The sequence below is a fragment of the Microcoleus sp. D2_18a_B4 genome (genome assembly GCF_036702475.1).
In the GTDB taxonomy this organism is placed as follows: domain Bacteria; phylum Cyanobacteriota; class Cyanobacteriia; order Cyanobacteriales; family Microcoleaceae; genus Microcoleus.
Genome location: NZ_JAUBTL010000060.1, coordinates 1 through 48,777, shown reverse-complemented (window position 1 = coordinate 48,777; position 48,777 = coordinate 1). Strand labels below are relative to the sequence as shown.

At 44.6% G+C, this 48,777-nt stretch carries 23 protein-coding genes; 7 read left to right on the top strand and 16 right to left on the bottom strand.

Translation table 11 applies throughout. The features are described from left to right. Positions 1–148 precede the first annotated feature (148 nt). The 5 genes from QUB04_RS26495 to QUB04_RS26475 all read right to left on the bottom strand — a co-directional run bounded on the left by QUB04_RS26495 (position 149) and on the right by QUB04_RS26475 (position 10,856). Positions 149–502, bottom strand: a complete 354-nt coding sequence (locus QUB04_RS26495; protein WP_333289029.1) for a slr1659 superfamily regulator — start codon at positions 500–502, stop codon at positions 149–151. A 66-nt stretch (positions 503–568) separates the two neighbouring features. Beyond that, on the bottom strand, positions 569–1,177 hold the full coding sequence (locus tag QUB04_RS26490) for a DUF6272 family protein (RefSeq protein WP_333289027.1): 609 nt from the start codon (positions 1,175–1,177) through the stop codon (positions 569–571). Positions 1,178–1,208: 31 nt separating this feature from the next. Further along, positions 1,209–2,444 carry an adenylate/guanylate cyclase domain-containing protein gene (locus tag QUB04_RS26485; protein ID WP_333289025.1) on the bottom strand — a complete coding sequence of 412 codons (1,236 nt, stop codon included), beginning with the start codon at positions 2,442–2,444 and terminating at the stop codon, positions 1,209–1,211. 152 nt (positions 2,445–2,596) lie between these two features. Continuing rightward, positions 2,597–8,047 carry an AAA family ATPase gene (locus QUB04_RS26480; protein ID WP_333289023.1) on the bottom strand — a complete coding sequence of 1,817 codons (5,451 nt, stop codon included), beginning with the start codon at positions 8,045–8,047 and terminating at the stop codon, positions 2,597–2,599. Between the two features lie 682 nt (positions 8,048–8,729). Continuing rightward, positions 8,730–10,856 carry a SpoIIE family protein phosphatase gene (locus tag QUB04_RS26475; RefSeq protein ID WP_333289021.1) on the bottom strand — a complete coding sequence of 709 codons (2,127 nt, stop codon included), beginning with the start codon at positions 10,854–10,856 and terminating at the stop codon, positions 8,730–8,732. A gap of 176 nt (positions 10,857–11,032) precedes the next feature. Here QUB04_RS26475 and QUB04_RS26470 point away from each other — a divergent pair, with 176 nt between their 5' ends. Both QUB04_RS26470 and QUB04_RS26465 read left to right on the top strand, forming a co-directional pair. After that, positions 11,033–11,392 carry a VOC family protein gene (locus QUB04_RS26470; RefSeq protein ID WP_333289019.1) on the top strand — a complete coding sequence of 120 codons (360 nt, stop codon included), beginning with the start codon at positions 11,033–11,035 and terminating at the stop codon, positions 11,390–11,392. Between the two features lie 3 nt (positions 11,393–11,395). Beyond that, entirely contained in the window at positions 11,396–12,676 is a 1,281-nt protein-coding gene (locus tag QUB04_RS26465) for a recombinase family protein (protein WP_333289017.1), read from the top strand. Between the two features lie 49 nt (positions 12,677–12,725). Here QUB04_RS26465 and QUB04_RS26460 read toward each other — a convergent pair whose 3' ends face one another. The 3 genes from QUB04_RS26460 to QUB04_RS26450 form a co-directional block, all read right to left on the bottom strand. Further along, the gene (locus QUB04_RS26460) at positions 12,726–13,943 is read right to left on the bottom strand and encodes an adenylate/guanylate cyclase domain-containing protein (RefSeq protein WP_333289015.1); all 1,218 of its coding nucleotides are present in this window, start codon (positions 13,941–13,943) and stop codon (positions 12,726–12,728) included. Between the two features lie 170 nt (positions 13,944–14,113). Next, entirely contained in the window at positions 14,114–17,818 is a 3,705-nt protein-coding gene (locus tag QUB04_RS26455; RefSeq protein WP_333289013.1) for a GAF domain-containing protein, read from the bottom strand. A gap of 91 nt (positions 17,819–17,909) precedes the next feature. Next, a complete protein-coding gene (locus QUB04_RS26450) occupies positions 17,910–19,460 on the bottom strand; it encodes an ATP-binding protein (protein ID WP_333289010.1) in 1,551 nt (516 codons plus the stop codon). A gap of 670 nt (positions 19,461–20,130) precedes the next feature. On the opposite strand from QUB04_RS26450, the gene QUB04_RS26445 reads away from it, so the two are divergent. From QUB04_RS26445 to QUB04_RS26435, 3 genes are all read left to right on the top strand, one after another. Further along, complete coding sequence (locus tag QUB04_RS26445; protein WP_333289009.1) at positions 20,131–21,453, top strand: AAA-like domain-containing protein; 1,323 nt, start codon at positions 20,131–20,133, stop codon at positions 21,451–21,453. 127 nt (positions 21,454–21,580) lie between these two features. Further along, the gene (locus QUB04_RS26440; protein WP_333289007.1) at positions 21,581–25,258 is read left to right on the top strand and encodes a WD40 domain-containing protein; all 3,678 of its coding nucleotides are present in this window, start codon (positions 21,581–21,583) and stop codon (positions 25,256–25,258) included. A gap of 27 nt (positions 25,259–25,285) precedes the next feature. Further along, positions 25,286–28,843 (top strand): WD40 domain-containing protein, encoded by a 3,558-nt coding sequence (locus tag QUB04_RS26435; RefSeq protein WP_333289005.1) that lies wholly within the window; start codon positions 25,286–25,288, stop codon positions 28,841–28,843. Positions 28,844–29,108: 265 nt separating this feature from the next. Here QUB04_RS26435 and QUB04_RS26430 read toward each other — a convergent pair whose 3' ends face one another. The 5 genes from QUB04_RS26430 to QUB04_RS26410 all read right to left on the bottom strand — a co-directional run bounded on the left by QUB04_RS26430 (position 29,109) and on the right by QUB04_RS26410 (position 39,831). Further along, a complete protein-coding gene (locus QUB04_RS26430) occupies positions 29,109–32,468 on the bottom strand; it encodes a DUF4347 domain-containing protein (protein WP_333289003.1) in 3,360 nt (1,119 codons plus the stop codon). A 779-nt stretch (positions 32,469–33,247) separates the two neighbouring features. Continuing rightward, positions 33,248–36,802 carry a DUF4347 domain-containing protein gene (locus tag QUB04_RS26425; RefSeq protein ID WP_333289001.1) on the bottom strand — a complete coding sequence of 1,185 codons (3,555 nt, stop codon included), beginning with the start codon at positions 36,800–36,802 and terminating at the stop codon, positions 33,248–33,250. 773 nt (positions 36,803–37,575) lie between these two features. Beyond that, complete coding sequence (locus tag QUB04_RS26420; protein WP_333288999.1) at positions 37,576–37,980, bottom strand: DUF4347 domain-containing protein; 405 nt, start codon at positions 37,978–37,980, stop codon at positions 37,576–37,578. 118 nt (positions 37,981–38,098) lie between these two features. Further along, complete coding sequence (locus tag QUB04_RS26415; RefSeq protein WP_333288997.1) at positions 38,099–38,272, bottom strand: hypothetical protein; 174 nt, start codon at positions 38,270–38,272, stop codon at positions 38,099–38,101. 68 nt (positions 38,273–38,340) lie between these two features. Continuing rightward, positions 38,341–39,831 (bottom strand): hypothetical protein, encoded by a 1,491-nt coding sequence (locus QUB04_RS26410; protein WP_333288995.1) that lies wholly within the window; start codon positions 39,829–39,831, stop codon positions 38,341–38,343. Positions 39,832–39,905: 74 nt separating this feature from the next. On the opposite strand from QUB04_RS26410, the gene QUB04_RS26405 reads away from it, so the two are divergent. Together QUB04_RS26405 and QUB04_RS26400 are read left to right on the top strand one after the other, a co-directional pair. Continuing rightward, positions 39,906–41,567, top strand: a complete 1,662-nt coding sequence (locus tag QUB04_RS26405; protein WP_333288993.1) for a glycosyltransferase family 39 protein — start codon at positions 39,906–39,908, stop codon at positions 41,565–41,567. 418 nt (positions 41,568–41,985) lie between these two features. Continuing rightward, positions 41,986–42,588, top strand: a complete 603-nt coding sequence (locus tag QUB04_RS26400; protein ID WP_333288991.1) for a Uma2 family endonuclease — start codon at positions 41,986–41,988, stop codon at positions 42,586–42,588. A 474-nt stretch (positions 42,589–43,062) separates the two neighbouring features. Here the strand turns inward: QUB04_RS26400 and QUB04_RS26395 are convergent, their stop codons facing one another. The 3 genes from QUB04_RS26395 to QUB04_RS26385 all read right to left on the bottom strand — a co-directional run bounded on the left by QUB04_RS26395 (position 43,063) and on the right by QUB04_RS26385 (position 48,678). Continuing rightward, positions 43,063–45,960 (bottom strand): DUF499 domain-containing protein, encoded by a 2,898-nt coding sequence (locus QUB04_RS26395; protein WP_333288989.1) that lies wholly within the window; start codon positions 45,958–45,960, stop codon positions 43,063–43,065. Positions 45,961–46,119: 159 nt separating this feature from the next. Beyond that, positions 46,120–46,719: a hypothetical protein gene (locus QUB04_RS26390; protein WP_333288987.1), complete on the bottom strand. Its 600-nt coding sequence runs from the start codon at positions 46,717–46,719 to the stop codon at positions 46,120–46,122. Positions 46,720–46,728: 9 nt separating this feature from the next. Further along, positions 46,729–48,678, bottom strand: a complete 1,950-nt coding sequence (locus QUB04_RS26385; protein ID WP_333288985.1) for a hypothetical protein — start codon at positions 48,676–48,678, stop codon at positions 46,729–46,731. Positions 48,679–48,777 lie beyond the last annotated feature (99 nt).

Genomic DNA, 48,777 nt, shown 5'->3' with positions numbered 1-48,777 from the left:
AGGAATCAATTTAAATACGGTGGGGCACACCGGAATTCACGCTGGGGGACAGACCGATCTCTACTCGCTGGTGGTGACATCAACGAGCAAACCGACTGGATGATCCAAGAATCCCTGCGCCTTCAGGTCAGGGAGTGTCAAACATATCCTACGCTAATTCTAGCTTCAAAGTTGGCAACAGCTTTTCTAAATTTCTGAGAGATTTCTGTTGCCAAGGAATATCATTTGAACCCAATACCAAAAGTTGAATCGTTTTCTTTTTTCGGACGCTAATGACAAATTTAGACAGCATACTGATACCAGAACTGTTAACAAATTCCAATTGTTTTAGGTTCAAGGTAATAGTAGGCGGTTCGCCATTGGCTACCTCATCTAACAACTCGGCTATTGGTGCATATTCGGGAGGGCCGCTCAGGCTGAGTTCCCCTTGGAAAGTGAGTGTGACTGATTCTAGATCGTACTGAATCCTGTAATCTTCACCTTTAATTTCTTGAATGCCCATTGTGATTTGGTTTCCTGACTAAAATATTGCGATCGCACAAGAGAGTAAATATTGAAATGCTAGAAACTAGACCCTAATTTGAACCACAGTCGTAAGAATGATGGTATCACTATCTGGCCTGGGCTCGAATTTCCAACCTATCTTAGCTGAATAGTCATTAATCATCGTCAGCAATCCCAATCCCGATGTATCACTTTCCGATTCCGCATTCTTTTCAAGCTGCTGCAAATAAAGTTCATTGGGATCGGAAGCCATAATTTCTTCAATAAACTCCTTCAACTTATTCGCCCCTTCTGAAGTGACACTATTACTGGCAAAAATTACCGCCGTCACCTCTGTTTCACCAATAAAATGTATACCAAATCTGACCTTGTAATTGGTATCATCGTTATTAAATTTAATCGCATTTTCTAACAGTTCGTTTGCTACGTAGCTCACAGCTCCCTTGCTTTCTTTTATCCGTTTCTCGCTGCTAGCATCCTCCTCATCCACCGGTAGAAAGCTAGATAAATAATCGGCTACAAAATGAGCTGAAAGCCTGTTGTTGCGCCACCGCTGTTTGATCGGGCGAGAACTGGGGGTAAATGTAAGTTCTAGGGAGTCGTGTTCAGGAGGAAATTCTTCAATGAATTCTCCAAAGATTTGTGTCATTGTTTTTAAGCTTCCAGATGTCATGATTTTTCTCGCTCCAATTGATGTATTAAGGTCACTTCTTGGTGAATTTCCACACGCCATTCCAGTTAGCAGGAAGACTATTTTCTAACAGCGATTGGATGCGTTTTAGGTAAAGTTGACTGGGCTTGTCATCTGGATTTAGCGCTACTATCTGTTCAAAACAAACTATGGCCTTAGCAAAATTTCCCTGACAATATTCTTGGAGTCCCTCCTCAAATATAGGCAAAGTTTGAATTTTGAGCGATCGCACTGGTTCTACTTCAACATCTAACACCTCACAAACTGTAATAGCTTCTTGTCTACCTTTGACAATAGCCCGATCCAAAAAACGGATATGATACTTTTCGGGTTGACTCAAACGTTGTACCACATCTCCAGAAATTAATAAAGATACGCCATAATACTTAGTCAAACCTTCCAGACGAGCGGTGAGATTGACATGATCAGAGATCGCATCTGCTTGCATCCGATTCGCATCTCCAATAATCCCAACCATCGTATCACCCACATGGATACCAATGCCAATCTTCAGCGGTATCTCCCCATTTATTTTACGGCTTTGATTGTATTTTTGCAACTGCTCCAACTTCACTATTCCTGCCTGAATAGCATCATCCACGCCATCAGGAAAAACTGCCATGACTCCATCTCCAATATACTTGACAATAAAACCGTTGTGCTTACGAATTTCGGGACTAATTTGTTGTAAATAATTATTGATGAAGTCAAAGTTTTCTTGAGGAGTCATTTGCTCCGCCATCGTGGTGAACGACCGCATATCGGAAAACATAATTGCCATCTCTTTGCTCACGTGATCTCCAAGCTGGAAATCAACCATGCTTTGCTTGCCGAGAAATTGGAGAAATTCATCGGGAACGAAACGTCCGTAAGCCTGCAAAAGTTTCTCTAATTCTTGTTCCCGCGCTTTCACCGTTTGCACCATATGCGAGAATACCTGTGCCAGTTCTCCCAGTGCATCACTGCGCGCTGCCACATCTGACAATATCTGGGGTTGAAAGCTATTGTTTTTTACAGCAATAGCTGCATCTATGACTTTTTTTACCTGCTCGATGTAAGTCTGCATCTCTCGGTTTTTATGACGGATCTGGTTTTCCAGATCCGTGGAGTGTTGCGTGACAATTTCTACTAAGGTTTCATAGCTATTTTTTTCATCCTCTACTTCCTCAAGTTTTTGGGTCAAATCCTGTAGCTGGGTATGGAGTTCTTCGGCAGATTTAGATGGTGATAAATTTATTTGTGGTTTCATAATTTATACTTCCCAATCGGGAAGCGCAAAATTGTTTGACTCTCTGTAAAATATTAGAACTTACACACGTGGAACTCGAAATCCTGTTTCTGCTTCGATGCTTGGTCACTAAATCCCAGCTCCCTCGTAGAAACCGGGTTGACGACCGTCAATCATAAATTATGCACAATATTTCCCTGTTGCTTCAATACTAGCAAAGTAATGTCATCAAAAACCTTTTGTTTTCCAATAAATTTTCGCAAATCAGCGATGGTGGCTTCCTTGATTTGTTCGGCGCTCAAATGCCAGTTTTGAGAAAGCACTTCACAGAGTCTTTCCATACCGTAGAATTTTCTGTGCATATTTCTAGCTTCCGGGATGCCGTCAGTATAAAGCACCACCCCGTCCCCCGGCTCTAAGTCTACTAAAACATGGCTAATCCAATCGGAAATATCCTCATCTAAGCCGATGGGAAACCCTAAATCCATCATGTTAATACGCTCAATTTTACCGCATCTTCTGACTACGAGAGTTTCCTCGTGTTGACCGCTAATACTAACTGTACTGTCTGCGTAATTGAGGAGAGCTAGGCTCAGGTTTTTGTCCGAGTTCATCCGCTGGATATTTTTATAAATAGTGCGGTTGAGGGTATCTAAAAAGCGAACCGGGTCTATTTGTTGAACTTCTTTCAAAGCGCGAACTGCAGCTTGAGTCATTACCATCAAAATCCCGCTTTCTAGCCCGTGTCCGGTGACATCACCAATGCACAGCGTCACCACCCCGTCAGTACAAAGTACGTCGTAGTAATCGCCACCAACTTCATCTGCTGGTTCCATAAAGCCAGCGATATCTAACTCTGCAATTGCTGCTAATTCCGCAGGTTTGGGCAGAATTAACTGCTGCATTTGTTTGAGGATATCGAGTTCGGCACTCATCCGCAGATTTTCTGTTTTGAGGCGTTGGTTGAGGGCAGAAATTGCCTGATTCGCTTGGGCTAGTTCGGCTGTACGTTCTTCAACTTTATCTTCTAGAGTTTGATATAGCAGAGCATTCTCCAGCGATATAGCTGCTTGGGAAGATAGAATTTTTAAGACTTCCAATCTGTCAGGAGTAAATGCACCTGGGGCGAGACTATTTTCTAAGTACAAAATGCCGATCGCTTTACCTTGGTTAATTATGGGAGTACACAATACAGATTTAGGTTGGTGCTGAATAATGTAGGGGTCGGCAGCAAAGATATTTTCAGTAGCAATATCATTAATTACCAAGGTTTCTCTGGTACGCCAAACGTAGTTAATGGCAGTGATGGGAAGATTTTGACTTTGAGAAAGGGGAATATTGGGCAAATAGCAGCGCTCGTCTAAGCATTTAGCAACAATCGATAATTTGCCAGCTCTTTCTAAGATAATAGAGCCTTTTGAGGCTCCCGCATTTTGGGTCACAATTCGGATCAAAGTTGATAGCAATTCCTCGACGTTTATTACTCCCGATATGGCTTGAGAAGCTTTAATAACTGTTGCCAAATCCAGCAGAGTGCCAATATTATTGCTAGTAGAGGTGAGGGTGCCCACTCTAGTTTGCTCGATTGTATCTCCCGCATACAAACTTGTTTTTTGTTCGAGAATCTGGCTGAGTAATTGGGGATATTTTTGTTCTAAATCATGAATTTTTGCTTGAGTTCCCCAGCGAGCATAAGCGTAGTAAGCGTCCGTTAGATAGACGCGGGCAATTTTATCTTTCCCTAATTCAAGGTAGAATTTAGCTGCCAATTCCCCTGCTAGTGCTTCTTCTTGGAGGTATTGGTTTTCTTTTGCCGTAGCAATGGCGCGATCGTACAAATCCATTGCTTCGAGCCTGTGTCCCAATACTCGTGCTATTTCTGCTGCTACTAAGTCATACTTGTGCTGAGAATTCATCGGTGCATGGAATGCCCAAGTTTGCATTTTTTCCTGATTGGCTGCAACTTGGTTCAAGTATTGTTCTTGAGCGATCGAATCAGCATGGGGATACAGTGCCACGAGGGCGAGGGAATGGTAAAAATTGTACTGGGGAACCATCATCAATGAGCCGACACCCGCGACATATTGCTCTGCTAGCTGGGCATTTTCCACAGCCCGATCGCGATCGCCAAACAAATAATTCACAACCAATTTAGCAAAATAAACCCCAAAGATGGAAGAGACATTATTTGCTGCCAGCAAAACAGGCAACATTTCATCTTCATTAAAACTCTCCCCAACTAACCGACACTTGTCCTCAGCTAATCCTTGTAAGTTTAATGTAAGTTGTCGCCAGATTTTAGTATAATAAGTCTGATATTCTTGTTTGGAATTAAGCATAAACTCGATATACTGCTCGTATTTTTGATCTACAGAGCTTAAGTCTTCACCGCTAAAAAAGCTGTAGATGCAAAGATACATAGCCGAATAGCAAGCATACTCGATATCGCCAGTTTCTAAACCGCTTTGGACTGCTGATACCAAAGACGAGATGCTCGATCGAATGGGTTCTTTCCAATGTCTCACGCAAGCATTGTACACCATCACAACTTTCGAGTGAAATTCTTGGGATGGGAATTTATCTAATACCTGCAAAGATAGTTGGCCGTATTGATAGCCTAATTCAATTTCTCCGATTACTTCACAGATTAAACTGCAACAAGCATAGGCATAACTAGCCGGTGCAGAGTTCCCATATTTGCTACAAATATGTGCCATTGTAAACACAACGGCGGGGTAAATTTCTGGACTAGCTAGATAAGCGGCAGAAGCGATCGCACATAAAATCCTCAAAGCCGCAATTTTATAAGGATCATTAATTTCGGGCAAATTAGCTAAGGCAGATATCTCTACTGTAACGGGAAGTTCTGTTTCCAAAGAAACACCCAGCATGCCCAAAGCTTGCAATCCAGTATCTACTGCCGATTTCATCTGATTTTGAGCAATATAAGACTGAATTTGCGCTTCGTAAACTCTGAATTGATCGAGGAGATTGTGCGATCGACATAGAACTATTTCCGCAAGTTGGTGCGACAAATCGAAATTGGTATTCAAATATTCGGCTTCAACCGCTTCTACATAAAGATCGATCGTCAAGTCGTATAAATTTGTCCAGCTATCCTCTGCTAGCAAATTTCTGCCGATAGTTAAATAATCCACCGCAGCAGCATAAGCTGTAGAAGTTTTAGCTTTACGTCCCGCAATTAAATTCAAGGAAGCTAGTTGATTTCTTTCGGTGCGATCGCCAATTAATCCCACTCCAACATTCAAGTGGTTGACAATATCAAATATCCGATCTTCTTTGTCATCTTCAGGGGTATTACTCAACAACAATCTGCCAATTTTTAGGTGAGTTGACTGTTTGGCCTCATCGGGAATCAAAGAATAAGAAGCTTGTTGAACGCGATCGTGCAAAAACTTGTAAGTGGGCAATTGACAATCGGCAACAGCTAATGGTGCAGACTCCCCATCATCTGCAAAAAATTTGTAAACTTCACTTTGCGGTAAAATTAGACCTTCTTGCAATGCTTTCCATAAATCAGCCGCAGTGTCTATTTGAGATTTTTCACAAACAACTGCTAAGGTTGCTAAATCAAATTGACTGCCAATACAAGCAGCTAGTTTTAAAATATTTTGAGTAGTTAGCGGCAATTTTTGCAATTGATTCGCCATAAATTCGACGACATCATCGCTGACGGTCAATTCTCTAATTTTAGTAATATCGCACTGCCAACCACCCCTTTCTCCGCCATCCAACGGGCTAAAATCGAAATATATTAACTTATCTTCATGCAGCCTTTTGAGGAATTGATTGCTAAAAAAAGGATTGCCTTTAGTTTTTTGAAAAATCAATTCGGTTAAAGAAATCGATCGATACGGCGGACAACTTAAAGCATCAGCAACTAAACGATTTAAGTCATTTTTTGAAAGTGGCGCGAGAGTAATTTGATTAATGATAGGGGCGGGTCGATCACTACTGCGATTTGGTAGATTGCGAATCTCTGATAAAGTCAACATTAATGGATGAACGCTGGAAACTTCATTATCTCGATAAGCGCCAATTAGCAGCAAATGTTGACCCTCTGATTCGCCTAGCAACAATTGCATTAGTTTCAGAGATGCTGAATCTGCCCATTGCAAATCATCTAAGAAGATCACTAAGGGGTGATTTTTGGTAGCAAAGACACGAATGAACTTTTGAAATAACAGATTGAAGCGATTTTGTGCAGGACTGGGTTCTAATTCCTGGACAGCAGGTTGCTTGCCAATCAGCAGTTCTAATTCTGGGATAACATCAATAATTACCTGAGCATTATCGCCTAAAGCGGACAAGATTTGGGCTTGCCACTGCTGAACTTGAGTAACACTTTCTGTCAGTAATTGCTGCAGGAAACTTTGCAAAGCTTGCACCCATGCTGAGAAGGGAATATCGCGCCTGAATTGGTCGAATTTCCCCTTGATAAAGTATCCCCGCTGCTGGACGATTGGCTTGTGAACTTCGTTAACCACAGCGGTTTTGCCAATCCCGGAAAAGCCTGCTACCAACATGATTTCGGTAGTAGCTGTACGGGGGAGTTTCTGAGGCTCTCGGCTGCTACTAGGGGAAACCTCCAAATCGGCGGCTGCGGAATTTTCTTGGGGACAGGCGACGCGGTGGAAGGCTGCTAATAAAGCCGAAACTTCGGTTTCTCTGCCGTAAAGTTTTTCGGGAATGACAAAGCGTTCGGAAATGTCTCTGCTGCCTAATTCAAACAGTTGAATAGTGCCATGTTCTGAGTAGTCGTTTAAGCATTTTTCTAAATCGTGTTTGATGCCACCAACTGTTTGATAGCGTGCTTCCGCTGTTTTTGCCATCAGTTTGAGCACTATGTCATTCAATACTTGGGGGATGGCAGGATTGAGGGCGATCGGGTGAATTGGCTGGCGAGCAATGTGAGAGTGAACCAATTCCATCGGCTCGGTAGATTGGAATGGCAATTGTCCTGTCAACAGTTCGTAAAAAGTTACTCCGAGCGAGTAAAAATCGGTGCGGTAGTCAATCCCACGATTCATTCTTCCAGTTTGTTCGGGAGACATATAAGCTAATGTCCCTTCTAAGATGTTGGGATTTTTAATTTCTGGATTTTCGCGAGGCAAAAGCGAGGAAATACTAAAGTCTATTATTTTAACTTCTTGAGTTTTAGGGTTAATTATAATGTTCTGCGGTTTGATATCTTTGTGAATAACTTGGCTGTTATATATTGCTTCTAAACAAGAGCTAATTTTAATGGCAATTTGTAAAAAGTTTTCTAGGCTAGTGGTAATTTTATCCTTGAGGTTCCAAGCATCAGTGGTGATGTATTCGGCTAGAGAAATTCCGCCAAAATCCTCCATCACTAAGGCAAAACCGTTACGGTATACTTCCAGACTCAAGTGTTTGACTATACCGGAATTTTCAATATTTTTGGCAATGGTGTATTGATTGCGAAACTGCACCAGTTCGCTGAAAGTGGGATACTCAGATTTGAGCAGTTTGATGACGACTGGTTGATTGTCGGATTCAGAAAAACCTCGGTAAACGAAGGTTCTGGCGCCTGAGTAGAGTTGTTCGATCGCCCGGTAGCCCGGAATTGATATCGGGGTCATAGTTACTATACTAGATGTTGAAGGAAGATGGCACAAATCGATGGAGCGATGCAATTGGGGGCAATGGTTTCAGCAATTCAGAACGTACATACCAACGCTCAGGTTGCTAAATCCTAGTCAGCTTTTAGTTCAAGCAATATAAAAAAGTTTGCGGTCATTAGTGATTAGTTTACTACAGCCGGCAAGGTTTAGGGAAGATTTGACCAAAAAACAATGATCGATCGCTAACAGAGCGCCAATCACATCAATTTTGTTAAAAACCTTTGAAGCGCTTGCTTCGTAGGAGCGATCGCCTGGTAAAGTCACATTGGGGATATTCAGGTTCCTGTTGGTTGAATTCCGTACAAATTTCTTGGTACATCGCTATTCTTTTATTGTCGGAAATAGAGTTATGAAAATTTGCGTTTGGGTTCTTGACTACTGGTGCGAATTGCGGATATAGTTCGTCTTGCTCGACTCGCGGCTGGTCGTAAAAAGCTTTGATAGCTGGTGTAGTCGAAAGATGCTGTTTCTCATTTATTTAGATACCCGAATAGATATTTAATCACTAATGGGGTAGAGCCAGCCTTTTATAAAAAATTTACCCCGATATTTTTATATAAAACACAGCCGATGATCCTAAATATCGTTTTTTAACATAGCAGTGCTGGGTGAAGAAAGCAAGAAGGAAAACAGACAGGATTTAATCCTTTTTCTTGATAACAAGCAAAGTAATGTCATCAAAAACCTTTTGTTCTCCAATAAAGTCTCGCAAATCATCAATGGTGGCTTCCTTAATTTGTTCGGCGCTCAAATGCCAGTTTTGAGAAACCACTTCACAGAGTCTTTCGATACCGTAGAATTGTTTGTGCATATTTCTAGCTTCGGGGATGCCGTCAGTATAAAGCACCACCCCGTCCCCCGGCTCTAAGTCTACTAAAACATGGCTGATCCAATCGGAAATATCCTCATCTAAGCCGAGCGGAAATCCTAAATTTATGGTGTCTATCCGCTGGATTTGACCACCTCTCCTGACCACAAGAGTTTCCTCATGTTGACCGCTGATACTAATTGTGCGATCCGCATAGTTGAGCAAAGCTAGTGTCATATTTTTGTCGGAGTTCATGCGCTGGACATTTTTATAAATAGTGCGGTTGAGAGTATCTAAAAAACGCACCGGGTTGGATTCTTGCATTTCCTGAAGAGTGCGGACAGCAGCTTGAGTCATCACCATCAAAATGCCGCTTTCCAATCCGTGTCCGGTGACATCACCAATGCAAATCGTGACAACTCCGTTAGTACAAAGTACGTCGTAGTAATCACCACCTACTTCCGAGGCTGGCTCCATAAATCCGGCAATATCTAAATCTTCAATGGCTGCAAGTTCAGCAGGTTTGGGCAGAATCAACTGCTGCATTTGTTTGAGCATATCGAGCTCGGAGCTCATGCGGAGGTTTTCCGCTTTCAGGCGCTGGTTGAGAGTGGCAATTTGTTTAGTGGCTGTAGCGAGTTCAGAGGTACGTTCTTTGACTTTATCTTCTAGCGTTTCAAAGGATTCTTGCAGTTGTCTAGCCATGCTGTTAAAGGAATTTCTTAAGGTTTCAATTTCCAAAATCAGACTGGAATCAACGTTCTGGTTGAGAGCACCACCTGCTAGATATTCTGAAGCTTTAGCAATTTGGTTCAGGGGGCGAGTAATCCAGCTAGCGGTGAAAATACCCACTCCAACAGAGACAATGAGAGCCACAATACACAGCAAAATAGTCTGCCGAGTGTGAGCATAAATTTGCGGCATAAAGTCCGCTTCAGGAACTACTACTACACTCAGCCAATTGAGGCCGTACTTGTCAGTTAGCGGAGAAACTTGGATAAATTGCCGCTCACCGTTAAACTTAAAGTCAAGTTGAACAGTTTGATGGATGTCTTCCAAACGCTTGAAGCGATCGAGCAGATAAACCACACTTTGACGCATCAGCGGGTTGCTGCTTTCCTGTGCTTTGAGCCGCTTTGTATCTTTGCCTGTTCCCACCGAAAGAGGCTGTTCTTTAACCGAAGTGGCTATTAACTCACCCTGGGGTTCAATGATAAATACTTGACCGGAATTACCCACCCTTAAGGTTTGCAGGAAGTGGCGAATTTGATCTAGTCCCATCTGGCAAGTCAGCACGCCAATTAGTTTCCCTTCGGCATCATAATAGGGTAGACTCGCATTAATTTGCAGCGTACCGTAGCCAAAATTAATATAAACTTCACTCCAAGCTGCCTGTTTCTTCTCAACAGCTACTCTGTAAAAAGGGCGCGTGCGAACATCATAATTGGGCGTGTTTTTTTCGATTGTTGTCGGGTTTCCATTATCGTCAAGGTTGTAATATATCAAGTCGCCACCCCCCGGAATCAGTTGCTGGGCAAGCTGAGGTTGTTCAAGTCCAACCAGCCGATTTACCCAACCAACACGCAGGTACTGACCTTTTTCGTTGGCAATTCCCGCGTGACCGATCGACTTAAATTGCAGAACTTGTTTCCAAAAATATGGTCTAGCTTGCTCCAAATCGTCAAAGTTCAACACCCCCAAAGGTACAGCATCCTGATTGATCTGATTCACCAGTGGCGGAGCTTCCAGATAGGTTTGGACACGTTCGTAAACTCTCGCACTCACTTCGTGCCGCAACTGACTAACAATATCGTTGACTATCTGCTCTCCGTTTCTGTAAGAGAGATAGCCAACGCAGCCAACAGCCGCCAAAATTTGGAGAACAAAGGGAACTACCAAGACATTGCGGAGACGGAATTTGCCCGCTCTGGAGACGATCGCACTTTTTTGAGAAACCATTGTTAAAAACACTCCCAGCGGGCAGTTTTTTGTTACAAGACTTGATAATGGATATATTAATAGCGACGGACAATGTTATCATATCAAAAACTCAACCAACCTCAAAAAAATCTGCGTTCATCCGCGCTCATCAGCCTGCATCAGCGGTTAAAATAAAACCATAAATCCCAACAAAAATGCAAATTACTCAATCCCTCCACAGCGCCATCCTCATCTCCAACCTGGAACAATCCCAACACTTTTACAGCACCGTACTAAAACTGCAAAAAATTGATCGAGACTTAAAATTTCCCGGAATCTGGTATCAAATTGGCGACTTCCAGCTCCACCTAATTTTAGGTGCAACAATTATCCCAGATGCCGTAGACAAGGCTAAATGGGGACGCAACCGACATCTAGCATTTTCTGTGGCCAACTTAGAGGCAGCCAAACAGCAGTTAATCGCTCACAATTGCCCGTTTCAAATGAGCGCGTCAGGTCGATCGGCATTATTTACCCAAGATCCCGACGGCAACATCATCGAACTCAGCGAGTAACAGATGAAAATCATCGCCTATTCTTACACCGAACCGCTACTGGAAGCAGCACCCGCACCGGAAAATTGGGGCCAAGAAGTCGATCGCACCTATCAAGACTTAGGAGGGCGGCAGCAACTTCAGCAACTCCTCAAAGACTGCCAAACAGAACCAATCAAATACTTATTAATTCAGCGGTTTGAAGAACTAGGCGACACATTGCAGCAAGTGTGTTCGCACCTCGCCCAACTCGAAAACCTCGGCGTCGAAATCATCGTACAAGCAGAAACAGAACCACGAAACCGCCAAAACTTGCTGCAAATCCTCGCAGAAATCCAGCGCAGCCAACACAGCCGGAGTATTCGCAAAGGACACGCGCGCAACCGCATCAAATCCCGGATGCCACCGGGTAAGGCTCCCTACGGCTATCGGCGCGGCAAAGATTGTTATACGATCGATAAAACCACCGCCCCCACCGTCAAAGACTTTTTTGAACACTTTTTAATTTACGGTTCCTTGCGAGGTTCCGTGCGGTATTTAGCCAAGAAATACAACAAAAAAATTTCTGTAAGTACCGGCCGCCGCTGGCTGACAAATCCCGCCTACCGAGGCGATTTGGAATATCAAAACGGTCAAGTAATTTCTAACACCCACGCCTCGATTATTTCCAGAGAAGAAGCCGCCCAAATAGACAGGTTACTGCGCCGCAACCGCTGCCTTTCTCCTCGCAGCGCTAGCGCCCCACGTTCCCTCGCAGGTTTAGCAATTTGTGCAGAATGCAAATCGCCCATGACAGTTGCCAAAGTCACCTCCTACCGCAAAGAAAAAGAATACCTTTATTTGCGACCGATTAACTGTCCACAACAGCCTAAATGTAGCGGCCTTTCCTACGATGAAGTATTGCAATTAACCATCGTCGGTATTTGTCGGGATTTACCCGATGCTGTTGCTGGGTTGCAAATGCCGAATATGAGTGGAATTAAAGCAGGAATTGTCGGCGCGATCGCATCGAAACAAGAAATCATAGAGCAACTTTGGGCCCTGATTGACAGCGGCATATTAGACACCGAAACGGCAGAGTTTAGAGCATACAAAATCCGCACCGAAATTGCCGAACTCCAAAGCAAATTAGCGCAACTACCCCCAGTAAATTTGCGAGAAATTGCCCAAACAGTTTCCCTGCAGCAATTTTGGCTCGATTTATCAGAATCAGAACGCAGGTTTTACTTTCGAGAATTTATCGATCGCATTGAAATCGTCCGGGAAAATACAAATTGGAAACTGCAAATTATTTTCATTTTTTAAGGATTAGCTCGACGTTCCTCCATAGCTACTAGGTTAGATGCCCGACTTCTTAAAGAAGTGGGGTATGTGGGTACTCTCTTAGTTCGGTAGGAGTGAACTGCGTTTGACAAGCATCGCTTTCAACCGCCGAATCATCTTTTTTAGCTTTTAGCCAATAGGCGATCATCTCTCCTTTTCCTTTAACCGCGATCGCACCTCTTTCCTCAAATAAATACCGATCTTTTAACAGTTCGTAAATAGCAGTAGTAACTTGAATATATCCCGGTAATCCTTGACATTCCATCCGAGAAGCAACATTAACAGTATCTCCCCACAAGTCATAGATAAATTTTTTAGTGCCAATTACGCCAGCAACTACGGGCCCTGTATGAATGCCAATCCGAATTTGAAATGGTTCGCCTCTGTCAGTTTGAAAATCAGCGATCGCTTCCTGCATATCCAAGGCCATATTCGCGATCGCTTCTACATGATCTGCCCTCGGCACAGGCAACCCCCCCGCTACCATATAAGCATCTCCAATTGTTTTAATTTTTTCCAAACCGTGTTTTTCAGTTAGTTGGTCAAACCTTGAAAAAATATGGTTCAGTACATTTACCAATTCTAGAGGTAACATTCTAGCAGCAATAGACGTAAAATCGACAATATCGGCAAAAAGAACTGTTGCTGAATCAAACCTCTGGGCAGGAGAACCCTCGCCCTTTTTCAAATTTTCAACAACCGCTGCTGGTAAAATATTCAGCAATAAATGATCTGACTTTGTTTGAGCAAGCCGTAAAGCGAGCTCCACTCCCTGCCGCTCTTTAATTTCGTTTTGCAAACGTTCGACAAGTTCTTGGTATTGCTTCGTTTGCTCTTGAAGTAACTGTTGTTGACTTTGAATTGTTAACTGATTTGCCACTCGTGCCAATACTTCTTTACCTTGAAAAGGTTTAGTAATATAGTCAACTGCTCCCACCTCAAAAGCTTTCACCTTATCTAAAACGTCATCTAAGGCGCTTAAGAAAATCACGGGAATCGAACTGGTTTGTGGTGAAGCTTTCAACTTTGCACATACCTCATATCCATTCATGTCTGGCATCATCACGTCCAGCAAAATGAGAGTCGGCGGAAACTCTTGCACTGTAGCGATCGCCCTTTGCCCGTTCAGCGCTTTACGAACCTGATACCCTTGTGTCGTCAAAATTGTAGATAAAAGCCGCACGTTATCTGGCTTATCATCAACTACTAAAATGTTTGCTTGAATTGTAGGATATTGATGGCTGTCCATGCGATCGCTCACGGTAGTTTGTTAAGAGAAAAGATATTAACACTTAAGAATTTTACCTCAAAAAAAACGAAACAGTAGAAATTCCAATTGGCTCTCCTAAAAAGTGATGGCAAGGAGACGCTATTGGGGCTGAAGGTTAGGTCTTTTTTAAATAAATTAGCCTCCTAAGTTTAGATTAGTTGAAAACTGGTATCTTCACAGCGTTGAACTGCTGACTGCGCTATATCTATAATATCGTCAAAGAGGAAATCCTGCACTAAAGTAGTTAAATATTCGGCGGCGAAAGCAAACTCACTCGGCATTTCCTCAATCAAGCTGACAATTTTATCGTCGCAACATTCATGAGCAGCATGAGATATCTTTTCTATCCACTCAAGAGGCATTTGAGCGAGTTGTGACTCGACAGATTGATTGCTAGTCCCTCCGCTAATTTCGCTTTCATTTTCTAGTGGTGCATCAACAGATTCCTCGTAAATGTAACGCACTCCTAAAAGTTCTTCCATTTTCGCAAATAATATCTTTGCCTCGAAGGGTTTACGCATGAAATCATCGCAGCCTGCTCCTAAAATAGTTTGTCGTTCCTCTTCAAAAGCGCTAGCAGTAAGAGCAACTATTACAGTTTGTTTTCCGAGAGGATGAGCTTTAATTTTTCTGGTGGCTTCATAGCCATCCATGACAGGCATCTGCATATCCATCCAGATCAGGTGTGGTTGCCAATCCTGCCATACAGCAATAGCTTCTTCACCATCTCTAGCCGATCGCACGATGAGGCCTAGTGGTGACAATAATCTCTCTATGACTAGGCAGTTATCGGCGCGATCGTCAACAACCAAAATCCGGTATTCTGGTTGATTTGGTGCTAAACTAATGACCTTTTTATGCGGTTGAAGGATTTTAATCTCGGTGGGAGTGGCAAGGCTGATTTGAATATCAAATGCAAACTTACTTCCCAAATCAGGTGTACTGCTGACAGTAATATCTCCTCCCATCATTTGTACAAATTTGCGGCTAATTGGTAAACCTAACCCAGTCCCCTGTTGAGATTTTTGACCGGTTTTTGTTTGCTCAAATGGTTCAAATAACTTATTCATCTCTTCAGGGGCAATGCCAAGGCCAGTATCTTCAATTTCAAACTGAAGGCGTAACAATTCCGGGCGAAGCTCATTCGCGTCTACACAATTACAGTCTGCCAAGCTTATGGACTGATTAAAACCAGTGCACCATCCGGGTTTTTTTTGTATAGCTGCGGTTTCAACCACTAAGTTTTCGGAATGTTCAGAACCCGCGTCGGCAAGTTTTGTTTGTGTGTCGGACAACTCTGCGGTTTCAGCCCCCAAACTTTCTTCTACCTTCTTTTTCACTCGCAAAGTAATGCTACCCCTCTCTGTAAACTTGATCGCATTTCCTACAAGATTAATCAAAATTTGCCGCAATTTACCTTCGTCTCCACTAACAAAGTCCGGTACGCCGTCACCCACTTCCAAATTTAGCTGCAATTTCTTAGATTTAGCTTTTAATCGAAACATTTCTTCTAAGGTTTTTAGCAAGCGCATTAAATTAAAACTGCTTTCATTAAGCTGACTTCGGCCCGCTTCAATTTTGGACATTTCCAAAATGTCATTAATTAGCGAAAGCAAGTGTTCGCCGGCGCGATTAATAATTTCTAGGTGCTGCTGGTGTTGATTGTTTAAAGATGAATCGCGCACCATCACCTGACTAAATCCGAGAATGGCATTTAGGGGAGTCCGCAATTCGTGGCTCATAGAAGAAAGGAATTCGCTCTTGGCGCGGTTAGCTGTATCAGCAGCTACGACAGCTTTTTGTAATGCTGTTTCTGCTAATTTACGTTCGGCAATTTCTGTTTTGGCTTGTTCAAAAAGGGTGCATTGCTGAATTGCAATTGCTAGCTGCACGGAAATTTGCTTGAGAGATTCTATCTCAGAAGAGTTCCAATGCCTGTGACTGCGGCAGTGATGAGCAATGAGTAGCCCCCATAGTTTTTCACCTTGCAAAAGGGGAACCACGAGGTTAGCTTTAACTTCCAACTCGCTCAGTAAATTAACGTGGCACTCTGAAATACCTGCTGTATAAATATTGTCGATCGCGCGAATGTGTCCCTGTGCGTAAGCAGAAATGTAGCCTTCTCGAAAGCAAGGGTCATTAATGTCAATGCCCAAAATCGGCATTGTATCGGCTGCTACCGACTCGACGGCTACCAATCCACTCCAATCAGGGTTAAAGCGGTAAATAATAGTCCTGTCTGTTGACAAAAACTGGCGGACTTCTTCCACAGCCATTGTCAGCACTTCTTCTAGGTTAAGAGAGGAACGAATTCGCTCTTGAATAGCATTCACGAGCCGCTCCCTTTTTACTTGTTGCTGCAAGGCTCTTTCCGCCTGTTTGCGAGCAGTAATATCTACTCCATAACCAACGCACTCCACAGGTATGCCAGCAGCATCTTTGACTAACTTAACCTCATCGTATATCCAGCGATAACTACCGTCTTTGTGCCGTTCGCGGTATTCGTAGGAAATCGATTCTTTTTCCAATATCTGAGCGTATGAAGTAGCAACAAGTTCTCGATCGTCTGGGTGAATGAGGCTATGCCAATCAAGAGAACCATCAATAAATTCTCTGGCTTCGTAACCAATCATTGAAACAATATTATCGCTGACAAATGTTACATCAAAAATTCCCCCTAATTTGCAGCTAAAAATCACCGCCGGAGTAGTCGCTAGCAAATATTGCAAGCGTTCGGTGACAGAACGCAATGTTAACTCGGCTTGCTTGCGATCGCGAGCTTCCATTGCTAAAGCTGTCATCTGTGACAAATAGCTAGCGAAGCTTTGTTCGTCGAGCGTCCACTTCCTCGGCGTGCCCTGACGTTCCAAACAAATTACACCCGCAAATCGTCCTTGATGGGTAATAGGAACATCTAGCATTGATGAGATGTTTAAAGGAATCAAATAAGATTCTCTAAATTCTTGGGTGCGCGGATCGGTTTTGGCATCAACCGCTGCGATCGCCTGTTCTGTCTTCAAAGCTTGGAAATAGCTAGGATAGTCAGCCACTTTCAGTTCTGCACCCTCACTGTGTTGATTTGCCGTCAGTTCGTAAAGATCGGCACAGCAGAGTGCTGATTTATCTTCTTTATAAAACCAAACGCTTCCCCGATCGACATCCAGGGTACGGGTTGCCATTTGCGTAATCTCTCTCAACGCCTCGGCGATATTTCCCTCGTAGATACTAGAATTTTTTGCTAATTCTAGCAAGCCATTTTGTTGTTCTGTTAATCTAGTTTCTCGTTCTCGCAAAGCGGATTCAGCGGCTATTTTATCTTTAATTTCTGCTTCTAAATAACCGTTGATTTTTCTCAACTGTACGGTGCGTTCTTGAACTTTAATTTCTAAGTCATCATAAGCGTGGCGCAAAGCTAATTCAGCCTCTTCACGCACCGCAATCTCAGTCTGCAACTTGCAATTTATTGCCTCTAATTCTTGGGGGGTTTTTAAGGACAAAAACTGGGGCAATAGTGTTACCATCGAGGCGGCGGTGTAGCAGGAAACCAGTGCAGTAATTCCTTTTTCAATCCCCGACAGCCAATAAGCGGAATGCCACAACGTCCAAATGTCTAGCAAGTGACCCGTGCCACACAGAATAATAAATGCACCAAATAAACCAAATATTCCTAAAAAAGGAACATCGCGGCGCTTGAAGATAAAATAAATTAGCATCGCCGGAATTGAATAGTAGGCGATCGCGATTAAAAAGTCCCCAGTTACGTGCAGCCACACTAAAGGCGTTTGCCAAAGATAGCAATGACCGTGAGGCATATACTGAGTTGGGGAAAAGATATTTTTGAGTGCTTCCCACATAATAGTTGTTATTGGCAGATAAGATGGATTTGATGATGCCTAAGTTAGGCAAAAAAATAAAATAAGCCGAAAATTGTAGCTGGATTCAGCATTATTTATTAACGCCTAAACCCCGCTTGTTCATAACAGCTTGCTTGTGCAGATGGTGGCGCTCGCCAAATTGCGAGCGCAAAGGAATTTCAATAATAAACTCCGTACCTCTCCCAACCTCGGAAGTGCAGCGCAAATAACCTTCATGGGCTTGAATAATCTGATAAGAAATCGCCAAACCCAGCCCGGTACCAGCACCGATAGGTTTCGTTGTATAAAATGGATCGTAAATTTTAGCGATCGCATCATAATCTATGCCAGTGCCATTATCCGCAATGTGAATCTGCACCCACTTGCCATCAACTAAAAGGGTGCGGAGGCGAATTTTTAGCAGTGGGCAATAGGTGTTTTGTAAGTTGTCAGATAAATTATTTTCCCAATAGCCGTTGGTCGAATATCCCTCCTGTACAATCTGTTCTAAAGCATCAATAGCATTTGAACAAATATTCATAAATACTTGGTTAAGCTGCCCAGCGTAGCATTGCAATGCTGGCACATCTCCATACTCTTTAATCACTTGGATAGGTGGACGGTTTGGTTGTTCTTTCAAGCGGTGCTGCAAAATCATTAAAGTGCTATCGAGCCCTTCATGGATATTTACTTTTTTCATTTCGGCTTCGTCTAACCGGGAGAAAGTTCGTAAAGACTTAACAATTTCCCTAATTCGCTCTGCGCCAATTTGGATCGAACGAAAAAGTTTTTGCAGGTCTTCTAAAATAAAACCTAAATCAATTCTGTTAATCTTGTCTACAATTTCCGGTGCAGGAGTGGGGTAATAAACTTGATAAGCCTTAATCAATTCCAAAATATCTTTAATGTATTCCTCAGCCGGAATCAGATTGCCATAAATGAAGTTAACAGGGTTATTTATTTCGTGGGCAACCCCAGCTACCATTTGCCCCAAAGACGACATTTTTTCAGTTTGCACGAGTTGAGCTTGAGCGCCTTTAAGTTGTTGCAGAGCGTTCTCTAAATGCTGAGTTTGTTCTAGCAGTTTAGCTTCCGAGTGCCGCAATGAATTTTCCGCCAAAGAGCGATCGCGATTTTCCTGTTGCAAACGTTCATTAGCAACTTCTAAAGCGATCGTCCTCTCAATAACCCGTTTTTCCAATTCTAGCATTAATTCCGAGAGTGCTTCTTGAGCTTGTTTGCGATCGCCAATCTCCTTTTGTAAAGCCCTATTTGCCACCGCCAATTGAGCGGGACTGGGAATCGCCAAGATTTTTGGGATTAGTTCCACCAGCACTGCTGCTGTACATAGCGAAATCAGCGCAGTAATCCCTTTAAGAAAACCAGAGAACCAATAATTAGGATGCCACAGCGTCCATATTTCCATAATATGGGTAATCCCGCAGCAGATAATAAAAGAGCCAAACAGCATGAAAACCCAGTCAAAAGGCACGTCTTGCCGCTTTTTGACAATATAAATCAGCGTGAGCGGTATCAAAAAATAAGCGACGGCTATCAAACCATCGGACAAAACGTGTAGCCCCACCAATCCAGGCTTCCACAAGTAGCAATGGCCGTGAGGAATAAAATAATTTGGAAACATTTTATGAACCATTTGCCTCAAACAACTCGGTTATTTGCTAATATTTTTTAGAGGTGGTTACAGGAGTATTAAAAAAAATGCTAGCCCCCCAATAATAATTAGAGTTTGGGACTTAACACTTGTGAGCAGTAAATGCAGCGAGCTGAAACTACTGTTAATTAACTTAACATCAATCGACTAAGCTTTAGCAAAGTCAACTGTCACATTTTTAATTCTGCCTTCACTATCAACTGTGACACCGACATGACATTTTGGCCAACGATCAAGAAAAACTGAGCACAGATTCCTTTCCAGTAGGAGCGCCAGCGCCCATTGAAATTAGGTTATAGCACTCAGCGATCGGTCAGGCAACGGGGAAATCACCAGATTTAACGGATGTCACGAATTTAACTTAACGAAGAGAACCATTCTCAAAAACCTGTAGAGATGGGTTCACTCTTGTACCCTTGAAGAGTGCAGACAGGTTAAATACACCCGCCCCCACCGCGCGAGGGAATTCTTGATTATTGATAGTGATACTCTTCGGGAGAGATTTAACCGATGTGACCAATTACCCCATGAAAAATGTCGCGACAGGAGCGTGTGGCAATCCAATAGGCGATCGCTCTCAGCTTTACAGTCAATTATAAGTGATAATATCAACGATACACTGACGGGATAATTGCAAATTATGACGATAGATGAGGTACTACAGCTAACTCGTGTCCGATTACAAAAAGATTTATATCCCGTACAAGAAATCATACTCCGCCAAGTTTGGGAAGGAAAGACTTATACAAGTATCGCATCTGCCTCTCATTACGGAGAGCATTACCTGAGAAACATCGCCTCATCCTTGTGGCAATCTCTCTCTCAAATCTTGCAGACATCTATTAGTAAATCAAATTTTCGCTCTTGTGTAGAATCACGTTCCCTGACCACAGAGGAACGAGAATTAATTGAAGCATTCACCCGCAGCCAATGCCTAGCCACACCTTTAGAATTTCCCGGATCTCCCGTGCCCCTCGGTTCGCCATTTTATATCCATCACCCGCTAATTGAAGAACTCGCCTATCGAGAGATTGCCAAACCAGGAAGTGTGCTGCGGATTAAAGCTCCCAGGAAGATGGGAAAAAGTTCCCTTCTGCTACGCATTTTAGAGCGCGCGACTTCTCTTGACTATCGAACTGTAAGTTTAGATTTTCAGCAAGCCGAGGAAGCTGTCTTAGCCAATATCGATAAATTTTTACGCTGGTTTTGTGCCAACATCAGCCGTCACCTAGAATTACCACCTCTATTAGATGATTATTGGGATGAAGACATGGGTAGCAAAGTAAGCTGCACTATCTATTTGCAACAATATATATTAGCACAAATAAGTACCCCTCTTGTGTTAGCTTTAAATGAAGTAAATAGAATTTTTGAGTATCCCAAAATTGCCAGAGAATTTTTGCCGCTGCTGCGAAGCTGGCATGAAGAAGCAAAGCGGATTGAAACTTTGGGAAAACTGCGGTTAATCGTTCTTCACTCCACAGAAATTTATATTCCTTTAAAGCTCACTGAATCGCCTTTTAATGTCGGTTTACCGCTGCAATTGCCCTATTTTACAGAAGAGCAGATACTTGCTTTAGCGCAGCGTCACGGACTAGATTGGACAGAGGGTTCCGATGCCGATCGACTGATGGCAATGGTGGGGGGACATCCTTATCTGGTGCGGCTCGCTCTTTACCACCTCTGTCAAAACAGTGTCAGGCTAGATCAGCTACTACAAGAAGCTCCGACAATAGCGGGAATTTATAAAGATTACTTGCGGAGTTTTTGGGCAACATTGCAAGAGTATCCCGAACTTGCGGTTGCACTTAAACAAGTGGTAAAATCGGAACACGGAGTGGAATTAGATCCGATAGTAGCTTCTAAATTATTTAGTATGGGCCTGCTTCATATCGATAACAACCGCTGTACGCTAAGCTGCGAGTTGTACCGCCTCTATTTTGGTTCGCACCACTTTGTTTAGTTATTGCCCCACCTGAAAAATCTGTTCTGCCGTTAAGTTGAAATCGGGGAAAGCAAGCGATCGCACCACATCCTAAACCAACTTTTTTGATGCTAAAAGCTCTATTTCAAATTATCCCATAAACGGCATGACTCAGGTAACATACCAAATTGGTGGCAGTCTCGCCAGTGATGCGCCTACATACGTAGTGCGGCAAGCAGATTCCGAACTTTATGAAGCCTTAAAAGCTGGCGAATTTTGTTACGTCCTTAACTCCCGGCAAATGGGCAAATCTTCTCTCTTAGTCCGCACCCTGCACCGACTGCAAGCAGAAGGTTTTCAATGCAGCACGATCGACATGACCCGTATTGGCAGTGAAAATATCACTCCTTTACAGTGGTATAAAGGCATGATTGGGGAACTGTGGCGCGGCTTCAATCTTTTAGGGCAAGTTAACTTAAAAACCTGGTGGCGTGATGAAGAAGATGTATCATTTCTGCAAAGATTGAGTCATTTTATTGAAGATATTTTGTTAGTCAAGTTTTTTGACCAACAAATCATTATATTTATTGATGAAATTGACAGTGTTCTCAGTCTAGATTTCCCTGTCGATGATTTTTTTGCCCTAATTCGCTTTTGCTATAATCAACGCTCAATTAATCCAGAATATAATCGCATTACTTTTGCAATATTTGGAGTAGCAACACCTAGCGATTTAATTGCTGATAAAAAACGAACTCCTTTTAATATTGGTAGAGCGATACATTTACGAGGTTTTGAACTAGAAGAAGCCCAGCCATTAGCCGCGGGATTGGCAAGTGGAGTCAATAATTATCAAGCTATTCTCAAACAGATATTGGCTTGGACTTCTGGGCAGCCATTCCTGACGCAAAAGCTGTGCTATTTAGCCTACATAGCAACTCAAAGTACACCGCAAAAAGTGGTAACAATTCCAGCAGGAACAGAAGAGGCTTGGGTAGAGCATTTAGTGCGACAAAATATCATTAATAAATGGGAATCTCAGGATGAGCCGGAGCATTTAAAAACCATAAAGGATCGGATTATTCGCAACGAACAACGCGCGGGCAGATTACTCGGCATCTACCAGCAAATTTTACAATATAATCCCCCCTTAACCAGCGGTTCTGTTTCATTGTGGGACTTTGAAGAGGACTCTATGGGCAGTACCCCCGTGCCTGATCCAAATCTTTATAGGGCAACTACAGGGGAATTGCCCCTACAAGCAAATGAAATATTTCTACCTTTGAGCAAAAGAGCGGGAGGAGTATCAACTGATGACTCACCAGAACAAATTGAACTATTATTATCGGGATTAGTTGTCAAAAATAATGGTTATTTACAGGTGAGAAACAGGGTTTATGCTGAAGTTTTTAACCTCGAATGGGTAGACAAGCAATTAGGGCAACTGCGCCCCTACTCGCAAACCTTCGATGCTTGGGTTGCTTCACAACAAACAGATTTTTCCCGACTTTTGCGGGGACAAGCCTTAAAAGATGGTCAAATCTGGGCGCAGGAAAAAAGCTTGAGTAACCTAGACTATCAGTTCTTAGCTGCTAGTGCCGAACTAGATAGGCGAGAAGTTCAACAAGCTTTAGAAGCAGAACGCACCAAAGAAGTGGAAGCGCGGCTGGCAGAGGAACAAATGCGATTAATTCAAGAAAAAAAAGCAGCGAAACGACAGAGGCGCTTACTATTTTCTGTTAGTATTGCACTGCTGCTTGCCGGTGCTTTAGGAGTAACAAGTTATTTTCAGTATCGCCGAGCCGTTATTAGTGAGCGCGAAGCTCGGATGAGTGAAATTGAAGCGCTGGTTTCTTCCTCGGAGGGACTGTTTGCCTCTAATCGCCGATTGGATGCACTAATAGAAGCAATTAAAGCTAAGCGCCGACTACAAAACTTAGGCAATAAAGATAAAAACCTTGAAGATCAAGTGATAAATGTATTGCGTCAAGCGGTTTATGAAGGGGTTGAATACAACCGTTTATCGGGACATAAAATGGCAGCTTTAGGAATTGACATTAGTCCAGACAGTAAGTTTATTGCCTCCACAAGTGTGGATAAAACTATTAAACTTTGGGGTCGGGACGGAACGGAAATAGCAACAATTAAAGGTCATCAGGCGATCGTTCGGTCTGTAAAATTTAGCCCGGACGGTCAGTTTATTGCTTCTGGAAGTGATGATGGAACTGTAAAACTTTGGCAGCGAAACGGCACTTTGTTGAAAACTTTTCAGGGTCATAGTGCTGGTATCTGGACAGTGGCGTTTAGTCCCGACGGTCAAACAATTGCCTCTGCCAGCATGGACAAAACGGTGAAACTCTGGAATAAAGACGGCAAACTGTTAAGAACTCTCCAGGGTCATACTGCTGGGGTACCCTCAGTGGCTTTCAGTCCAGACGGTCAGACTATTGTTACGGCAAGTGGAGACAAAACGGTGAAACTCTGGAACAAAGACGGCAAACTGTTAAGAACTCTCCGGGGTCATACTTCTGTGGTATCTGCAGCAGCGTTTAGTCCAGACGGTCAGATTGTGGCTTCAGCAAGTGGAGACAAAACGGTGAAACTCTGGAACAAAAACGGTACTTTGCTTAGAACGCTTGAAGGTCATTCTGCTGTAGTCTCCGAAGTTGTTTTCAGTCCAGATGGTCAGACTCTTGCTTCTGCAAGTCGCGATCAAACTGTAAAACTCTGGAATCTTGACGGAACAGAATGGACGACATTGAGAGGTCACAGTGCCTCGATTTGGGGGATAGCTTGGAGCCCAGACGGCAGTTTTATTGCTTCGGCGGGTGCAGAAAATACGGTGCGGCTGTGGCAGAGTCAAAACCTATTCGGGACGATGATTACTGCACATAAAGCCGGGATTTGGGCGATCGCACTGAGTTCGGATAGTTCTACAATTGCTACAGGCAGCGAGGATGGCACGACTAAGCTTTGGAGTCGGCAAGGCAAATTGTTGAGGACTTTCACTGTAGAAAACGCTGCGATTTATGCTGTTGCCCTGAGTGGCGATGGCAAGTTAATTGCTTCTGGCAGAATTGATAATAAGGTGAATATCGGGACTCGAAACGGAAAAGCGATCGCAACTTTGGTAGGTCATAACACTACGGTTTTTGCATTGGCTTTCAGTCCTGACGGTCAAATTCTTGCTTCTGGAAGTCAAGATAATACTATCAAGCTTTGGCGGCCCGATGGTACTTTATTGCATACTATGACAGGACATCATGCTCCTATTTGGCAGGTGGTATTTAGCCCTGACGGTCAGCTAATTGCCTCGGCAGGAGGGGATGGTTCTGTGAAGCTGTGGAAGCTTGATGGTACTTTAGTGAGAACTTTTCAAGGTCATACTGCTGCTGTGTGGAAGGTGGCATTTAGCCCTGACGGTAAATTTCTGGCTTCTGGCAGCGGGGACAATACGATTAAGCTTTGGACTGTGGATGGTAAGTTACTGAGAACTCTGGAAGGTCATCTGGCCGCGGTATGGGGGGTGGCGTTTAGCCCGGATGGTAATATTATTGCTTCTGGTAGTGTAGACAATACGCTGAAGTTTTGGAAGCTTGACGGTACCCAATTAACGACGCTCAGAGGTAACTCTGCGGCGATTCGGGGGGTAGCGTATAGTGGGGATGGGTCATTTGTGGCTTCTGTGAGTGAGGATAATACGCTGATTTTGTGGGATGTGGAGCGAGTTTTGAAAGTGGATTTGTTGGCTGATGGTTGCGATCGCGTGCGAGATTACTTGCGAACAAATGCCGATGTGAAGGAGGAGGATAGACATTTGTGCGATCGAGTGGGCGATCGCTAAATTATCCGAAACAATTAACTATCAATTATGAAAGATTATTCTTACCAAATTGGTGGCAGTCTCACAACTGATGCGCCTACATACGTCGAACGACAAGCAGATATCGAACTTTATCAAGCCTTAAAACTCGGCGAGTTTTGCTACGTCCTCAACTCCCGACAGATGGGCAAATCTTCCCTTCTCGTTCGCACCCTGCACCGACTGCAAGCAGAAGGATTTCAATGCAGCGCGATCGACATGACCCGCATCGGTAGCGAAAACATTACTCCTTTACAGTGGTATAAAGGAATCGTTGGGGATTTGTGGCGCAGTTTCCATCTTGTAGGAAAAGTTAATTTAAAAACCTGGTGGCAAGAACAAGAAGAAGTTTCTCTCCTGCAAAGATTGAGTCAATTTATTGAAGAGATATTATTAGTAAAATTTCCGAATGAGCGAATTTTTATATTTGTCGATGAGATTGATAGTATTTTAAGCTTAGATTTTGCCGTCGATGACTTTTTTGCCTTGATTCGTTATTGCTACAACCAACGAGCCATTAATCCCGCATACAACCGAATTACCTTCGCGATTTTCGGAGTAGCTGCACCCAGCGATTTAATCGCCGATAAAAATCGGACACCTTTTAATATCGGAAAAGCAGTAGATTTGCACGGTTTTTCCTGGGAAGAAGCCTCTCCTCTAACTCAAGGGTTAGAGAGTGTAGTTAGTAATGCCGAGGCAATTATCAAATCAATATTAGCTTGGACTTCTGGGCAACCATTTCTGAGCCAAAAGCTGTGTCAATTGATAGTAAGAGCGACGCGAGAATCTCACAGTGACGTGCTGATAATTCCACCGGGAACTGAAGGATTTTTTGTGGAATCGGTCGTGCGATCGCACATCATCCAGAATTGGGAATCTCAAGATGAACCAGAGCATTTAAAGACGATCCGCGATCGCATCCTGAGAAATGAGCAACGTGCTGGCAGACTACTAGGCATCTATCAAAAAATCTTACAAGGAGTGGAAGTACCCACCGATGACTCGCGAGAACAAGTAGAACTATTGCTGTCTGGTTTGGTAGTAAAATACCAGGGTTTTTTACAGGTAAGAAACCAGATTTATCAAGAAGTATTTAACACAAAATGGGTAGAAAAAAATCTCGCTTCCTTGCGTCCATACTCTCAAGCCTTTGATGCTTGGATAACTTCCAAGCAGACAGATAAATCCCGACTGTTGCGCGGACAGGCATTGAAAAATGCTCAAGCTTGGGCCCAGGGTAAAAGTTTGAGTGACTTAGATTATCAGTTTTTAGGCGCTTCTGAAGAATTAGACCGAAGAGAAATGCAGGTAGGATTGGAAGCAGAACGGGCTAAAGAAATTCAAGCCCGACTAACAGAAGAACAAAAAAGACTAGCTGTAGAGAAAAAAAGTTCTAAGCGGCAAAAAATTTTGCTATTGGTAGTAACTATAGCATTAATTATCGCCTGTGGATTGGGGGTAGCGGTGTATTTTCAGTATCGGCAAACTGCTGTCAGTGAGATCAAAGCGATCGCCAAATCTTCCGAAGCCTTATTCGCCTCAAATCAAAAATTAGACGCATTCATAGAGGCAATCAGAGGAAAGCGACAACTGCAAAAATTAGGTGGTGTAGAACCAGAGAGCGAACGCTCAGTTAAAGAAGCTCTCCATCAAGCTGTTTATGGAGCAGTTGACTATAATCATTTATCGGGGCATGACAATGTGGTGAACGATGTAACCTTCAGCCCTGATGGGGAACTCATAGCCTCAGCTTCTGCCGATAAAACGATCGATCTTTGGGAAAAAGACGGTACAAGACTAGGAACGCTTCAAGGGCACAACAATGCAGTTTGGGGAGTCGTATTTAACCCCAGAGGGGATTTAATTGCTTCGGGTTCGGCGGATAAAACAGTTAAACTTTGGCGTAAAAACAGTACAAAATCAACCAAGGTCAAGCCGAATTATACCTTATGGCAGACCTTAAAAGGACATACCAATAATATTTCACAAGTTGCGATCGCTCCTAACAATCAAACTATTGCTTCCGCTTCTAAAGATAAAACCATTAAACTCTGGAGTACAGACGGCAAACTGCACAGAACTCTCACCGGACATACAGATGAAGTTAACAGCGTTGCCTTTAGCCCGGACAGTCAAACTATTGCATCTGCGTCTAAAGATAAAACAGTTAAACTCTGGAATGCAGACGGTAAACTGATCCGAACCCTCACCGGACATACGGATAGAGTTATGAATGTTGCCTTTAGCCCTTCAGAATATCTCATTGCCTCGGCGAGTGCCGATAAAACAGTCAAACTTTGGAAGCTTGACGGCACTCTGGTAAAAACCCTAACTGGACACAGCGATGCCGTGACCAAAATCGCTTTTAACCCTCAAGGTGCTTTGCTTGCCTCGGCAAGTCTAGACAGAACAGTCAAACTGTGGCAGCTTGACGGGACTCTGGTAAAAACCCTGCTAGTCGCGAAGGATGTCGTCTCTGGATTGGCGTGGAGTCCTGACGGGCAAATCTTTGCCTCATCCAGTTGGGATGGCCCGATCGCACTCTGGAAGCTTGATGACAGTTTGCTCAAGACTCTTAACGGACATCAAGCATCAATTTACACCATAAAATTTAGCCCTGATGGTAAGACAATTGCCACCGCCAGTCGTGATAATACTGTTAAACTTTGGCGGCTTGATGGTAGTTTAATTCGTACTTTCCCCAAACAAGCTGATAAAGTTTTCGGAGTAGATTTCAGCCCAAACGGAGACACTATTGCTACAGGGGGTTATGACAGCACTGTTCGATTGTGGCGACTAGATGGAACCTTAATCAAGACTTTTACTGGACATCAAGGTAGAGTTTTCGCGGTTGATTTCCATCCAGATGGACAGTCACTCGCCTCGGTGGGTGAGGACAAAACGGTTAAAGTTTGGAGGATTGACGGCACCCAATTGGCAACTCTCAAAGGACATACCGATTACATTAACGGAGTGGCCTTTAGTCCCGATGGCAAGCTCATTGCCTCTGGTAGTGTGGACGGCACTATCAAACTTTGGCAGTGGGATAATGCGATCGCCTCTGGAAAGCCCAACTACAAGCTTCTACATACTTTAACAAGCCATCGCGGCCAGGTACCTGGAGTGGCATTTAGCCCTGATGGAAAGACTCTCGCTTCAGCAGGTATGGATAGAATGGTGAGGCTTTGGCGACGCGACGGTACAGAAATCAGAGCCTTAAAGGGACACAAAAATGCGGTGTTCTCAGTGGCATTTAGCCCGGATGGTAAGACTCTCGCTTCAGCAAGTTTTGACGGCACTGTTAAACTTTGGAGCTACGATGGTAAAGAGCTTCAAACCTTAAAAGGACACGGGGATGGGGTGTTCGGAGTGACATTTAGCCCTGATGGGAAGTTCATCGCCTCAGCAAGTCAGGATACCACAGCAATTGTGTGGAATTTAGAGCGAATTTTCCAGCTCGATTTTCTCCAGTATGGATGCGACTGGGTGCGGGATTATTTGCGGACGAATGCCGATGTGAAGGAGGAGGATAGACATTTGTGCGATCGTATTAAAACGGAATAATCTCAAGTCCGCTTTATTAGGAATAATAGATTAATAGGTGTGGGCTAGAGCATCATAAGATTAGAGGATATTTATCATGCTTGGCTACTTTTTAGTGAAATATACTATAATACTAAATCCGGCTTAACTACTCCCTTTATCTCTCAGTCTGCAGAGGCGGACTTCGTTTTTGTAGGGGCAATCCCCCCGTGGTTGCCCTGGTTTCAACCGCCGAAGGATACGCAGAATGATCGAGGGTAGAGACAAACCGGATTTAGTATAATAACTACAGAGTAATGAAATCGCTAGCGGTGAGAATACCGGGGGTAATATTGTTAAGCTTCGCCAACAATTGATTGGTGTCCGTCACAGTAATCAAAGTTTGATTGTTGCTGGAAGTAATACTGAGTTGATTAAAACTCAAATCAGGATTCAACCCAATTAAATCCTCTCCCCTGCGGAAATCATTAATGATGTCGCTACCCGAACTTTGATTGAGGAAAAACACATCATTTCCCGAACCTCCAGTCAAAGTATCGTCCCCAACATCCCCGGAAAGGAAATCGGCACCGCTGCCACCGCTGAGAATATCATTACCTTTGCCGCCGTACAGGGTATCGTTACCGATGTCGCCACAGAGCACATCGTTTTCATTGCCACCCAACAGCAAGTCGTTGCCCTCACCGCCATCGAGACTGTCGTTTTCTTTGCCGCCGTAAAGCGTGTCATTTTCCAATAAGCCAAAAATCAGGTCTGCACCTTCATTGCCAAAGGCAATATCGTTGCCGTTTCCAGCATTAATTGTGTCATTTCCTAAGTTGCCTAAAATGTCGTCGTCCCCATCTTCACCCAGCAAGATATCGTCATCTTTACCGCCAAAAATGCTGTCGTTACCAACGCCGCCGGCAACTGTATCATTGCCGATATCTCCCCTCAAAAAGTCGTCGCCCTCACCACCAACAACAGTGTCATTATCTTTGCCAGCGTAGATGGTATCGTTGCCAGCGCTGCCAGAGATGAAATCGCTGCCTTCATTGCCAAAAATTGAGTCGTTATCTGCGCCGCCGTCAATGTTGTCATTGCCGGCCATGCCGTAAAGAATATCGTTGCCGGCTTGTCCGTTAATTGACTCGTTGATGACACCGCCCATGATGAAGTCGGTAGTGTCGCCGCCGTTGATAGTTTGTTGGACGGGGTTGGGGGTAATGGTGGCAGGATCTAGTTGCGGGGCGTTGAGGCTATCGAGTAGGCAATCATCTGCCGCCGGAGTTGGCGTCGGCGTCGGAGTTGGTGGGGGAGTTGGTGTGGGAGTGGGTTCGGGTGTGGGAGTCGGAGTCGGTTCCGGTGTGGGAGTCGGAGTCGGTTCCGGTGTGGGAGTCGGTTCGGGAGTCGGTGTGGGAGTGGGAGTGGGAGTGGGAGTGGGAGTCGGTGTGGGAGTCGGTGTGGGAGTGGGAGTGGGAGTCGGTGTGGGAGTCGGTGTGGGAGTCGGTGTGGGAGTCGGTGTGGGAGTCGGAGTCTCAGTGGGAGTGGGAGTCGGAGTTGGAGTCGGCGTGACTGTAGGGTTAAATTCATAAGCGCCAATATCAACGATCGCACTTCCGTTATTATCACCATCTTGAGGGCGACTCACACCGCGCTGATCAGCAGCCGGCGCGCCCGCACCAGTACCCGTATCAATTGCCGGACTTCCTGTTAGCAGCGGCCGCACTAAAGCGCCGTTAATATTTGCCAAAGGGCCGAGTAAAGGGTCTGCGATCGTCACATTTGCCGTAACATTACTATCATTAGGATCTCCCACGGTCAGTTTAGCGGGAAATTGAATATTGTTTCCCCCATCGATTAGCTGCCGTCCAGTGTGCTGCCTCGTTTTAAAAGGATTACTTGCCGTATTCCTATCAAAAATCGAATTCTTGACAGTAATTGGCGATTTCACAGGATCGTTAAAAGTAGCAATACCTCCCGAAAATTCAGCGGTATTTTGAGCAAAAGTCGAATTTACGATGTTAGTCGAAAAGGAATCTCTGTTAGCGACAAGCATTCCTCCGCCCTGCTTAGCAGCGCTGTTGCCGGAAAATGTACTGTTAACAATGCTGATATTTCCATTCCCTCCTGCCCACAAACCGCCCCCATTATCTTCAGCTTGGTTATTAGCAAAAGTGGAGTTTGTTACAGTAAGATCCACATTGCCGTGACGAATTGCGCCTCCCGAACCTCCAACTCCTGCTAGATCCTTAACAGCTTTATTGTTAATAAAAGTGCTATTTTCCAAAACCACTTTATCTTGCAAATAACCAAACAAAAAGGCTGCGCCTCCTTCTCTCGCTCCGATATTGCCATCAAAAACGCTGTTGCGAATAGCAATAATTCCGGCAACGGGGCCGGGGGTTGCATTCGGCCCCGAAGCATTAGCGCCATCGACGTAAACTGCCCCGCCAACGCCTTTATCTGTCACGTTGCCGGTGAATTTAGAGTTTTCGATCGTCATGCTGCCCAACAGGTTATTAACAGCACCGCCGTAGCTGCCTTTGTTGTTGGTAAATTCGCTATCTCTGATAGTCAGAACACCGCCGCTTTTAGTGGCGATCGCGCCGCCCCCCCGTTCGGTATTGTTAGCTAGTGAACCATCATTGCCGCTAAACTTGCTGTTAATGACAGTCGTCGTGCTGCGGAAACCCGTGTAAATGCCGCCACCGAAACCGGCAACATTATTATTGACTTGGCAATTTTCTAAAGTTAAAGTGCTGCTACCTCCAGTTTTAATGCCACCTCCGCTGCTAGTTGTCTCATTATTCGGATCGGTTCCAGAAACTTTGCCGTTGGCAACAATCAGGTTTTTTAGAGTAACATTTGTTAAACCTTCTGTGAGGATAACCCGCGAAGTATTGTTGCCACTGATGGTTAAATTGGCTGCACCAACTGCATCAATTGTCAAGTTTTTGTTGATGACAAGTTGACCAGAAGTGAGGGTAATTGTTTGGCTGGCAAGTGTGGAGGCAAATTGAATGGTATCGCCGGCTGCTGCAGAGGCGATCGCATTTCTCAAGGAACCCGGCCCGCTATCATTATTGTTGGTAACGGTAATAGTTGCTAAAGTCCCTTGATACTCCGCCATTGCTTCTGGAGTCAAGGCTAGCGGTGCTTCAATATCACCCTTGGCAAACTCCAAATTCCAGTTACCACCGCGGCCAGTGCGATCGCTAGATGCCGCAATATCAGCCCCGGTTAACTCGCCCAGGCGATCGACAAAATCGCTTCCCGAACCCGCCGCAACATCGCAACCGTAAAGCACAATATCTGCTTGGTCGCTTAGCGCATTTCGCCACCCTTGCAACTGGCTTTCATATTGTGATAAATTATCCGAAGTCAGCGTTGCAGAACCTAGCTGCAGGCTGCCAGAATTGCCGTGAGAAAAAACGTGAACTTGGTCTACAGTTTCCCCCGCAGCAGAAATTGTTTGCAGTTTCGCAGTAATTTGCTCGACTCCGTTACCATTTTTATCTAAAATGATAATCTCTGCACCGGGAAGCACGCCATCGGCAAGAGTTTGATAGTCATCTAAGTCGGAATCAATGAAGACAAGAGATTTAGAACCAGCATTGTGGAGAAAAGATTGTGAATCCATATTGGTGGCAAAAGTTGAACTCATTTCGCATACCCATGAGAATGTTTACTATTTGCTGGTAGATTCACCTTGAAAGCAGAAGGCTAGAGATGCAGAAGGCAGTAGGCAGAATTAAAATCTCGGTGAGAGATATGGGAGATTAAAATTTAGGTAAAAGTTGAATTTTATCCCTAAGTGAAATCCGAGACTTGTCTCCCAAATCAGCTTAAGCTGTGTGAAACTTGCGATTTTTTTAGCAATTAACAGCAGAAAATGTAATGTAAATAGTCCGGCACGGGGAACCTCTCTCTGTAGATTTGCCATTCACACCCTTAGCGAGATAAGTAGTGGATCAAAGCCTTTGAAAGCCTGGGTCAGGTAAAATTCATAAAAGATTTTTTGGGGTTCCTAATTCCTGAGAATCTATCTAGCTATTACCTGATACATTCACATTAGGGAAAACCAGGAAAATTTCCCCTAAAAAATTGATGAATTTAACTTTTTTTATAGCTGGCAAAAAGTTCCCCAAAATCTGCAATTTAGTGTTGAGAAAGCTTGCTTTATTCGGAGACTCCTGAGCTGGCTAGCCAGCTCAGGAGTGCAATAGACGGATGTGCCTCATTCTAGGTGTGGGCGATCGGCAATAAACAAGATTTATTACCGATCGCTGTTGAAAAGAATCAGATCGATCGCTCCTATTCGTTGGCGTAGCCCCCGTAGGGGGGGGCTGCGCTAACGTCATCCACCAAATTTCAGGAGTTTGAGAGCTTTCTTCACCACTTCTAACCGGGCGGGCGGCTTATGGCGCACCCTACCCCCGGCAGTTAGATTGTTACCTGAGTGAAATCGCTAGCGGTGAGAATACCGGGGGTAATACCGTTAAGCTTCGCCAACAATTGATTGGTGTCCGTCACAGTAATCAAAGTTTGATTGTTGCTGGAAGTAATACTGAGTTGATTGAAACTCAAACCAGGATTCAACCCAATTAAATCCTCTCCCTTGCGGAAATCATTAATGATGTCGCTACCCAAACTTTGATTGAGGAAAAACACATCATTTCCCGAACCTCCCGTCAAAGTATCGTCCCCAACATCGCCGCTGAGGAAATCGGAACCAGCACCGCCGCTGAGGATATCATTAGCTTTGCCTCCGTACAGGGTATCGTTATTGGTGTCGCCGAAGAGCACATCGTTTTCATTGCCGCCGAACAACAAGTCGTTGCCCTCACCGCCATCGAGACTGTCGTTTTCTTTGCCGCCGTAAAGCGTGTCATTTTCCACTAAGCCAAAAATCAGGTCTGCACCTTCATTGCCAAAGGCAATATCGTTGCCGTTTCCAGCATTAATTGTGTCATTTCCTAAGTTGCCTAAAATGTAGTCGGAGCCATCTTCACCGAGTAAGATATCGTCATCTTTGCCGCCAAAAATGCTGTCGTTGCCCAGCCCGCCGGCAACTGTATCATTGCCGAGATCTCCCCTCAACAAGTCGTCGCCCTCACCACCAACAACAGTGTCATTATCTTTGCCAGCGTAGATGGTATCGTTGCCAGCGTCGCCAGAGATGAAATCGCTGCCTCCATTGCCGAAGATTGAGTCGTTATCTGCGCCGCCGTCAATGTTGTCATTGCCGCCCATACCGTAAAGAATATCGTTGCCGACAAGTCCGTTAATCGACTCGTTGATGCCGCCGCCCATGATGAAATCGGCATCGTTACCGCCGTTGAGAGTTTGTTGGACGGGGTTGGGGGTGATGGTGGCAGAGTCGAGTTGCGGGGCGTTGAGGTCATCGAGCTGGGAACCATCCGAGGCCGGAGTCGGAGTTGGCGCGGGTGTTGGTGTCGGCGCGGGTGTTGGTGTCGGAGTGGGAGTCGGCGCGGGCGTCGGAGTTGGCGCGGGTGTTGGTGTCGGCGCAGGTGTCGGCGCGGGCGTCGGAGTTGGCGCGGGCGTCGGTGTCGGCGCGGGTGTTGGTGTTGGAGTTGGTGTTGGCGCGGGCGTCGGTGTCGGAGTCTCAGTCGGAATTGGCGCGGGCGTCGGAGTTGGCGCCGGCGTCGGTGTCGGAGTGGGAGTCGGCGCGGGCGTCGGAGTTGGCGCCGGCGTCGGTGTCGGAGTGGGAGTCGGCGCGGGCGTCGGAGTTGGCGCCGGAGTCGGTGTCGGAGTTGGAGTCGGCGCGGGCGTCGGAGTTGGCGCCGGAGTCGGTGTCGGAGTGGGAGTCGGCGCGGGCGTCGGAGTTGGCGCCGGAGTCGGAGTTGGCACGGGGACGACACTACCTCCCAATTCAAAAGAGCCGCTGTCCACGATCGCGCCTGGAATGCTGTCGCCATCTTGAGGGCGAGTCACGCCGCGCTGATCCGTAGTGGGTGCGCCGGTGGCAATCCCTTTATCAATTGCCGGACTTCCTGTCAGCAGCGGCCTGACTAAAGCGCCGTTGAGGTTTTGCAAAGGGCCAAGTAAGGGGTCTGCGATCGTCACACTTGCCGTCGCATTGACATCGCTTCCGTCATTGGGGTTTTTGGCCGGCCACTGAAAATTCCCTCCTTGATCGCTATATTGGGCGGTGACGTGTTGCTGAATGCCCCAAGGGTTTCCTCCGTTAGCCGCTGTATTGTTGGAAAGAATCGTGTTTTTGAGGGTGACATTATTGGCAGCGGCGAAGATACCTCCACCAACCCAGCCTGCAGAATTATCGGCGATCGTCGTGTTGAGAATGGTTGTGGGTGCACCAAGAGTCATTGCACCGCCGAGTTTGTTGAAATCACCAGCAGCAAACGCCGTGGAGTTGCCAGAAAACGTACTGTTAGTAATCGTAGTAGGGGCATTTCGCATCCACAGGCCGCCACCTTGATTATTGGCTTTGTTGCCCGCAAAGGTGGTGTTGGTAATGGTCAATCCCTGGTTGGTGCTGTCGCTCAAAATCGTTACCCCACCACCGTTTCCACCATTTCCACCGTTGGGTAGCGCCAGAATTTCGTTATTTTGGAAGGTGCTCTTTTCCAAAATAACCTTGTCTTGGCTGCCGGTGAACAGATAAGCTGCGCCTCCTTCACCTCGACCTTTATTGTCTTGAAATACGCTATTGGTAATCTTAATTGTGCCGGAAGCTTCGCTCGGATTGCTGGCTCGATCGGTATAAAGTGCGCCGCCGAAACCCCTTAAGAAAGAATTGGGCTGCCCTGTGGCGAAAGTGGCTGCTGTGGTGTCGTTGCCGATGAATCGGGAGTTGTCAATTGTCAGCTTACCTTGAAGGCTGTTAATTGCCCCGCCGTTAATTCCTTTGTTGTTGGTGAAGTCGCTGTTGGTGACTGTAAAAGTTTTGAAACTCAAAAAGCCGATCGCACCTGCACCGCGTTCATCGTTAGCTGCGGTGGCGACGTTGCCGTTGAATTTACTGTTGGTAACAGTCAGGGTATTGTTGAAATTCCCAAAAATTGCGCCACCACCTTTATCGGCGACGTTGTTGTTGAACTGAACGTTTTCTACTGTGAGGTTTACTTCGTCGGTTGTGCCGATCGCGCCACCTCGATCGGTAGTTTTACCGTTAGTAATAATCAGGTTTTTGACCACAAAATTGGTAGCAGTGGCAACGTTAGCGTTGACAAAAAAGGCGCGGGATGCGTTGTTACCACTGATAGTTAAACCCGCTGCTGCGGCGCCGTCAATCGTGATGTTTTTGCCAGCGGGAATATCGAGTTGACCGCTGGTGAGGGTAATGGTTTGGCTCGCTAAACCTGGAGCGAAGGTAATTGTATCGCCGGCAACAGCCGTGGCGATCGCAGCCCTTAATGAACCCGGCCCGCTATCGCTATTGTTGGCTACTACGATCGTAGCTAAATCCCCTTGGTAACTTGCCATCGCCTCTGGCTGCAAGGCTAAGGGAGTTTCAATTTGACCCTTAGCAAATTCTAATTTCCAGTCGCCGCTATGGCCAGTTGTGTTGGTGGATGCCGCAACGTCAGCCCCGGTTAATTGACTGAATCGATCAACGAAATTAGCACCTGTACCGCTTGCTACATCGCAGCCGTACAGCATAAATTCAGCTTGTGGGGCTAGTGAAGTTTGCCACTTTTCCAACTGGCTTTTGTATTGCTCTATGTTATCTGAACCCAGAGAGGTATTGCCTAATTGTAGGCTGCCTGAACTGCCGTGAGAAATAATGTGAACCGAGTCTATCGCCCCGTTAGTAGAGGCGTATTTTTCCATCTCGGAGGTGATTTGTTCGATGCCGTTTTTGGTGCTATCGAGTATTACTACCTGCTGTCCCGGCAGCACTCCCGCTGCAATTGACTCGTAATCTTTCACGCCGGAGTCAATGAAGACTAAGGAGCGCAGTGGCCGTTTTTCAAAAGAAGATTGTGAGTTAACTTGAGCGAATGTAGAACTCATATTGGAGACTCCATTAAGGGCATTATTAGTAGATACACCCCGGAGTTATTTCATCAGGCTTATTTCATTATATCTTAACACCCAATTTGGAAATGGTGTCATTTTAAAAATATTTTTAGTGATTTATTTGGCTCGGCATTTGCCTTTTGCCTCTTGAGTAAAATGGAAATTTTAGCCTCTATCTATGGGAATAGAGCGCAATATTAATCGGGAATCTTGAAATAAATCTAGGTTCTATTATCCAATTTTTTTTGACCTTATTTTGCTAATAGTAGGCTGAGTTGAGGGATGCGGAAATAGTGGAGGTAATTCACCCCCGAATAACTCCTCTTATATTTAGTAGTTTTTATTTGAGTGTGAGATTTTACGTATAGGCACAATGCACTAGAGTTTCCCTAGCTGTATTTCATCCAAGGGAAAACTGAATTATGTAGATTTTGAAGAATTCTCTATGCTTTGAAGCTGTTAGGTTGGCGGTACACCCAAATACTGATTACCAGGACGTTTGGTCGCATTTACTAACAGTCAAAACGGTCTAATATTAAGTGGAACCCATCGCTGGAACTCAATTGACTTATGGGGTGCTACCGACAATGTGAGGACTGCCATCCTCACTACAAACGTGATTCAAATTATTCAGCGGGAGTTGATATGATTGCTGATTTAGTCAGATCGAAATCGTTGATTGCGATCGCGCCTGCCTCCCTAATTACAATTGTATTCGGGTTCAGTCGCCCTCGGTACGTTCCATACCCTGCATTAAATCACTCTCCTTAATTAGCAAACAGTCGATCGCGCCCACCGCCGTTGCTGAGTGTATCACTATCTCGATCGGCATAACACGAACCAAGTCCGCTGTTTTGAGTCAGATAACTATGCGATTTTGGCAATTGACTTTTGTATGGTTCGAGGTAATCTGAACTGAGGATAACAAAGCCTAATTGCAGTTGGTTCGAGCTGCCCTCAGAAGTTGTGCGAACTTTGTCAATCTCTCTAAGGATAGAGGCCGATTTTTGAAGTGCCGAGGTAATTTTCTCGATGCAGTCAGATTCCCCAGCCAAAATTCTGGAAACAAAATATCCACCTTGACTGATGCTGGAGTCCTTGAATACAAAGCTTTTGGATGGGGAATTTGCGTATTCCAAGGCGGGAGTCGTTTCCCTTAAAGAAGTCAACATATTCCGTCCTCCAAAAGTGTGTTTAGCGGTAGATACAGCCTTGGAGTCAGAGCTTCTGAAACTGCCAGCGACCTTATTTATTTCGCTCATTCTTATTTCACCTATCTATCAGTTTGCCCTATTTCTGCTGCACTGCCATCCGCGATCGCACGGAATTTATATTCTGCGTGTTTTCCCTTACTTCCGGCAAACGCGCAATTACCGATCGATCCGGTATCCTATCCGTGATCCCACTTTCAAAAAAGAATCCAACTGTAAGCCGATGCTTCAAACCTCGATAGTATCGAGTCATTCCCCCATCTAAAATCTAAAATCTAAAAGGGTATGACACTTAGTAGATTGGCCTCGCAACTGCACCGCTCAAGATTCTGTGGAAGATGGCGGTTTTTTCCCTGCATTGCGAATATTAATAATCTTGTTGAGGGCCTCAAACCAAAAACCAGCCCCCATAGAAATAGCTACGCCGCTCAATATCCAACCAAACAATTTTTCCATCACAGCCGGCCACAATAAATTCCCCTGCTTATCTCGTTTTAACCTATTCTGTTCGCTCCATCCCAAAGGCAGAGGTACATTATTATCCAAAGCTCGATCGACATCTTCTTGAACTTTTTTCAGACTGGTTAAATTATTTGATTTAGTCTTAGCATTGTTGACCACAACCTGCTCAGCGTACAAATTAACAGTCGATCGCAACATCGAATCCTTCGACAACCGATTAATAATATGAATGGTATCAGCATTAGCAGCAACAGCGATCGCAGTTCCGAGCAAAATCGCCACCCCTCTAGCATTCCGCTTGTAAACGCCAGAAGCACGCTCCATCGATTGGTCAAACCAAATTTCAATTTCTTTCTGAAACCGCTGCAACTGCTCTTGAGTATCTCCGCCGCCTTTTTCAGCGCGCTGCCCTAAAATATAAAGGCTGCGTTTCAAAGATTCTGGCATACGGTCCAAGGTTTCTTGAATTTGTTGATACATCGGACTCTCCTCTTGTATCTCCATCATTTCTGCTGCCGACTCTTGACTTTTTTTAACAGTATTTAACAGATTGCTGAAACTCGGTTGCAGTTGCCCTAGCAGCGCCACCCGCTCAATTTTGCTGTCAAAACGAGCCTTGACAAATGCCATCTGCCTCTGAAATTCTCTCCCTGCTAGCTCGGTTTCTGGTAGATAAACCTGAGAATCCTTAATATAAAATCCTAGCTTTTCCGACATCCGATCTAAGCTGTTGTTCAAACTGGCTAAATTGTGTTGATAATCTTCAACAACTCGATTGAACTCCGCAGTCAGCCACCTAAATTCTTGCTCAATAATCGGTTTAGTAGCATCCGGCAAACTCAGATTTTCTCCAATCTGTTGAATTTGTGCTAATTGTAAATCTTTAAATCTTTCCAATCGGGTTTTAGAGATAGAGCTGAGCAAACTAGAAACCTTTAAAGTCTCCAAAAGGCTAGCCGAAAAACACTCGGCTGGAATATAAGAAGGCCCACTGGATTTATTGCCGAAAACATTTTTAGTACCCGTAACTCCGTGGTAAAAATCCCCCATGCGGTGCGTAACAGAGCGGAATCCCTCTGATAAAAGCCCTTTCGCTCCCTGATTCAAATCTTTGATAATCGGATTGGCGTAAATCGAATGGGCTAACTGTCCGACTCTCTTAAATTGCAGGGGATCTTTCGCGCCTTCGCTGCCACCAGAAATCAGCACTTCGATCGACTTCTTTAAATGTTCCGCCCGCCACTGCCACACAGTAGCAATCAGTTCCTGAATTTCCGAAGCTAGCAAGCTTAAAGTCAGGTAGATAAATACTAAGCCAATGATAATATCTATAATTACAGGCAAGTTCATGGTATTTTCCTAGTCGCAAATAACTGCTGTCTAAGTTTACCCTCAGTTTGGGACGCTCAAAACTCTCTTAACTTATGTCAGAAATCTTTCCCTTCCTGGGCCGCAAACCGAAAAATCGCTGGAATGACAGCTTTACAGACAAAGTGTGGATGCTGGCTTTTCTGTTGGCTGCAGTGCTGATTTTCGGGCTGAATCTGGGCGGCGTGGCTTTGCGGGATTGGGATGAAGGCATTGCAGCGCAGGTAAGCCGCGAAATTTGGCGCGGCAACTTAAATTGGCTGTATCCGACGATCGACTCTATGCCTTATTTGAACAAACCGCCGCTGGTACACTGGCTAATCGGGCTGTGTTTTGCAGCAGGCGGTGTCAGCGAATTGACGGCGAGGTTGGTACCAGCGATGCTGACAGCCACTTCAGTGCCCTTGCTTTACGCCATTGGCAGGGAGTTGTTTCCTCCGCGTTCGATCGCCATTTTTTCTGCCCTCGTTTATCTGACGCTGTTACCGGTGGTGCGGCATGGACGTTTGGCGATGTTGGATGGGGCGGTTTTGTGTTTTTTGCTGGGGGCGATGTGGTGTTTGCTACGATCGCGCCGCGACTTGCGCTACGCTTTGGGGGCGGGGATTGGGTTCGGACTCATTTGCCTGACTAAGGGCGTGATGTTGGGGCTACTGCTGGCTGCTATCGGCTGTATTTTTTTGGTTTGGGATACCCCGCGACTCCTCACTTCTGGGTATCTTTGGGGCGGATTGGCGATCGGAACATTGCCAGTAGCTGCTTGGTATTTTGCCCAATGGCTGCACTACGGCCAATATTTCATCCACACTAATTTAATTAACGAATCTTTCCGGCGAATTTCGGAACCTGTGAGCAGTCACAGAGGCCCGCCTTGGTATTATCTGTTAGAAATTTTAAAATTAGCTTGGCCCTGGCAGTTATTTTGGCTACAAGGGCTGCGTCTGAGTTGGGAAAATCGCAGTTTTGCCGGGCCAAAATTAGTATTGGTTTGGACTGGAGTATATCTGCTGGCTATTTCTGTGATGACTACTAAATTGCCGTGGTATGTTTTGCCAATTTATCCAGCTTTTGCTCTTGCCGTTGGCAGTTATCTCGCTGAAGTTTGGGAGCAACTGTGGCTGCCGCCAGAGCCGATCAAAGAGGAAGCAGAAGAACGTTTTGATGCTATTTCTTTGTTGCCTCATCCCGCGATTTTGGCAATGCTGGCTATAGTTGCTGTCGTCGGTTGCGTGTACTTCAGTGGCTGGGTACGGATCGGGGGACAAATTGCGCCTCCAGAGCGAGATTTGCAGTTAATGTTGATGTTTGTAGCTTTGACAATGACAATGGCGGCCGTGTTGCTGCACCGCAAAGACCGGCAGTTTATATTAGTTTTAATTTGGGGAACTTACCTGACGCTTTTGGTATTGATGGCTTCTGATAACTGGGTTTGGGAACTGGCCGAGGATTATCCTGTTAAGCCGATCGCCGAAATTGTCCGCACAGGAACTCCGGCCGGTCAACAAGTGTTTACTTCTCACCGCTTGGGCCGTCCATCGCTGAATTTTTACAGTCAACGCCAAGTTATTGTCGCCGACGCGCCGACGCTCAAAAAGAAATGGCAAACTCTTCCTCAACCTTATTTTCTGTTAGAAAAACCAGTTTTAAAACATTTAGGTTTGCAGAATGCTGAGATTGTAAAAACAGCGGACGATTGGGTTGTGGTAACAAGAAAATAAGCGTGTTTCCCCAAATTACCGTAGGGGCGGGTTCACCAACCATAATCGCCTCAGACCAAAAATCTCGAAAACCCGCCCCCACCCAACGACAAATCCGAATCTACATTTTTGGGATGCAATCGCATATCAGATAAATCTAGGCGATCGGCTGGGTGCGGACGAGTTTACCAACAATTCATGTGAGAAACCAACAATCTCAAAAACGGGAGCATCTCAGTTTTGCATTTACAGTGCGAGGGTCCCCGCTCGCGTATTGTACAATACGCGAGCGGGGACGCTCGCACTACAATAAAAAAAATGCTTTTTACAAAACTGAGATGCTCCCTCAAAAACCCCCTACACAAACTCAACCTTAAAAAGCTTACCCAAAAATGTTACACTAAACAAAAGCCTCAGTTAAATGCTCTCTAATAGAACTATGCAACTTACTGAACAACGATACTACTCGATCGAGGAATATCTAGCACTAGAAGAAGCTGCTGACTACAAAAGCGAATACATTGATGGTGAAATATTTCCTATGGCCGGTGGCTCTACCAATCATAATCGGATTGCTGGCAATTTCTATGCCGCGTTAAATTTTGCTTTCAGGACTGAGGATTATGATGTTTTCATGAGCGATGTCCGCTTGTGGATACCCAAGAAGCGCATCTATACCTATCCCGATGTGATGGTAGTATGTGGGAAGCCGGAGTATTATAATAACCGCACCGATACGATTACCAATTCCAGGGTAATTATTGAGGTTTTGTCAGCTTCAACTAAAGGATACGATCGCAGCAAAAAGTTTGAGGGATACCGCACAATTCCCACTCTTGAAGAATACTTATTGATCGACCAAAATCGGAGATATATCGAACATTTTTCTAAGACGGATGATAAGCGATGGTCGTTTGCTGAGTACAATGAATCGGATGAGACGATCGCGCTTGCTTCAGTATCCTTTGAAATTGCTGTGGCAGATATCTATAATAAAGTGAATTTTGAACAAGTAGATCAAGAAATTGCACCTGAAAAATGATTGTAGGGGCGGGTTCGCCAACCATTTATGTCAGAAACCAACAATATAATAAACCCGCCCCCACCCAACGACTGAGAATAGGAACGAACCCTCCGTTTCACTCCGCCCAACATTTTCCCTACAATTTTCCACGGGCCCAAGCGTATTGCAATATACTTGGATTAACCCTATAAGCTGTTGCGGCCAATAAACATTGTGTGTCAAATGGGTTTTGGTAACACGGAAATAAGCGTGTTTCCCCAAATTACCGTAGGGGCGGGTTCACCAACCATTTATGTCAGAAACCAACAATATAATAAACCCGCCCCCACCCAACGACTGAGAATAGGAACTCAACTTGGATTAACGCTATAAGCTGTTGCGGCCAATAAACATTTTGTGTCAAAAATCAATCAAAGAATGAGTGGGGCGTTGCTCCCATCAGCGCCCGAATATGTAATGTTTATTTGCCCAACAGCTTACACCCTAAAGCTGTTACTCCAACCGTGTAGATGCCTTAATGTCCATTTCGTCGAGAGGTTCTTCGATCGCATTCCTGAGCCAATTCTGGTCAAATCCCTTAACTGCGTGTGCCTTAATTTCAATTGTAATTGACATATTATCTGCTTTGTCAGATAGTGTTGGCAGTATTTGAAACAACTCAAAAATTTGGGATTTGTTAGTAATCGCGCTCAAAGTGTAGTGGTGGGCTTTTTGTTTGCCGTCTACTATGTCAACCAAAACAGAACGCATGATGCTGCTTGTTTCCGACTTATATTCAACGGTTTTTTTGCCTTCCCCTGCCGCTTTGGTTGTGCGGCTGACTTCACCCCAAACATCGCCACTGCTGGTATTGCTATCATTTTCCGAGTCAGAAACCAGAATTTGCTGATTTTCGTCTGCTGGTACGATCGCCCGCAGCTTCATTACCAAGCTAGGAGACAACAAATAGCCCGACAAATCTAACTCATCGGCCGGAATTGCCTTAGCAAAGCTGATGAGGGCAGGATTTTCTACATTCGGAGGGCGATCGGCATTGATAGTCAAGCGCGGGACATAACCCAAAACGCCATTTGCGATCGCCTCCAGAATAGCTTTCTTAATCGGATCAACACCCAACAACTTCGGAAAATTGGGGAATCGGAAAAAGTAACCCACCAATTCCTCACCCTTGATAAATTCAGTTTCCGAATTTTCCAAACCCGAAAGCCGCACTAACTTAGTAGGCGTTATTGAATCAAAAACATAATTTTTCAGAGCATCCAATACCCGGTCTTGCAGGTTTTGACTCGTATTAAGCTGAGACTGCAAATCAATCATTTCCAAACGCAGAGGAGCATTGCTAGTTGTGTCAGGCACCGGTAGCAGAATATCTTCATAGAGACGGCGAATTGCCGCGCTGATTTCATTCGCAGATTCCTGACCTTTGCTAGTCAATTCCTCCGTATCTCCCGCAGTGAACTTGTATTTTTTCTTCTGTTCTAGCAGAGAAGAAATCGCCAACGCTGTCCGCGCCCCCTTTCGCGCCTTCTCCATCTGCACCACCTTCGGAATTACAAACGCCAAAGCATTTTTGTAATCCCGTTTATCATTACCACGATTTTCCAGCCATGTCAAGGCATCAGCTAATATTAATTCCTGGCTTTTTTCCGCCCAGCTTGGGTCAAGATAGACAACACTAAACTGAGAAACATTATCAGGAATTGCCGCAGAATCTTTCGGCCACAACACGACTTTGCCGCGAGGATTTTGTAAAGCCTTGCTCAAATCTGTACGGATGCGTTCTAACACTTCTTCCCCACTAATATTGCTTTCCTCATCCGCCACTAACTTATTCAAATTAGCTTTAGTTTCAAAGCGATAGCGTTTACCGACATAGTGCAAATAAAGCAACTGTTCTCGCAAATCACTTAGCGTCGCCGTGATTGTTGTGCGCTCCAATCCAGGGGCGAGACAAGCCGCGATAACATCTTGCTCCAAAATGCCTCGGTCTTCTCCACCTCTGGCACCAAAAGAATACATTAAAATAGCAGAAGTGAGGCGACTTCCTACTTTTAACAGTGCCAAAGCCGGGGAATCTTGACCAATGCGATTATCTACTATTTTGACCTTAGCTTTACGACCAATTAAGTCAGCATTCAAGACAGAACTGTAAGCTTCTCTTTCTCCGACTTGGGTAAAGAAAGCGCTGCGGGTGGCTTCATTATGGAACGGAATATTAGCCGGAGTAATTAGCCAAGAAGTATCATTTGCCTCTCGCAAACCGTAAACAGTAGAAGCCAGAAATTGTAGTGCGCCCCGCGTGCGCTGGTAACTCGGTAAACTTCCCCAGCGATGATACATTAAATCAAGTAAATCCGGGTGGAAAGGATAGCTAATTTCAATACGTTCTGCTAGTATTTCTACTTGTTGCTGTATTTGCTGTTTTTCCCGATTAGTTTCTGCGTAACTTTCCCGGAATTTGCGGTATAATTCAGCTTGTTGTCGCGCCACTTCTTTGATGATAGCTGGGTCGCCCACATCAGCAAATAAGCGGCGTTGAATGACGCGCATTACTTCATCGCCAGTCACAGGTTCTTTTTTCGCATCAATGCGACTGACTAATTTATCTAAAGTGTTTAATACCCCTTCATTCCCGAAAGCTTCTTGCACGCTAGCTTGTAAAGAATAAACTAAAACTGCGCGGGGCAATTCGCGGACAACTTCAGTAAGCTTCTGAATAAAAGTGAGGATTTGCCGACCAAAATTTGATTCCCCTACCGTTAAAGCCATTGCGCCTTCGACATAGATAATCACCTCATCCATTAGCAGCAAAACTGTTTTGTCAGCAAAGATTTGACGCAGCTTGTCATTACCAGGGGCAATGCGTTGTTTATCTTCTGTTTCCACCAGGGCATAAGCCTCATAACCGCCAATTTTCCACGCTAAATAGCCCCAAGGTGTGAGAACAGTTGGGCCGTTTTCAATAGGAATGCCGGTGATATCAATATCTAAACCAATTAAGGTAATCACATTAACTTCGCCTGGGTTGGGTAATGTGTCTAATTGTGGAATTCCTTGCAGTTGGCTTCGGTGTTGGACAAGGTGATATAAACACAGTAAAGCGTGGGTTTTACCGCCGCCGAAGGGTGTACGCAATTGTAAAACTCTGTCGCCGGCTTCTCCACACAATCCTTTGACAACACTTTCTAATAGTTTTCTCAATTCTGCTGTCAGATAAGTAGCATTAAAAAAATCACGGGCATCGCGGTAAACTTTGGGGCAGTTTGGGGAATTGCGGACAACTGAACTTAAGCTGGCCGCGTAGGTGGCGTTATCTAGTTTTCCTTCTAAAATATCGGCGTGGGGAGTAACAACTTGTGTCCAAGGTTTGATTTGGTAGGCGGTGTTCATAATTTTTGGTAAGAGTTTGTATTATTTTATTATTGGCAGAAAGGGAGATGTTGTCATCGCGAGGTGGCATTGTCATTATGGTAGCCAGAAACCGGGTTTTTTTACCCAAATACTAGCCAAAAACCCTCAATTAAAGTGAAAAACCAGGTTTCTTGAGCTTTAATCGGGAAGAAAACTTACTAAAATACCGAGAATTTTAGGAAGGTTTTGCAGATAATATTCGACCGCATCAATACTGATAACTTGTGCTTCTAACTTAAGAAATTTCCAAATATTGCCCGAAGTGACAACCCCATAAATAGTGCCGATATTATTGCCTTCTTGTTCATTAAATAGTTTTGCTGCTACCATTTCGGCTACACACTGCCCCAAACCGCTATTAATATTTTCTTTCTTGGCTTCTACTAGGGCTACGACGGGCGAACGAATAAACAGTAATTCGGGGTCTTTGCTAATCAGAAAATCGCAAATTCCATTTAAACCTAATTCGGGGGCAATATTAAACTCGGTTCCTGAGAATAAACTAATTTTATCTTGCAGTTGTCTCCTCAATTCTAGTAAAATTGGAGCAATAATTAATTCAGAACGGGCTTTTTCTGTATTCATTGCTAGGGCTAAAGGTACGTTATATTGCAGGGTTTGGGTTAAAATGTTGCTGCATTCTCTCTCAGCGGTTTCGGCGAATAAGTTAACTCGTTCTGAGGTTATTAACTTAAAGGTTTTGACGGCTTTATCTAAACTAAATTCACTGTAAGACATGGTTGAAACTTAACTCCCTTTAGTAAATAAGTTTTCTTCTATAAGTCGCTTCCAAGATGCTAGTAAGGTGTCTATTGTTTGCTGTTCCTTGGTACGGTTCGTAGTGTGGCCTTCGATTCCTCCTGCCTCTGGTGTTAAAGCACGACCCGCTAAGGCTTGGGCTACTAACTGCAATTGGGTGGTGTCTGGCTGTGCTAAACTCAAAAATTCATAGATGCCTTGTGGTCTATTTTCTGATAGCCACAGCAAGCGGTGCAGGATGTCAATTAAGCTAGGGGCGTTGCCTATGGCTTGGGGTTTGACGTTGAAGGTTTGCTCTTTTTCGGTTTTTTGAATGCCTAAGTCTTCTAATGCGCCGCGTTCTTGATAGTCTTTTAGTTGGATTTGATTTTTGGTTTTTTTGACTAGGGCAAGTTTGCCGTCAGTTAAACCGCTAGCGCCGTCTAATTCGACACCTATACCTCGCGCTAGGGTGTTGGCTTCGTCAAATTCGACAATGGCTTCGCCGTATTCGTAGCGTCCCAGAATGTAATATTGGGTGGGTTTATCGACGGCTGAGACTCCTTTTTGGTCGCATCCTAAGACTGTGCCCAAGATGGTTTCAGCTACTTCTTTTTGTACTTCATCTAGGAAAGAACTGGCATCTAATTCGTCTCCGTTGGGGAGTTCTACGCGGTCAAATTGGGTGTAGGCGCGGAGTCCGGCACCGATGCAAGCTATTACTAAGTCTGCGCCGGTAACTCCTTCTGACATCAGGGTTTTTACTCTGTCGCGCACGATTTCTGATAGCAATGGGCGGACTTCTGTGGCGTAGTCGCCTGTACCCCCTTCAGTTCCCCTTTGGTAAGGGGGGAAGTTAGATAATTCTTGTTCCCTCACCTTAGTAAGGGGAAGGTTAGGGTGGGGTTTTTCCCGTTTTCTGGCAACTAAAAAGATACTAGAAGCGAGGGCGGCTGAATTTTGATCGCGTAGCCTTCCACCTCTCTCTGTATCTAAAGGCCATGCTTCGGTTATGGTAAAGCCTGCTCGTCTAAGAGAGTCAATTAATGTTGACCAACCGGCTGTAGTTTTGTGGGCATAAACTACAACCATCATGCCATTGGGTTTTAGGACTCTGCTGGCTTCACAGAATGCTTTGTGCATCATGTCTTCATAAGCTTTAGCAGCTTTTTTTTTGTCTCCCCCATGTCGTGAAGGTTCCATGATGGCTTCATTTTTCTTGGGGGTGAGTTGGCTAGAAAAATGTTCGGAATAAAGATGTCCGATACTGCGTTTTAGCCATACATAAAAGAAGTCTGATAAATCAGCGTAGGGAACGGAATCAAAATAAGGAGGGTCGGTGATAACTGCATCTAAGGTTTCTGATGCTATCGGCATTGATGTTGCTGATGTGCGTTGCAGTTGGGCGGGTTTGTTATTATCAGCTTCTTGTCTAATAAATTGCAAAATCCAGTTAAGTGCACTTTCGGCATTTCCTGAAGCATTTCCCAAGGGATTAATTTCTGAAAAATCCCAAACCATTGGTAGTGCCTGCATAGAAAAAGTATTACCAATTTTCTCTCCTATACTTTGCCAGCGACTAATTGTACTGTTGCGGTCAGCAATTCTATCGCACATTATACCCAAATAAGTGCATATCGCTTTCCCAAACTCCTCCTCATACCCCTGAGACACCATATCCTGATGCGCCAATCTCACCCACTTAACAAACGTCATCAGCGACAGCAATTGACGGGAGGTAAATAAATCTGACCATTTCAATAAGCCATAGGGTTGTACTCGGAAACCGAGAACCCCATAATCAGGTAAAGGTTCATTAGGAATAGTTAACCCTGTTTCAGCACAAAGATTTTCTAAGCGATTCTTTAATTCAGCCTCATTAGGAATATAGTAATTATATGAACTTCCCGCTAAATAAGTTTTACCTTGTGCTCCCGAAGTTGTGCAGACAATCGCCATCAATTGCTGCCCAATTTTCCCAGCTTTGTTAGAGTCGATAGGGGCATTTCTACCCCTACCTCTCGTTCAGAACGGAACGTGATGCTTTCGCATCATTCC

Coding starts and splice junctions, on each gene's coding strand:
- QUB04_RS26475 (WP_333289021.1), bottom strand. CDS start 10,856: ATGGTTTCTCAAAAAAGTGCGATCGTCTCCAGAGCGGGCAAATTCCGT.
- QUB04_RS26455 (WP_333289013.1), bottom strand. CDS start 17,818: ATGTGGGAAGCACTCAAAAATATCTTTTCCCCAACTCAGTATATGCCT.
- QUB04_RS26485 (WP_333289025.1), bottom strand. CDS start 2,444: ATGAAACCACAAATAAATTTATCACCATCTAAATCTGCCGAAGAACTC.
- QUB04_RS26385 (WP_333288985.1), bottom strand. CDS start 48,678: ATGGCGATTGTCTGCACAACTTCGGGAGCACAAGGTAAAACTTATTTA.
- QUB04_RS26435 (WP_333289005.1), top strand. CDS start 25,286: ATGAAAGATTATTCTTACCAAATTGGTGGCAGTCTCACAACTGATGCG.
- QUB04_RS26440 (WP_333289007.1), top strand. CDS start 21,581: ATGACTCAGGTAACATACCAAATTGGTGGCAGTCTCGCCAGTGATGCG.
- QUB04_RS26450 (WP_333289010.1), bottom strand. CDS start 19,460: ATGTTTCCAAATTATTTTATTCCTCACGGCCATTGCTACTTGTGGAAG.
- QUB04_RS26470 (WP_333289019.1), top strand. CDS start 11,033: ATGCAAATTACTCAATCCCTCCACAGCGCCATCCTCATCTCCAACCTG.
- QUB04_RS26480 (WP_333289023.1), bottom strand. CDS start 8,047: ATGACCCCGATATCAATTCCGGGCTACCGGGCGATCGAACAACTCTAC.
- QUB04_RS26425 (WP_333289001.1), bottom strand. CDS start 36,802: ATGAGTTCTACATTCGCTCAAGTTAACTCACAATCTTCTTTTGAAAAA.
- QUB04_RS26495 (WP_333289029.1), bottom strand. CDS start 502: ATGGGCATTCAAGAAATTAAAGGTGAAGATTACAGGATTCAGTACGAT.
- QUB04_RS26410 (WP_333288995.1), bottom strand. CDS start 39,831: ATGAACTTGCCTGTAATTATAGATATTATCATTGGCTTAGTATTTATC.
- QUB04_RS26415 (WP_333288997.1), bottom strand. CDS start 38,272: ATGACTCGATACTATCGAGGTTTGAAGCATCGGCTTACAGTTGGATTC.
- QUB04_RS26460 (WP_333289015.1), bottom strand. CDS start 13,943: ATGGACAGCCATCAATATCCTACAATTCAAGCAAACATTTTAGTAGTT.
- QUB04_RS26465 (WP_333289017.1), top strand. CDS start 11,396: ATGAAAATCATCGCCTATTCTTACACCGAACCGCTACTGGAAGCAGCA.
- QUB04_RS26405 (WP_333288993.1), top strand. CDS start 39,906: ATGTCAGAAATCTTTCCCTTCCTGGGCCGCAAACCGAAAAATCGCTGG.
- QUB04_RS26430 (WP_333289003.1), bottom strand. CDS start 32,468: ATGAGTTCAACTTTTGCCACCAATATGGATTCACAATCTTTTCTCCAC.
- QUB04_RS26390 (WP_333288987.1), bottom strand. CDS start 46,719: ATGTCTTACAGTGAATTTAGTTTAGATAAAGCCGTCAAAACCTTTAAG.
- QUB04_RS26490 (WP_333289027.1), bottom strand. CDS start 1,177: ATGACATCTGGAAGCTTAAAAACAATGACACAAATCTTTGGAGAATTC.
- QUB04_RS26445 (WP_333289009.1), top strand. CDS start 20,131: ATGACGATAGATGAGGTACTACAGCTAACTCGTGTCCGATTACAAAAA.
- QUB04_RS26420 (WP_333288999.1), bottom strand. CDS start 37,980: ATGTTGACTTCTTTAAGGGAAACGACTCCCGCCTTGGAATACGCAAAT.
- QUB04_RS26400 (WP_333288991.1), top strand. CDS start 41,986: ATGCAACTTACTGAACAACGATACTACTCGATCGAGGAATATCTAGCA.
- QUB04_RS26395 (WP_333288989.1), bottom strand. CDS start 45,960: ATGAACACCGCCTACCAAATCAAACCTTGGACACAAGTTGTTACTCCC.